The following is a 57671-nucleotide window of genomic DNA, read 5'->3' on the forward strand; positions in this document are numbered from 1 at the left end:
GAGGACAACACGGCTTTCCAAGCATCCACCGAGGTGGAGTTCACGTTGAAGGCACCGTCGAGCAGGAGGTGGGCGGCGCTCTTGCGATAGCCGTCGGAGTCGGTCACCGCGGCGACCTCTTCCGCGGGGGTCGCATTGGCGGCCGGGATGATCCGCGGGTTGAGCAGGGTCGTGTCGCCGTTGAAGAACCCTTCGGCGAGCGACTCGGCGCTGCGGTTCGAACCCAGGACCGGCCCGTCGTAGCTGGAGAGGGTGGAAAAGAAGTATCCGTCCCACAGCGCATTGTTGGCGAGCCAGGCGTGGTCGAGGAGCGGGTAGCCCTTGGTGCCGGCCCCCAGGATCGCGCTGGCGGGGATCATCGGGCTGGCGAAGGATTCACCGGCGGTGTAGGTGGCGCCTGGCAGGAAGCCTTGGTTCGACAGTCCGGCGTGGCGGAGCTGGGCGATGTTCTGCAGCGGCATCTGCGGAATTTCATACTGCGGAGCAATGCGGGTGCCGTTGGCATCGCTGTGGCCGGTGAAGAACTTGCCGCGGTTCTGGGCATCGATCGGGAACTTCACGCCCGGGGCCACCCGCTTGAGGGCCACCTCGAAGGGATGGATCGCGGGCTTGTCGGTGGTGAGGTCGATCGCCGACAGGCTGGAGGCCTGACCGCCGCTCAGCCATGGCCGCGCCGGGGTGTCGGATTCGAGGCTGGTCTTCGCGTAGTAGCTGAACAGGGCGAAATACTTGGGCCCGGTGTAATCCTTGAGCTTGCTGCTGCTGCGCTGGTAGAGCTCGGTGCCGCGGTAGGGACGCTGGAGCCGCAGGCCGCGGCCGTTGCCGGGGAATTGGTTGTTCGGGTCGTTGTTGAGCGCCTTGGTGAGGGTGTCGACGTCGCCGAAATCCAGGTCCAGGGAGCCGCTGCGCTGTTTGCGCGAGCCTTGGACGAGGTTCACCTCGATCGACAAGCTGGTGCCAGAGGTTGCGGTCGAGGCCATCGGACCGAATTCGACATCCACGGTGTCGCTGTCGCGGCGAAGGGTATAGACTCCCATCTTGTCATCGTCGGCGGTCAGCATTTCGTCCGGGGTCAGCCAGTCGACCCAGAATCCGACGCCGGGAGAGGGGTAGCCCGGGGCCAGGGTGATGTTGCTGGTCAGGTTGTCCTGCCAGTCGAAGGCTGAGTTCCAGGTTGCGTCGCCGCTGACCGACTCGCCGAAGACGACGGTTTCACCAGGCTCCATGATCATCGGCCTGGCCCGGCCGCTGGAGAAGGTGCTGCGGAGATTGATCCCGAAGGTCTTGGGCTGCGACGAGTTGGTGTCGTGGTAGACGTAGAGCTGGTTGAGGTGGGCCATCCTCGTCGTTTGGGGACGGCCGTTGCGATAGAAGCGGAAGCCGAGCGGCAGGTCCTTGAAGTCGATTCTCATCTCATCGAACGAGAGCGCCACGTTGTACGGGTTGTACAAGGTGATGATCGGCGAATAGATCATGTAGCACATGTAATTGTCCGCCGGGGTGGAGACGTTCTGGTCGGTGCCTCCCGCCCACGGCCCGTGGGCGTCCTGAACGACGAGGGAGAACATCATCTGGACCTTGGCCACCACCGGCATGATCAGCTGGCCGCGGGTTGCCTGCGGGGCGGTCTTGTAGGTGCGGGTGCGGCGGTCGAAGACGACCGGATTGTAGCCAGAGGGGACCGACGATTTCACCATCGGGCTGCCGCTGGTGGCGGAGAGATTCTTGTATTGGTTGGCGAAATCGAAAAGCTGCATCCAGTAGGGATTGGGCTCCTCGTTGACCGCCTTGGTGTCGTCATAGACCCGCGCGGACGCATAGTCGGCGGGAAGGCTGCCGCCGTCGAACAAGCGGCTCAGGTCCTTGCGGAGTCCGCCCCGCGCCGAGTCGGTGAGGAGTCCGCGATGAACGGTGGTGAGTTCGTGCTGGTACTGTTGCATCTCCGGCATCTCTTCCATCACGCCGGCGGTCGGAAGTGTCAGCATCCGTGCCTGTTCCTGGCTGGCGAACCAGTCGAAGCCTTGCAGTCCGCCGATGCTCTCGATGCCCAGTCGCGCCGCGGCACCCATGGCGACCTGGTTCCTGGCATCCTCGATCTCCTCGTTCTCCTTGCGGGTGAGATCGACTTTCGCCTTTACGCCCTCGTCGAGGATTCCGTAGGCGAAGCGGCCTTCCGGAGCCCCGGACTTCCCGGTGGTATCGACTGTCTGAGCCCGGACATATTCGTCGACCTTGCCATCGGGACCCAGCGAGCCTTCGCCGAGCAGCAGGGCACCGGTTTGCGTGTCAGGAAGATCGGCAGGAGAGGTTGAATGCTGGTTTTCCTGGCCCGAGGCGAGATAGCCTTGGAAGGAGTCGCTTTTGTCCGGGACCGGCTGTTCGGAAGTCGGCAGCTGGCCAGACCACACGCCGGTCAACCATGACGGGGCGGAATCCTCCATGATCGAGGCCGGGGCGGTGATGCGCTGGTCGGGTCCGGCGGTCTTCTGCAGTTGTCCGATCGCCAGTGACAAGGCCAGGCGGGCATTGCTGCGGGCGATCTGCATGGCATCGCCTTGCGACGAGGCCCTGAGGGAAATGGACGACAAGGTCAGCAGGCCAACCGCGATCACGGTCAACAGGACCATGAGGGAAAGGGTGATCACCAAGGCGAAGCCCCGGCGCTGCCGGGAGCGGTGACCTGAGGGTCGTCGAGTTTGTTGGGTTGGGTTTGCGGACTTCATGAGATGGTTTTTTTGAATGTAGCCCATAACAGGTTGCTGTGAATACAAATTGAATACACCTACCCAAATGGGGGAGTGCATCGGTTGGATTCGCAGATTCCGGAAGCGCGGGCCTTCACACCTTCAGATGCCCGCTTCCACGAGCACATTAGGGAGAAAAGCACTGCTCCATCGAAATGACTGAAAGACTTCAACTCTGACCACGATAGCTGACATTTGCGCGAAAAGGATTGCGATTTTGCGGATCAAAAATGTCGAAGTTTGCCCGCCGCACCTAGGTTTTCAGGGCGTGTGAACCTTGGTGAGAGCAGGGATTCTCACGAGACTTTGCGAAAAAAGTCATTCGGGGGGAGCTCAGGGTTCCCTTGGAGCCATTGCGAAAGTGGGTCTCGCGCCGGGAAATGAAGCAGTATTTGCCATGTAAATTCCGTTTCGGCTGGAAGTCGGTCGCCCGAGCAGCCTCGTGGTCGCAGGCAACCGGGGCTGACGTCCCCCCGGAGCGCCGGTTGCTCCCTCGGATCGTTGCTGCGGTTGGGGCAAGGGACGCCGGGAGGAGCTCAACCGCGGGCCGCCGGCGATCCAACCGCGCTTCTTCGAACGGGGCGGGGCGTCTACCCAAATGGGTAGCGGCTCCGAATTTCTCATTGGAGCACGGCGGAGGAGGGGCCACGGTGCCGGATTCGATGGTGATGGCGAAAGGCCGAGATTCCAGACCGCGGCGGAAGTGGAGACAGGTCATGACGGCCTGCCTCGCGTGGATGGTCGGTGCGATGGTGGCTGCGGCCGATTCGAAGGAGCGGTGGCTGGGTCATCTCGGCGAGGAACTCAGCCAGGGCGGGGTTTTTTCCGGTGCCATGTCGGGCAAGATTCTGGATCTCAATCCGGCGAAGGGCCTGATCGCTCTGGCGGACGCTTCAGGGGCGGAGATCCTGCGGCTGCCGGTGGACGAGGCGGCATGGCAGGGGCTGGAGGTGGGAGTTTGGGTGGAAATCGAATTCCGGAATAGCCACCTGCAGCGGGACGCCGATGCGATCCATGGCGGAGCGCTGGTGGACCTCGATGGGTGGCACGCCTTGCAGAAAGGGCAGGCGGTTGCCTCGCTGTCGAAGGGGATGCACCGCATCCGGATCTCTTGGTTCAATGCCTACCTGCCCGCCGAGCTGAGGGTGGAAATCTCGGGGCCGGGTTCCGGGAGCGGACCGGTCCCCGCCTCGATGCTGTGGCACCTGCCCGCGGAAGGTGAAGCCCCCGAGCCGGGATTGCAGTACGAGGCTTTCCGGATTCCGAAGGCGGCGATGCTGTCCGACCTCGAAGGGGTGGCTCCTTTTGAAAGCGGGGTGATCCACGAGATCGGGCTTGGGGTGGCCGGGGGGAAGGACAACGTGGCGCTCAAGCTCGAAGGACTGCTTTCGGTGCCGGAAGATGGCGACTACACGCTGACCCTGGTGAGCGATGACGGCGCGAGGCTGGAGGTGGAGGAGGATGCCCCGGAAATCCGTCTTCTCCCGGGAGCCCCTGTCCGTGGCCCGTTGCCCGAATCTCCGGCACGGGAATCCGCCGCATGGAAAACGCTAAGTGGGCGCGCGGTGTTCGTGTCGCGAGAGGGCGAGGGAATGTCGATCCAGCTTGAGAGCGGGGGCAAGGAGTCGGAGGTGCGGGTGCTGGACGCGGAGGGGCTGGACGAGATTTCGCTGCAAGGGCGGAGGCTGACGGTCTCGGGTCTGGCCGGGGAGGACGGGATGAGGGTTTTGGGGGCTTCCGGCGTGAGGAGCGAGGTGGCGGATCCGGTGGATCACCAGTTGCTGACCAAAATCATGGAGGTGCGCGAACTCGGCGTGGCACAGGCGGCGTCGGGGCTCCGGGTGAGCCTGCAGGGCGTGGTGACGATGTCGACCTACCGCTCGCTGGTGATCCAGGACGAAAGTGGCGGTGCGTTCGTGGTCCACGAAAACCTCGGATCTCCCAGGATGCCGCGGCCCGGCGAGATCTGGAGCATCGAGGGCAAGACCGCGCGCGGGGACTTCTCGCCGGTGGTGGTCGCTGAGCGTTCGCGGTTCGTGAGGCGAGGCTCGTTGCCTCCGCCGCAGCGGCCCCGGTGGGAGCAGTTGCTCAACGGCAGCCTGGACGCCGAGTGGGTGGAAATCGAGGGCGTGATTACTTCGTTTGGGGAAGGAAGTGTCGAGCTTTTGACCCGCGAAGGCTTCATCACGATCGGGGAGCGCATGTTCTATCCCATGGTCCGCGAGCTGCGGGATCCGGACAGGAAGTTGCGACTGACCGGCAGCCGGGTCCGCTTCCGGGGGGTGTTTGCGACAAGCTGGGACGTTGGCCTCGGGCGACTGCATCCGGGACTTATCCATCTCGGCAACGCCACCATGGCGATCGATCAGGCGGGACCGGCGGACCCGTCCGAGGTGCCCTTGGTGGAGATTCCCGACCTTTGGAGTTTTGCATCGAAATCGAAAGCGCTCGACCGGGTCCGGCTGAAGGTTCAGCTGATGGCCCGCGGGAGCGACATGTGCGTCATGTCGGATGGACAGAGGAGCCTGAGGCTGCTGACCGGCGAAGCACTGGACGCCGAGCCTGGAGACCTGGTCGAGGTGACGGGGTTTCCCCGGGTCGGAGCGATCTCGCCGTATCTCCTGCATCCGATGATTTCGCGGTCGGAACCGGGGGCAATGCCGGCTGCCCGGGAGGTCTCCGGCGAGGACCTCCTGGATGCAACGCTTGACGGCCGGGTGGTGGAACTGACGGGCACGGTGCTGAGCGACACCTTGCGGAAAGAAGAGCGGGTGCTGGAGATGCGTTCGGGCAAGCAACGGTTTTTCGCGGTCGTGAACGGAGCGGTTGGTCCCGATGACCCGCTGAGAGGGGACACCACGATCCGGGCCCGGGGTGTCTATGTGGCGGGCTGGCCCGATGCGGCGCCGGGCGTCGAGGGTCCCTTCGAACTGCATCTGGTCGAGGCGGATGCCATCAAGGTCTTGAAGTCGCCGCCGTGGTGGACGACGCGGCGACTGGTGCTGCTGGTGACCGCTCTGCTGGGCGGGCTCGCGCTGGTGCTGGTGTGGGTGATGATGCTGCGCCGGCAGGTCACGCAGCGGACCTCGATGCTGGCGATCGGCATCCGCGAGAAGGAGCACGCGGAAAGCGAGCGCATGCTCGAGGAAGAACGTGCCCGGGTGGCCAGGGACCTGCACGATGAGTTGGGTGCGGGACTGACGGAGATCGGCATGCTCGGGTCCCTGCTGAAGCATCCCGGGATCGACGAGGGCACCCGGATGCAACATGCCGAGACGCTGGGCGAAACCAGCGCGTCGTTGGTTTCGGGACTCGACGAGATCGTCTGGGCGGTCAACCCGCGCTACGACTCGATCCAGGATTCGGCCAGCTACCTGTGGCTGTATGCCTCCCGCATGCTGAAGCCGGCGGGGATCGAGTGCCGTTTCGAGCAGTCCGGCGAGATTCCGTTCCGGCGCTTCGGTTCACGCCGGAGGCACTCGCTCTTCCTCGCGTTCAAGGAGGCCCTTAACAATGTCGTGCGGCACTCCCGCGGAACTGCGGTGGATTTGTCGATCGGCGTCGAGAACGAAGCGGTCGTGGTGACGGTCGCCGACAACGGCCGCGGCTTTGATGCCGATGCCGGCAATGCGGTCGGGAGCGACGGCCTCGCGGGCATGCGGGAGCGCATGCGCCAGTTCGGCGGCGACTGTAGCATCGAGAGTCACGCGGACCGCGGAACTACGGTGCGTCTGGTATTACCTTTGCGAGATTCATGAACGAGAAGACCCCAGTCGCTGTAGTCGAGGACAGCCGCACCACCCGTGAGGCGATGAAGTCGATCATCGACCTCGCGCCGGACCTCGAGTGCGTGACGACCTGCGCGAACGGCGAGGAGGCATTGAAGTACTTGCCGAAGATCAAGCCACGGATCGTGCTGATGGACATCCAGCTGCCGGGGATTTCCGGGATCGATTGCGTCGGCGAGCTCAAGAAGTTGCTGCCGGACGTGCTGGTGATCATGGTGACGGTCTACGAGGATCCCGTGCGCATTTTCAGCGCGCTGCGGGCGGGGGCTTGCGGCTATCTGCTGAAGCGCTCGAAGGTTTCCGAGATCCTCGGCGCCATCCGCGATGTCCGTGCCGGCGGCGGGGCGATGAGTGGGGACGTGACCATGAAAGTGATCCAGTCGTTCGCCAAGAAGGACGCATGGCGCGAGGAGATCGAGGCGTTGACGCGCCGTGAAACCGAGGTGCTCGAGCTCGTCGCGTTCGGCTTGGGAAACAAGGAAATCGCCACGCGTTTGCAGTTCTCGGTCGAGGCGGTGCGCTGGCATTTGAAGAATATTTACACCAAGCTCAACGTCCATACGCGCACGGAAGCCGCGCTGAAATTCCGGGGCGACGGATGAGCGGATTTCTCCGCAATTGGGGAGGTAGGCGCTCCCTTATCGCGTCCTAGCGTCGCAATTGGCTCGCATCAGGCGGGCGATTGCATCGCATGAGGAAACCCCAGTCATATCGGAGAAAAGTATCAGGACTTCTGTTGTCGTTGACCGGCGTGCTCGCCCTGGCGGGCCCGGGTGGGGCGAAGGAGGAAACGGCGGACATCGTCAACATCATCAACTTCATCCGCGGCGTCGAACCGCGGACGCAGATGGACCTGGTGGAACCGGTCCGCGAGCAGCTGGCACTGGGAAAGAAGCACCGTCTGCCGACGACCTGGCTCATCCAGTACGACGCGCTCATCAAGCCGGAGTTCACCGACCTGCTCAAACGGGAAATGAACGCCGGCGACGAGATCGGCGCTTGGCTGGAAGTTGTGCAGCCGCAGGTCGAGGCCGCGGGCTTGAAGTGGCGCGGGCGCTTTCCCTGGGACTGGCACACCGACGTCGGCTTCACCCAGGGCTATGCGGTCAAGGATCGCATCAAGCTCCTCGATCTCTACATGGAGAAGTTCCAGGAGGTTTTCGGCAAGCTGCCCGAGTCGGTCGGCTGCTGGATTCTCGATGCCCCGACGCTCAATCACCTCCGCGACGAGTACGGCATCATCGCCGCGTGCAACTGCAAGGACCAGAGCGGCACCGACGGCTACACCTTGTGGGGCGGCTATTGGAACCAGGCCTACTATCCCAGCCGGCTGAACGCCTACATGCCGGCGCAAACGAAAGCCCGGCAGCTCGACGTGCCCGTGTTCCGCATGCTCGGCAGCGATCCGGTGCACCAGTACGACCACGGGATCGGCACCACCTGGCAAGGGGTCGTGACGCTCGAGCCGGTCTATCGCCCGGGCGGGGGAGATCCATCGTGGGTCGACTGGTTCTTCAACACGAACTTCAACCGCCCGAGTCTCGGCTTCTCCTACATGCAGGCCGGTCAGGAGAATTCGTTCGGCTGGCCGGCGATGTCCGCCGGATTGATCGACCAGTATGCCAAGCTGGCCGCGTTGCGGGACGAGGGGAAGATCCGCGTGGAGACGCTCGCGGCATCGGGACAATGGTTCGCTTCCAAGTATGAGACCACCCCGGCGACCGCGGTGGTGGCCATGGAGGACGCGGCGGAGGAAGCGAACCGGAGCATCTGGTACGAGAGCCGGTTCTACCGGGTGAACTTCTCATGGGAGAGAGACCGGTGGCGCATCCGTGACCTGCATCGCTTCAACGAGAACTACGAGGAGCGTTATCTCCATCGCAGGGTTGAGGGACCGACGGCCATCTACGACACCTTGCCGGTCCTGGACGGGTTCCACTGGAGCAGGCAGGGGGAACTGGCGGGCATCCGCGCGGTCGTCCATGAAAAGGGGGAGTCCCGGCCGCTGCTGACCAAGGGCGAGCCCAGGGTCGAGGAAACCAGTCCCGAGTCGCTCGCGATCACCTGTAACCTGGCCGCAGGGGGCGTTCTCCGGGTCACCTGTGAGCCCACCCGGCTTCACCTCCAGTTGACGGGCGATGCCGCTCCCGCCGATTGGGGACTGGAGCTGGGCTGGGCGGACGGGGTGAAGATCCCGGTCACGCGGGTCGGCAGGCACGGGATCGATTTCCGCCACGAGGGCTTCAGCTACTCGCTCGATTGCGGGTCCAGCGGCGTTTCGCGCGCCAAGGATGCAAACCGGATCTCCATCGGGAGCACCCGGGGATCGGTGGAGTTCGACTTCGCCTCCGGCTCTTCCGGGTCATGAGGAATTTCTTCATCCAGACGAAAACCAAAAACCATGAAATCAAAACTCGTATCTATCGCCGCCCTGGTTGCCATGGCTTCCCTGGCGGATGCAGATGTCCTGGTGCAGGAGCTGTTCGACAGCATCTCCACCGGAAACGCCTCGCTCAACGGAGCCGGTGACACGGGAACAAGCATCGGCTTGACCGGCACCTGGCTGACCAACGGGAGCGTCGGAATTTCCACCGCGGACAACTTCGACGTCGTCGGTGCGACGCTTCCCGGACTGCCGGCGAGCGGGGGCACCGCGGGCGGTGTCTGGAACGGCGTCGGCAACTGGAACCTGGACGTCTATGCGACGCGTGAATTGGCGCAAACCATCGACTTCGGCACGGACGGCGAGATCTATTTCAGCGTCCGGCTGAACAATGCCGGCGACACCGCCGTGGGCATCGGGCTGGCCTCGGGTCCCGCATCGTCCGGCACCACGGAGTTTGTCGGCGCGGGCTTCAGCTGGAACAACGCGACCTCGATCGGCGGGACCTTCAACGACGCGCGCAATGCGAGCTACATCTCGCACGGTACCCTCGCCGCCGACAGCGGTCCCTACGGCATCCGTGCGTTCGAAGCCCCGAACAGCGTCAATTCCACGGGCTTGCTCGTCGGGCGGATCACGGTCAAGGCCAGTGGTGCCGATGAGATCCACGTCAAGCGCTACGCGGACAACGCGGCGATCGACAACGATCTCAACGCGATCGTCTGGAGCGCGGCCAGCACGGTGGATTCCTCCATGGTCGCGAGCCATCTGCTGCTCTGGGTCAACGGCCAGAGCACCGGAAACCTCGATGCCATCCGCGTCGGCGAGTCCTGGACCGATGTGACCGGGGTCACGCTGGTCGGCGCGGGGGAGCCGTCGCTTTCAGGATCGAGCGCAGACAGCATCACCGGCACCAGCGCCGAGGCACACGTCAATCTCTTCAATGCCCCGGCGGACGTGAGCTTGTTCTGGGACACCGTGGACCAGGGAACAGGCGCCTGGCCGGGTTCCAACGTGCTGGGCAACCAGGCGATCGGCCCGGTCAGCGGCAGTATCACGGGCCTCGTTCCGGACACGCAGTACTTCTATCGCTTCCATGCGGTGAACGGCCCCTCCGAGGCTTGGAGCGAACCCGGCCAGAGTTTCGCCACGGCGCCGACGGGAAAGGCAGTGACCGATCTCGAGGTGTCGCCCTTTTCCGGGGTCGAGGTGAGCGTCTTCTGGACCGACAATTTCGATGCCGAAACCGGATACATCATCCAGCGCTCGCCTGCGGGCGCCGGCACCTGGGTCACGGTGGGAACCGCTCCGGCCGACAGCGACTTCTATGCCGACCAACTCTCCGGCCTGGAACCGAACACATCGTATGACTATCGTATCTTCGCGACCAACGGTGGCGGGGACTCCGACCCGTCCAACGTCGCGACCGTCACCACGGACGTGGGATTCCCCTTCGAGACGCAGCTGCTGATCAACTTCGACGGCACCCTCGAGGGCACGGTTTACACCCTGGGGACGGATGAAATCGACGAGACCTTCTCGTTCAAGGCCAACGGCACCCCGGTGGTGAACGGCGGGGTGGCGACGATCAATCCGGGCAATGAAGACGGTCCCGACGGTTTTGACGTCGATCCCGTTGTCCTGGGAGACCTGAAGACGCAGAACTGGGTCGCGGAGGCTGTGGTCACCTACAACTCGACCGGAGCGGTCGACGAGACGCCCGTGATCATCGACGTGCAGGGCGACTGCAACCTCCGTCTGGGCGATGCCCTCGGCAATGACGTGCTCCAGATGTTCTACTGGAACGGAAGCAGCGTTCAGCAGCAGTTCGCGGCGCTGCCACCCGTCGGCGTGAAGGTCCATTTCGCCTACGCCTGGGATGCGGGATCGGGGACGCTCACGGGCTACGTCAACGGCGTCTCGATTGGCGCGCTTGCCGGAGGGGCGTTTGCCACACCGGACATCAATACGCTGAGCTTCGGCTACTTCGGACGCAATGGATTCGAGGGCAGGGGAATCGACGGGACGCTCGACGGCGTTGCTTTCCAAACCGGCACCGCGATCTTCGATCCGGCCTCGGACTTCCTGATCCTGCCGGAATTGCAGGACTTCGCCGGGTGGATCGCCGGGTTCCCGGTGGGCGGCCTCGACGGCTTCGACGTTGATGCCGATGGCGACGGGATCCCAAATGGCGTCGAGGGCTTCTTCGGATCCGATCCGTCCGTGTTCAGCCAAGGCATCAGCCAGATTTCGTCGGACGGCACGGTCACCACCTTTATGCATCCGTTCAGTGGCGAGTCGCTGGGTGATGTCACCGGATCCTATCAGTGGTCGACGGACCTCGGTGCCTGGTATGCCGGGGACGGTGTTGACGGTCCCGGCGGCGGGGCGACGGTCACGATCGCCCCGACCGGTGGAGCGGGAGGCATGAGGGCGGTGACGGCCACCAGCAGCGAGCCCATCGGCTCTCTCTTCATCCGCGTGGTCGCAACCCAATGAATCCCCATCCCAATCCACTCACCCAAACTCCCCGCAATCCGATGATCGCAAAACCACTGATTGTCTCGTACTTCGCCACCGTGATGGCGGCCTCAAGCGCCACCGTGATTGGCGTCAATTTCAACCGTCACCCCAGCGGTGTCCCCGATGGCGCGGGCTCGCAAGCCGGCACCGGCACCTTCGGCGCGACCTGGACCGACATGGTCGACCTCACGGCGACCGGAGCGAGCCTGAACGGAACCACCGCGACGCTCGACTACGGCTTCACCGGTACGCCCCAGGTTTGGAATGCGGGTTCATGGACCGGAACGAGCGGTCCCAACACGGGCATCAGCGTGTTCCGGAATTACTTGAACGATAACGGGATCGTCATCGCGGTTGACGGGCTGTCCGCCTGGCTCGCGAGCGAAGGCATGACCGGCTACACGATCACCGTTTACGCCAGCTCGGACAACGGAAGCGCCACCTTCTACGACGCGACGGTGAATTCGACGGCCGTGACCATTCCGGTCCTCGGCAACGGCACCTGGGATGGCGTCGCGAATGACCCGGGCGGCAATAACTCAGGGGGTGTCCGGGGGATGGCGGTCAGTGGCGTCTTCGCGGATGACACCGCCACGATCACGCTACCGTCGTGGTCGGGCGATAGCCCCAATACCCGGGGCTCGCTGGCGGCCTTCGTCATCACCGCGGTCCCCGAGCCGGGTGCCGCGATCATGGCGGCCATCGGGGTGGCCGGTCTGGCAGGCCGGCGCCGGAGGATGATGGAATGATGAAACTTTTCCGCGTGGTGCGGCCCGGGGCCACGGCCCTCTCCCAAACTCGTGAAGGGCGGGCCGTTCCATGCGCGGGAAGTCGGTGGCGGGTCGTGTGGTGTCGCTTCTGGGTTCCGAACCACACGGCCCGTCCGCCCACCCTTGCAGCGCGATGCACCGGAGCTTCCCGCGACCATCATTTCAGCATTCGTTGACACTTCCAGATTCCATGAGCCGAGCTTCGATCCACCTGAGTTTTGCACGTTCCGCTCAACGGGGAAGTTTGCTCCCGACGCTGTGCCTGGCGTTCTGCATGGCCCTTTGCGGGGCATCTTCAGCTGTCGATGGCCCGGGACTCGACAGCCGTCCCTATGACCCGGGCCAAGTGGGCACCATCTTGTCATTCGTGGACACCGGTGCCGCGATCAGCGGGGTGTCGATGCATCGCGGCTACCTGATGGTGCCAATGGGCGCGGACCACGGCGGAGGTCTCGGTGCGGGGTGCATGACCGTCTTCGATGTCAGCGACCTGACGGCTCCGGAGGAGATCTTCGACTCGAGGGATGAGCCCGCTACCTACCACACTCCGGGCGAGCCGGACTACTTCGGCGACTTCGCGGAAATGCACCACATCTCGACTTCCGGTGACCTCATGCTCGTGTCCGAGCGCCATGGTTCGAACGGGGGATTCGCGATCCTTGACCTCGGGCCACTTTTCGACGGGGCGCCTGCGACCAATCCGCGGATCCTCAGCCGCTACATCTACCCGGGCGGGTCACCGCCATCGAACTACGACGGCTACTCGTTCGCGCCCGCGTGGCAAGGTTCTCGTTTCGTGTTCGCTCCGACCGGAAGTGGCGGGCTGTTTGTCGTGGATACCTCTGATCCGGCGAACCCGGCGCTGCTTCACCACATGGCGCGGTCGGAGCTATCGAACCTGACGCTCCGTTCAGCGACGGTGATCGGAAACTTGCTCATCCTGAACGCGGCGGCGCTGGAGACGACCTTCAGCGCGATGATCCTCGATGTGAGCGATCCGGCCGACCCCAAGCAGATCAGCACCTTCTCCGGCCCCTTGGGCTACCAGGGGTTTGTCTACGGCGGCTGCTTCTATGGACTGGGCAAACCGCTGGTCCGCCATGATTTCTCCGATCCGCAGAATGTCGTCGCGACCACCGTCGCCAGCGGCCCGGATCTCGATCTCCTGGACCGGCAGGAGTATGGCTTTGGAAAGGACGAACACCTCTACATCGGCCACTATCCGGGTGGCACGAAGTGGCTGTTGTCCGGCGACACCGCGACTTTCGTGAACCGTGTTGATTCCGGTGTGGTGCCGGCGGACGACCACGCCTTCATCACGCCGCTTGGCAACGTGCTGGCGATCACGACCGACCACAACAACCCGCGCAAACTGACCTTCGGCGTCCACGATGCGAACGAGGACACGGTGCCGCCGTCGCCGAACTTCCACTCGCCGCCGGCCAACGCGACGAACGTGAACTTGCGCTCGCGGATCGGGGTGTGCTTCACCGATTTCATCGACGCGGCCTCGCTGACCACGGAGACGTTCCGCGTCCGTGTGGTGGGCGACGAGTCATCCATTCCGGGGACCTTGAGCGCGAAGGAGGGCATCGTGAACTTCGCTCCCGATGACGACCTGGCACCGGACACGACCTATGAGGTCTTCCTTGCGGCCGGCGGGGTGAGCGACTTCGCGGGCAATGCGGTTCAGAACGACCAGGTGATCTTCCGCTTTGCCACCGGTCAGGTGGTGAGCGATTACTCCACGACGGTAATGACCGCGGATCCCTCGCCGGTCGGATCGACGGTGGATCTCCACCTGGAAGTGAACAACATCGGAGGCCAGACGATCGAGCACTCATGGGACTTCGGCGATGGCTCGGCTCCCACGGCTTTCGGGGCTCCCGTGAACATCTCCCACACCTACAGCGAGCCGGGAAATCACGTGGTCACGGTTCGCACGCGTCTGGCGGGACAGGCCTACGCCACCGCAAGCAGCGGCGTGCAGGTTATCCACCGGACGATCCCCGCGCAGGGACCCGTGCAAAGTTCGACGATCGCGTTCGATGCCACCAACGGCATGGTGTGGACGGTGAATCCGGACAACGGTTCGGTGACGGGCATCCGCGCGAGCGACAATGTGCCCGTCCATGAGATCGCCGTCGGAAGCGATCCGAAAGCGCTCTCGATCGGGGCCGATGGCAAGCTGTGGGTAACGAACAAAGAGTCGGCGGCGCTCTCGGTGATCGACCCCGTGGCCGGAGCTGTGGTTGCCACCCATCCCTTGCCACCGGGCTCCGCGCCCCACGGCATCGTGGCTCACCCCAACCAGCCAAGGGTTTACGTGAGCCTCGAAGGCCTCGGCGAGATTGTGGAAATCGACACCGCCGGAGGGGCTGTACTGCGAACCTGTGCGGTCGGTCCGTGGCCGCGCTCGCTGGCGTTGGATCCGAACGAGGGCACCTTGTGGGTCGGCCGGTTCATCTCGCCGGAGGACGCGGGGAAGGTGACGGCGGTCGATCTAACCAATTTCACGCCCGCCACGGTGGTTGACCTTGCCCACGTGCTCGATCCCGATACCGCCACCGGAGGGATGGGGTTGCCGAACTACCTCGGGGCGCTGGCGATCTCGCCGGACTACAGTCATCTCTACGTGCCGGCGAAGAAGGACAACATCTTCCGCGGGACCCGGAGGAACGGAGAGAACCTGACTTTCGAGCACGCCGTTCGCAGCATGGCCTCGAGCATCAGCCTGCCGGACCGCACCGATACCGTCGCGCGGCGGCTCGACTTCGACAACAGCGACTTCGTGACCTCGCTGGTCTACAGCCCGCTCGGCAACCAGGTGTTTTTCGTTTCCAGCGGATCGTCGTTCATCTGGGTGATCGACGCCTACGGGGGCGGGGCGCCGTTCTCGATCGGCACCGGCGGACTGGCGCCGGACGGACTGGCGGTCAGTCCTGATGGATCGCGGCTTTACGCGCACAACTTCATGTCGCGGGATGTCACCGTGCTGGCGACTCCCGCGGTGTGTTCCGGCTTCTGCGGGATTTCGCCGCTGGTGGCCATCGTGCCCACCGTGACCAATGAGGCCTTGCCCGCCGATGTCCTGTTAGGCAAGCAGCTCTTCTACAACTCCGAGGATCCGCGGCTCTCGTCGGACAGCTACATGAGCTGCGCGAGCTGTCACCTCGACGGCGGCCAGGACGGCCGCGTGTGGGACTTCAGCGGGATGGGGGAAGGGTTCCGCAACACGATCGACCTGAACGGCCGCGGCATCGGGCACGGGCCCTTGCACTGGTCGGCGAACTTTGACGAGGTGCATGATTTCGAAGGCCAGATCCGTGGCCTTGGCGGCGGCTCCGGGTTGATGGACGACGCGGATTTCAACACGGGCACGGTGTCCCTTCCGCTCGGCCGGTCGAAGGCGGGTTTCAGCACGGATCTCGACGCGCTGGCGGCGTATGTCACGTCGCTGACGATGACGGGGCGCAGTCCTTTCCGGGAAAGCAACGGTTCGCTCACGCCGGACGCGATCGAGGGGCGGGAGATCTTCCGGGAGGAAAACTGCGCGAGCTGCCATTCGGGCGAGGCCTTCACGGACAGCAGCGGCTTGGCGCGGCATGACGTCGGAACCATCACCGGGAATTCTGGCGAGCGCTTGGGCGGGGAGCTTGATGGCATCGACACCCCGACCTTGCGTGGACTCTGGAAAACCGCGCCCTACTTGCACGACGGCTCGGCGCCGTCCTTGCGGGCGGTGCTGGTGGACCGGGACCTCAGCGGCCGGCACGTGAACCTCTTCCACCGGTCCGGCGAGGAGATCGACAAGCTGGTGGCCTACCTGATGCAGATCGACGATCTCGAACCGGCGGCGCCGGTCTCGGCGGCCAACCAAGCTCCGGTGCTTGATTCTCCCGGTCCGCAGCTTTCCACGCTTCAGCAGCCTGTCAGTCTGGCGGTCTCAGGATCGGATCCGGACGGGGATGTGGTGACCTATCATGCGAGCGGCTTGCCCAACGGCCTGTGGATGGACGAGGCCATGGGGATCGTATCGGGCGCGCCGTCGGAGGTCGCCGTCTTTACGGTCCATGTGTCCCTGAGGGATTCGCGGGGCGCTTCCGCGGTGGTGACGTTCAACTGGGAGGTCTTGCCTTATGCCGTGGCACCACCGGTGCAATTCAGTGACCTCGGACCCTATCGTTTTGTGAAGTTCGTTTCACTTTCCACGCACGACGACTCGCTCTGGACGGTCGTTTCGGAGTTCAACGTGCTCGACGAGTCGAGCCAGCCGATGGATCGCTCGGGCTGGGTGGTCACGGCGGACAGCGAGGAAACCGTCGGGGAGGATGGCCGCGCGACCCGTGCTCTCGACGGGTCCCCTTCGACCTTTTGGCACACGCAGTGGACGGGATCGAGTCCGCCGGGGCACCCGCACCAGCTGACCATCGACATGCTCACCTCACGGCTGGTCGGAGGCTTCACCATCGCCCCGCGACAGGACGCGGCGGCGGGACGGGTGAAGGACTGGGAGTTCTACGGCAGCAACAACGGGGTCGACTGGACGCGGATGTCCACGGGCACGCTGGAGTCGACCTTCAGCACCCAAATGGAGGAGTTCCAGCCACAGCCGCCGGCGGAAACGTATCGCTATGTGAAGTTCGACGCGCTGAGCCCGTACGGTGGCTACCTCTGGGCAGTGGTGTCGGAGTTCGAGGTCCTTGATCGCAATGGAAACCCGATGGATCGCACGGGCTGGGGAATCACGGCCGACAGCGAGGAGACCGTCGGCGAGGATGGGCGTGCGGCCCGTGCTTGCGACGGGTCGCCATCGACCTTCTGGCACACACGCTGGTCCGGGAGCGATCTGCCGGACTTCCCGCACCACCTGGTCATCGACCTGTGGACCTCGCGGGACGTGGGCGGTTTCGCGATCTCGCCACGGCAGGACGCGGCGGCGGGTCGGGTGAAGGACTGGAAGTTGCACGGAAGCAACGACGGCGTGAGCTGGACCCTGCTCGGGTCCGGGGTGTTGGCCTCGACCTTTGAAACGCAGACACGATTCATCGGGGGAACGAGAGGCCACATTCCTCGCGAGGTGTGGACGGGGATCGACGGCGGCAGCATCGACGCACTGATTGCGGACCCGGACTATCCCGAATTCCCGTCCAGCGTGGCGCTGCGGACCTCCTTCGAAGCTCCGGCGAACACGGGCGGCTCGTATGGCTCGCGGATGCGGGGCTTCCTGATCCCGCCGGCGACCGGCACGTATCAGTTCTGGATTGCCAGCGACGATGACAGCTCGCTGCGCTTGAGTCCGACCTTCGAGGAATCCCGGGCGGTGGAAATCGCCAGCGTGCCCGCGGCAACCAGTCCCCGCGAATGGACGAGGTATCCGTCGCAGCAATCGGCACCGGTCGATCTCGTCGGTGGACGGAAGTATTACATCGAGGCGATTCACCGCGAGGGTGGGGGAGCCGACCATCTGGCGGTCGCATGGACGGGCCCCGGCATTCCATCGACGACGGTGATACCGGGGATTCACCTGATGCCGGTGGGTCCGGTGCAGGTCCCTGAATCGCTCCAGGCGGTGGACCCGTCGCCGGTCTTCGTGGTAGCCGAGGGCTCTGCGCCGGGGACCCCGGTGGGAACGGTGGCGGCTGCCGATCCGGCAAGCGGCGGTGCAGTAACGTATCAGATCACCGGGGGCGATCCCCTGGGCGCATTTGCGATCGACGGAAGCACCGGTCTGATCGCGGTGGCGGGCGAGCTCGATTACGAATCGACTCCGGGCTACCGGCTCGTGGTTCTGGCGGAAAGTGGCTCCGGCGACGCGCTCACGATTCCCGTGAGCGTATCAATTTCCAACCTGATCGAGACGAACGAAGAGGCGGTGCGGCTGTCCCTGACCTCTGCCGGCGGGATCTTCGAGGGGCATGGCAATCCGGCCCTGATCGGTTTTGCCAGCGATCCGGATGGCGACGGGATGGCAAACGCTTTCGAGGTCTTCTTCGGGACCAACGCGGCGGGCAGCGACGCGCCGCGGCCGATCCGATTTTTGCCGGTCACGTCCGGCGGCGAGGTGAGGATGTCCTATGAGTTCGAGGTGTCGGTTCCCGATGGGGACCAGCTTCATTTCCGCTGCTTCGGGTCGTCCAATCTGGAGGACTGGACGGAGCTTTCGTCGGTCCCCGAGGTGATCGCGGAGGCGGGCGGACTGCGGACCTACCGGGTGGTGGATGACGTGGAGCTTGGCGATGGCGGGAGTCGGATGATGCGGATTGCCATCGAACCCGGCGAATGAAACGCGCGCCAGGCAACAGGGCCGGCGCAGGAGCCGCGGAGGGTGGGGACTGATGGTCGAAGCCGGCCAATCCGCGCCCGGACGCTGTCAGAAATCAGCGAATCCGGCTTGCCCAAGAGGCCGAAATCCCGTCAAGCAGGGCGTGCGCATGCGTGATTTGGTGGTTCAGCCTGCCTGGCAGGACGAAGATTTGGGAATTCCTTTGCCGGATTCCCCGCACGCCTGTTCGGTGTGTCTTCCCACGTGGAAGGCGGTGCTCGGCTACGAAGAGGGCCGGGACAAGGTGATCCGCCGCATGCGGATCGGCTACCCGCGCTTCTTCCGGCATCCTTTGGTCGACCGTCTGACCACCGCCGCCTCCGAGGAGATTGGCGGCGAGGGAGATGCAGTGCTCGTCTTTCCCTCGAAGCTGGCCGCGCAGCGCGCCCAGCGCTGGATCGAGCGCCGCGGCGAGGTGGCCGTGCGTTCAGTGGGCTTCCACGGCATGCAGGCGCTTGCCGTCCCGATCAAGGCGAAGCAAGTCGCCATCGACTACCAGCGCTTCACCGGTGAGCTGGTCAGCAGCCGCCAGGCGGAGGATTTTCTCAACGGCACCGTCCGGAGCGGCGACAAGAATCACCTGTTGCAGCGTCGGCTCGGCAAGATTGCCGGCGTCGAACCGAAGCAGGTGACGGTTTTCAACAGCGGCATGGCGGCCATCACGGCGGTGCTGCGGTCCCTGCCCGGGGTCAAGGAGGGGCGCAAGACCCTGCAGATCGAGTTTCCCTACGTCGATGCCCTGAAAATCCAGGAGCTGTTCGGCAATGGCGTGGTCTTCCTGAACCAGGCGAGCGGGGAGTCCTTCGACGAGGCCCTGAGCCGCATCCGCAAAGGGGAGTTCGCCGCGGTGTTCACCGAAGCGCCGAGCAACCCGCTGCTGCGCACCATCGATCTTCCGCAGGTCGCCGCCGCTTGTGCGGACGGCGGCGTGCCGCTCATTGTCGATGATTCGGCCGTGGGGCCCTCGAACGTGTCGGTGATCCGGTGGGCGGACGTGGTGACGACGAGCTTGACCAAGTGGCTGTCCGGAGCGGGCGATGTCATGGCCGGGATGGTGGCGGTGCGCGAGGACTCGCCCTTTGCCGGTCCGCTGCTCGAGGGGCTGGCGGAAGAAAGCGCTGCCAGCTCGCCGCTCTACATCGGCGATGCCGAAGTCCTGCTCTCGAACCTGAAAGGGTATCCCGCACGGATGGCGATGCCGAATGCCAACGGCCTCGCGCTGGCGCAGCTGTTGGCCGGGCACCCCGGCGTGGCGGACGTCTGGCACCCCTCGCTGATCACCCGCGAGAACTACGACAAGATCAAGGCTCCTCGCGGCGGCTATGGCCCGCTGCTTTCCTTTGCCCTCAAGAATCCGCGCAAAGCGCCGAAGGTGTTCGACTCGCTGCAGGTCTGCAAGGGCCCGAGCTTCGGCACCCCCTTCACCTTGGCCTGCCCCTACACCTTGCTTGCGCATTTCCACGAGCTCGACTGGGCGGACGCCTGCGGCGTGCCGTCGCACCTGATCCGGGTTTCGTGCGGAAGTGAAGAGACCGATGGACTTTTGGCACGATTCAGTGCCGCACTGGAGCACGCCTGAGGCGAAAGTTCCAAAATCCTGATGTTCTAACGTCAGGTTATCGGTGGTAAAGTGAGGTTTATGCTTACCTTAGCAAATGTCCTTGCCTACCACGGATAAACCGCTCCAATCCGTGTCATCCGCGTCCTGAAAAGCGACTTCTGACCCTTGGGGAGCCGCTTTGATAACCTGGTCCACGGCACTGAACCGCATGAAAAGGAAACCCAAGCTCGCCCTTCGAGTCAACGAGGAGAACCCCAATCATCATCTTTGGAACAATCGTGGGGTCTGGTGGTGTCACCTCACCGTTCACAAGTCCGACGCAACCGCCGAGCGCCTTCGTTTTTCCCTGAAGACCCGTGACGTCGAGCAGGCCCGCGAGCGCCGCGATCGTATTTTCCGCCAGATTGCGGAGCATTACGAGATCGCCGCCTGAGCGCGTCGTTTTTCCGGTTTGCCTGATGTGGAGCCGTCGTCAAAGGTGGCATCCATGATCAAATCCTTGCTGATCTCCGTCCTCGCCGCGGGGCTGGCCTTGGGCAGTGCCGCGGCCGCCGAACCCGTGGCCGACACGCAACTTTACGAGCTGCGGACCTACCATGCGGAGCCCGGCAAGCTCGACGCCTTGTTGTCGCGCTTCCGGGATCATACTTGCGGACTCTTTGCAAAACACGGCATGACCCAGGTCGGCTACTGGGTGCCGGCGGACAACCCGGACCGGCTCCTGATTTACCTCCTCGCCTACCCGGACCGCGCCGCGAGGGATGCTTCCTGGGCCGCGTTCCATGCCGATGAGGATTGGAAGAAAGCCGCCGCGGCTTCGGAGGCGGGCGGCAAGCTGGTCGGCAAGGTGGACCAGCTTTTCCTTCATCCCACCGACTTTTCGCCGGGATTCCCCGAGGCTTCGGCGGGGGACGGGGTGCACCTTTTCGAGATGCGGACCTACACCGCCACTCCCGGCAAGCTGCCGCAACTTCACAAGCGCTTCCGCGATCACACGCTGGGCTTGTTCAAGAAGCACGGCATGACCAGTGGCAGTTACTTCAAATTGGACGAGGGCCAACCGGGTGCGGCGGATACCTTGCTGTATTTCCTGGAACACCGGGATGCCGGTGCCGCCGACGAGTCGTGGAAGGCGTTCCGGGCGGATCCGGTCTGGGTGGCCGCGAAGGCGGCATCGGAGGAAGCGGCCGGCGGATCGCTCACGGTACCGGACGGAGTGAAGTCGGTGTTTTTGAAGCCCACCGACTTTTCCCCGCTCAAATAGCCCGCGATGCGGCTTCAGCGGCCGGTTTCACGCCACTCCGCCGCGGCCATGCGCCACTTCCCCTCGATCTTGCGCCAGTCCATGGTCAGTTCCTGGATGCCGTCCACCGGGCGGGTCTCGTCCGGCAGTTCGATCACGGCATCGACGCTGGCTTGGACCGTGGCTTTGTCACCGTCGATGACGATTGAACCGATTTCCGGAGTTTCCAGGCTCACACGGCGGCAGTACTTGGCCAGGCTCGCGTAGAGGGCGGTAACGGTGTCGCGGGACTGCAGGCCGTCGATTTCCTCGGTCGGTCCCTGGGGCGAGGAGAAGGTGATGTCGGGGGCCAGATAGCCCTCGATCGCGGCTCCCTTGAGGCCGCGGGAAACCGTGCCGGATCCGGCTTCGACGACAGCCGACTGGAAAAGCCCGGTCACGCGGCGGGCGATGACGCGCTCGGGCCGGGTCCACCACCAGGTGAAGCTTCCGGCGAGCAGGGCGACGATGATGAGGGGCAGGAGAGCACGGCGCATGGTCCCGGATCCTCGCTCCAGGGAGCGTCATTCGCAAGACCTTGCGGGACGCGGCTTGTCAGGGGGCGTGCGGCCGGTATCGTCCGCGGCGAAGGATGACGCCGCTGTTCCGCAAACTGCTCGGCTTGAACTGGCCGCTCGTGCTGACGATGTACGGGCTGCTGGTGTTCGGCGTGTTCTCGATCGAGAGCGCGGCGAGGCATCTGCCGCAGGGCGGGGCGTGGTTCGCGGACAAGCAGAAGGACTGGATCCTGATCGGCTCGGTGGTCTACTTCGGGGCCGCGCTGATTGACTACAAGTGGGTCAAGTGGCTCGCGATCCCGCTGTTCGGGGTGGCGATGGCACTCTGCGTGTCACTGATCGGCAAGGACCGCGGAGACGTGCACCAGATCGACAGCGGGCTGCTGCGCTTCCAGCCGGCGCCGATGGCGATCGTCGCTGGAATCATCCTGCTATCCTGGCTGCTGCAAGACCTGCCCCGCCTCGGGCGGCGGATCCCGAAAGTCGGCTGGATCTTCGAGGAGCCGATCGTGAAGGTCGCCTTGGTCGGTCTCTTCACCGGCGTTCCCTTCCTGATCGTGGTGGCGATGGGGGACATGGGCTCGGCCTTGGTATGGGTGCCGCTCGCGGTCATCTGCCTCCTCGTCAGCGGCGTGCCGTTCCGCTACCTGAGCTGCATGGGCCTGCTGGCCGCGGCCATCATCCCGATCGCCTATTTCGTGGTCTTGCCCACGGTTTCTGAAACGGGGACCAAGCGCATCGAGCTCTTCCTCGACATGGTCGATGGCAAGGAGGTGGACGTCAGCGGTCCGGCCTGGGCTCCGCATAACATCGCGATCGCCGTCGGCAAGTCGGGCTGGGCAGGCGTCGGCTGGAATGCCAGCGCCAACGACGGTTCCCTCCACGACAAGAAATTCGTGCCGTGGAAGACGGCTCACAACGACTTCATTTTCCCGATCATCGCGGAAGAGCACGGATTCCGTGGCAGCATCCTGTTGATCACCGCTTTCGGCCTGCTGCTGGTGCTGTGCCTGTTCATCGGCACCTACGCCCGCGACCCGATGGGTCGGCTGCTGGTGGGTGGCGTGGTGGCCCTTTTCTTCGCGCACATCTTCGAGAGCATCGGGATGTGCATCCTGCTGATGCCGATCACCGGCATTCCGCTGCCGCTGGTGAGCTATTCCGGCACCTTCGTGGTCATGTGCATGTTCCTGCTCGGGCTGGTCCAGAGCGTTTGGGTCCACCGCGACGCCGAGCGGCCGCTGGTGGAGGAAGCCCCGGACAAGGCGGTCAGCGTGCCTTCCAGGCGTTGATGCCGCCGTCGATGTTCACCGCCTGGGGAAACCCGGCCTCGTGCAGGAACTTCACCGCCCTGGCCGAGCGACCGCCGGCCTTGCAGTGGACGAGAATCTCGCGGCCGGCGGGGAGTTCGGAAATCCGCTCGGGCAGCGTGCCCAGGGGAATCAGCACGGCGCCGGGGATGGTGCCTTCGGCCTCTTCCTCCGGCTGGCGGACGTCGAGGATGTAGAGGTCGTCGCCGGCATCGATCCGGGCGGCGAGGTCTTGGACGGAAATGGACGGCAGGGACGGATCGGACATGGTGCAGGTTGCGGATGCGGTGGTTTCGGCGTTGTGAACGGAGTCGATGACGGGCGTGTCGCCGCAGAGGCGGCAGGCGGGGTCGCGGCGCAGGCGGAGGCTGCGGAAGCTGGTGCCCAGGGCGTCGTAGCAAAGCAACTTGCCGAGCGGCGCCTCGCCGATCCCTAACAGAAGCTTGATGGTTTCCATGGCCTGGAGTGAACCGATCACCCCGGGAAGCACCCCGAGCACGCCGGCTTCCTCGCAGGACGGAGCGGCGCCGGGCGGCGGCAGTGTGGGGAGCATGCAGCGGTAGCAGGGGCCGCCGAGATGGGGGGCAAAGACCGTGACCTGGCCCTCGAAGCGGAAGATGGAACCGTAGACGCAGGGCTTTTTCAGCAGGAAGCAGGCGTCGTTCGAGAGAAAGCGGGTGGGGAAGTTGTCGCAGCCGTCGAGCACGACGTCGTAGCGCGAGACGAGGTCGACGGCGTTGTCCGGGGAGAAGTGGAGCGGCAACAGCTCGAGTTCGACGTGCGGGTTGATCTCCCGCAGCCGGTCGGCGGCGCTGTCGAGCTTGGCTTTTCCGACCCATGACTCCCCGTGGAGAATCTGGCGCTGCAGGTTGCTGCGGTCGACGGTATCGGGATCGATCAGGCCGATTCTCCCGACCCCCGCGGCTGCCAGGTAGAGCGCGGCCGGCGAGCCGAGCCCGCCGGTGCCGATCATCAGCACCGACGATCCTTTCAGTCGCCGCTGTCCGTCCTCGCCGATCCCCGGGACCGAGAGATGGCGGGCGTAGCGGGTGCATTCGTCCGGCGTGAGTGGCGGCAGGTCGGGCATGAGCCGGCAAAATAGCGGCGCCGGCGGACAAGGCAACCGCGCTGCCGCGACATTGTGTCTTGACCGCACGGGAGGATGGGCGAAGGGAAGGGCATGGCTGAAGTCCGATCCACCTTTTCCCTCCGTCCGGGCGATGCGGCGCCGGATTTCCAGCTGCCGGCGCCCGATGGCACCGTGCACGAGCTCCATGGCCTGCGCGGGAACAGCGGTCTGTTGGTCGTCTTCGCCTGCAACCACTGCCCCTACGTCGTCCACCTTGCCAAGGAACTCGGGAGCCTGGCCGCGGAGATCGAGGCCGAAGGCGTGGCGACGGTCGCGATCTCCTCGAACGACATCGAGAAATACCCCGCCGATGCCCCTGACAAGATGACTTCCTTCGCCGCGGAGAGCGGCTGGAATTTCCCCTATCTCTTCGATGAGACGCAGGAAGTCGCCAAGGCCTACGGTGCCGCGTGCACGCCGGATTTCTTCCTCTTCGACCACGAACTGCGGCTGCACTACGCCGGGCAGTTCGACGATTCCCGGCCGCGGGGAGGCGAGGCTCCGACCGGGGCCGACCTGCGGGCCGCGGTGAAAGGCATGCTGGCGGGCGAGGAAGCGCCGGTCCGGCCCTATCCGAGCAGCGGCTGCAACATCAAGTGGAAGCCGGGTGCCGAGCCGTCCTACTTCGGCTGAGCATCCTTTGCCATTGTCGGAGGGCGGGTCCCGGGGCTAACACATTCGGCCATGCCGACATTGCTGTCTCCGGTGGGCCTTGCCGCGATCACGCTCTCGACCCTGGATTGGGGCATCCTGATCGGCTTCCTGGTGGTCAGCCTGGGAATCGGCCTGTGGTCGGCGAAGAGCGCGGGAAAGAATTCCGGGGAGTTTTTCCTTTCCGGTCGCCACATGCCCTGGTGGCTGCTCGGCTTCTCGATGGTGGCGACGACCTTCTCGACCGACACCCCGAACTTCGTGACCAACGTCGTGCGCCTGCAGGGCGTTGCCGGGAACTGGAACTGGTGGGCCTTCCTGATCACCGGGATGTTGACGGTGTTCATCTACGCAAAGCTGTGGCGGCGGTCGCGGGCCTTGACCGACATCGAGTTCTACGAACTCCGCTATTCGGGCAAGGCGGCGGCGTTCTTGCGGGGCTTCCGGGCGATCTACCTCGGGGTGTTCTTCAACGTCATGATCATGGCCATGGTGACGCTGGCCGCGATCAAGATTGGCAACGTGATGCTCGGCTGGACCCCGTGGCAATCCGTCTCCGTGGCGATGGTCGTGACGGTGGTGTTTTCCTCCTTGGGCGGCTTCCGCGGGGTGATCCTGACCGACTTCCTGCTGTTCATCATGGCCATGGTCGGAGCCTTTGCCGCGGCGTGGTTCGCCCTCGGGCACGAATCGGTCGGCGGCCTGGGAGGGCTCATGAGCCACGCCGAGGTGAAGGACAAACTCGACATCATCCCGAAGTTCGACTTTTCCAACGATACCTCGAAGGAGCTGCTGATCACCGCATTCCTGATTCCGCTCGCGGTGCAATGGTGGAGCGTCTGGTATCCCGGGTCGGAACCCGGTGGCGGCGGATACCTGGCGCAGCGGATGCTGGCGGCGAAGAACGAGAACCACGCGATCGGGTCGGTGCTGTTCTTCCAGGTGGCCCACTACGCGCTGCGGCCGTGGCCGTGGGTGTTGGTTGCATTGGCGTCCCTGGTGGTGTTTCCTACCGACAAGGCGGCCGACCAGCAGCTGGCCACGCAAGCCCTGGAGGCGCGGGCCGCGGAGATTCCCGCGCTGGTTAGCGTGCCGGCGGCTGAACTGGACGCCGGCCAGGCGGCGGCGCTGGCGGAGTTGAAGGCGCTGAAGGCGACCTCGCTGGGATGCTCCTCGATCCTCAAGGCGTTCCCGGACACGCCCTACGACAAGATCGGGCACGACCTCGGCTACTCGGCGATGCTGACGTTCCTGCCGAACGGCTGGCTGGGCCTGGTGCTGACCTCGCTGATGGCCGCCTACATGAGCACCCTCTCGACTCATCTCAACTGGGGTTCGTCCTATGTCGTGAACGATTTCTGGAAGCGCTTCGTGCGCAAGGACGCCAGCGAGAGGGAACTGGTGTGGGCCGGCCGGCTTTCGACCGTGGTGATGATGGCGATGACCGCGGTGCTGGCGATGTACCTCGAGAGCGCGCTGGATGCCTTCAAGATCCTGCTCCAGTTCGGTGCCGGCACCGGCTTGCTGTTCATCCTCCGCTGGTTCTGGTGGCGGATCAACCCGTGGAGCGAAATCTCGGCGATGGTGTTTTCCTTCGTCATGGCGGTCTGGCTGGCCAAGAGCGACTTCGGGGCCTCGCTCGGGTATTGGCAACTGCCGTTCGGGGTTGCGGCGACCACGATCGTGTGGCTGGCGGTGACCTTTATCACTCCCGCTTCGGACTTCGGGCGCCTGCGGCATTTCCTCGAATCGACCAACCCCGGTGGCCCCGGATGGAAGCCGGTGGTGGCGGAGTGCGAACGGCAGGGCAAGCCGCTCGTGTTCCAGCATGCGCCGGTCAACCTGCCCTGCGGGATCCTCGCGACCTTCCTGGGCTGCGTCCTGGTCTATGCCTTCCTGTTCGGGTCGGGCTATTGCCTCTACGGGGATCTGGGGCCGGGCATCGGCTTGCTCGCCCTGGCCGGACTGGCAGGCTTCGGGATCTCCCGGCTGTGGCCGAAGCTCCGCGAAAGCCGCCCCGACGCGTCCTGACGGGTGGAAAACCTTTGCTCGAATGACTTGGCAAGCCGGGTGAGTCCCGTGTTAGCGTCAGCGCAAATGGACGCGCTGCTACATCATCTGGAACACAAGGAGGAGCTCTCCCCGCAGGAGGTCAGGGTGGCCGCGGAGCTGCTGCTCGATCCCACGGCGACGGATGAGAAAAAGGCATCGCTGCTGGAAGCCCTGGCGCGGAAAGGCGAGACGCCGGCTGAGATCGCCGGCTTCGTCGAAGCCTTCCTCGAGCACGCGATCGATCCCCATGTCGGGCTGCTCGACCTCGAGGGACCGACCATCGATGTCTGCGGCACGGGTGGCGACAAGCTGAACCTGTTCAACGTCTCGACAACCGCCATGTTCGTGGTGGCCGCGACCGGTGCGGTGGTGCTCAAGCACGGCAACCGCGGGATCACTTCAAAGAGCGGTGGTGCCGACGTCCTCGAAACCCTGGGGATCCGGATCGACCTGCCGCCCGAGGGATTCCGGAATTGCCTGGAGAAAGCCGGCATCGGTTTCTTGTTCGCGCCGGCCTACCATCCCGCTTTCAAGGCCGTGGTCGGGGTCAGGAAGATGCTCGCGGAGAAGGGCATCAGGACGATCTTCAATCTGATCGGCCCGCTCCTCAATCCGGCCAAGCCGCAGTGCCAGCTGGTCGGGGTCTTCGAACGCCAGATGTGTCCCGCCTTCGCCGAGATTCTCCAGCAACTGGGCCGGGAAAGCGTGTGGGCGGTTCACGGGACCACCGGCGACGGCCGCTCGGTCGATGAGGTCAGCCTGCTCGGCTCGACCCGCATCTGCAAGGCGGGCATCTACCAGGACCTGCAGGACGAAGAGGTCCGGCCGCGCGACCTTGGCCTGAAGCACGCGGAAGTCGAGGATCTCCAGGGCGGCGACGCGGAAGTGAACGCGGCGATCCTGGAAGCCATCCTCAGCGGCAAGGACACCGGTCCCAAGCGCGACATGGTGCTGCTCAACGCCGGTGCCGCGATCGCTTGCTGCGGCCTTTCGGACGACATCGGTGACGGGATTGAGATTGCCCGCCGCCTGATCGACGACGGCAGCGCCTTGGACCGTCTCCGCCTGCTCCAAGACGTGGCGAAGCGTCCTTCCTGACCGATCCCGCGACGGGTGCTTCAGCGCTTGGCTTTCGGCAATTCGAGCCACGCCTTCATCTCGGCCAGCGGCTTGGTGTTCAGCACGTCCTCGCGGCGCAGCCAGCCCTTGCGGGCGATGCCGGCCCCGAGGCGGATGAACTGGAGCTGCGGCGTCGAGTGGGCGTCCGGGTTGATCGACGTGAGGACGCCCTTGTCGCGGGCCCGGTGCCACCAGCGCCAGTCCATGTCGAAGCGTTTCGGGTTGCAGTTGAGCTCGATCACGGTGCGGGTCTCGGCGGCGGCGTCGATGACCTTCTCGTGGTTCACCGCGTAGGCGTCGCGGCGCAGCAGCAGGCGGCCGGTCAGGTGGCCGAGCATGGTGACGTGGGGATTCTCCATCGCCCGGATGATCCGCCGGGTCATCTCGTCCTCCCCGAGGGTCAGGGCGTTGTGGACGGAGACGACGGTGAAATCCAGCTGCGCCAGGAGTTCGTCGTCGAAGTCGAGGCTACCATCCTTGAGGATGTCGACCTCCGAGCCGGCGAAGAGCCGGAAATGGGAGTTTGCGTGGTCGTTGTTCCAAGAGGCGATCGCCTCGATCTGGGCGGCCAGCCGTTCCTCGTTGAGGCCGCGTGCCTGGGGGGACGACTTCGAGTGGTCCGAGATGCCCAAGTACTGCAAGCCGAGTTCGAGGGCCGCATCCGCCATTTGCTCGAGGGTTGCCTTGCCGTCGGACTCGGTGGTGTGGCAGTGGAAAGTCCCGCGCAGGTTCTCCCACTCGACGAGCCGCGGCAGGGTACCCTCGTCGGCAGCCTCGATCTCGCCGCGGTTCTCCCGCAGTTCGGGCGGGACATCGTCGAGCCCGAGGGCCCGGTAGATGTCCTTTTCGTCGTGGACCTCCGGCGGATTGTCGCCGGTGAAGCCGTATTCGTTGAGCGACCAACCCACCTTCAGGGCCCTCGAGCGGATCGCGACGTTGTGCTCCTTGCTGCCGGTGAAATACATCAGGGCGAAGGGATACTGCTCGTTCGAGACGGCCCGGAGGTCGCATTGCAGGCCGCTGGCGAGGCGGATCGAGCATTTCGTGTCGCCCTGGGCGATGACCTCGGCCGCAAACGGCCGGGTCGCGAAGAACTTCGTCAGCTCGGCGGGCTTGTTCGTGGCAACGATGAAGTCTAGGTCGTGGACGACTTCTTTCGAGCGGCGCGTCGAACCCGCGATCTCAACCCGCAGGACGTCGGGGTGTTCGCGCAGCGATTCCAGGATGTCTTCCGCGGAGAGGATGGCGTCATCCAGCCGGAAGGCCCCGGCGCTTTGCTCGCGTCGCGCGATGGCGACCAGGATCTTGCTCTGGGTCTTGGCTCCGAAACCGGACAGCGCGGAGACCTTGTCCTGTTCGCAGGCGGTCTTCAGGGCGGCAATCGAATCGACGCCGAGCGCCTTGTGCAGGGCGGCCACCTTTTTCGGCCCGAGCCCCTCGATGTCGAAGAGATGGAAAAAGCTGTCCGGGTAGGCGCCCCGCAGTTTCTTGTGGAACTCCAGTTCGCCCGTGCTGGCGAGCTCATGGAGCTTGTCGCGCAGCGCTTCGCCGAGGCCTTTGATCCCCTCGAGTTGCTCGTCGCGGGCCATGGCCACGATGTCGCCATCATAGCCGGCGACGATCTCGGCGCCCTGCCGGTAGGCCCGGATCTTGAACGGGTTCTCGCCCCCGACTTCCAGCAGCAGGGCGATTTCCTCGAGGACCTCGACGAGTCGTTCTCGGGTAACTTCAGGGACGGACATGAATGGCTACTGGGCTGGTAGTAAATCGGCCACGACCATCCGGTGGTCGCTGCGGCGGGTGGTGACGGCCCTGCAGTGCACGGCCTTGAACTGGCGCGAGTAGTGGATCTGGTCGATGCGCTGGACGGGGATGCGGCGCTGGTAGGTGTTGCCCCAGCCGGTGCCGGCCTCGATGAAGGCATCGTCGTAATCCGGCTTGAGCAGGGCCTGGATCGGGTCCCGCGCCGGTGAATTGAAATCGCCGCCGACGATGGCCGGCAAGCCCTCGCCGGTGTCGGAGAGGATGCCGAGGGCGATCGACAGTTCGTCGCGGTGGGTGATGCGGTTCTGCCGGTGGGTCTTCCAGCTTTCCTTCCGCCACAGCCGCAGGTCGGTGGCGGCGCTTTTCAGGTGGAGATTGACGACTTCGAACTCGTTGCCGTCGGGCCTGCGGATGGTGACTTGCTGGACCCGGTAGCCCGGCTTGCTGGGGTTGACCTCGCGGCGGATGCTCCAGCGGCTGACGATGCCATTGGAGGAAAACAGCCGGTAATCGCCGCGGCCGAAGAAGAGCGTGTCGGCGATGTGGCGGACCTGATGCGGCCGGACTTCCTGCAGCAGCACGACGTCGGGATCCCAACGGCGGATGTCGTCGGCGGGATCGCTGCCGCCGTTGTAGTTGAAGTAGCTGCAGTTCAGGGTCAGCACGCGGATCAGCGGCCGGCCGTCCTCATTCCCGGCGGGGCCGGGCCGGGGAGGGGCTTTGCCAACATTGGCGATGACCCACGCCTCGTCGGCCAGCAGCAGGACGGTGATCGCCCAGACCCCGGTGATGACCCAGGAGAGCGGGGCCCAGAGGAACCAGAAGGCGGTGACCGACAACAAGAGGCCGATCCCTCCCCAGATCCAGACGGGGACCACCGTGAAGGCGGCCAGGTCGTCCGGACAATGGGTATAGGCGAAAACCGTGAACAGGTGCAGGAGCAGCGACAAGCCGATGAGCGTCCATCCGGCGCGGCGGCGGAAGCGGGTCGACTTCATCGGAACCTGGGGGGCGGCGGAGGGCGGGGTTAGAAGGGCAAGCCCATCCCGCCGGTCAGTTTTTGCATCTCGGCGGCCGAAACCTCGCGGCCCTTGGCGATCGCTTCTTGCACGCCCTTGAGGACGAGGTCCTGCAGGAAATCGACGTCTTCGGGATCGACCACGGACTTGTCGATGACGATCGAACGGACGTCACCGGCGCAGGTGGCGACGACGGTGACCTTGCCTCCGCCGACGCTGGCTTCGACGGTCTTCTTGGCGAGTTCTTCCTGCGCAGCGGCCATGCCGGCCTGCATCTGCTGCGCTTGCTTCATCAATTTCTGGATGTTCATGGGAAATGGGTTGGCTTCGGTTATTTCTTGAGGGTGGCCTCGAACATTTCGAGCGCCGTCTGGATCAAGGGATCCTTGTAAAATTCTTCCATGGGATCGGCCTTCGGCTCCGGGGCTTGTTCCGGCTCCGGTTCCGGTTTCCACGGCGGGGTCTCGCGGGCGACCGGTTCGGGGGCGGGCTCGGGTTCGTCCGGTGCGGTGGCAATGAGCTCGTCGAGGGAAAGAACCTCGCCGGATTTTTCCTCGGGGGCTTCGGGCTCGGTGGCGGCGGGAGCGGGTGCCGGAACCGGCTCGGGCTCCACGGCCGGCGTTTCCACCACGGCGGCGGGGACCGGCTGCGGAGCTGCCACGGCCGCGACGGGCGCAGCGTAGGTGACCGGAGCGTCGAGATGCTCCGAGACGCCGGCGAGGACCTTGATGACGTCGGAGAGACGCACTTCGCCGAGGGTCTGAACCGACTTGATGAGGCCGATCTCGAGGTGGAGCCGCTTGTTGGACGCCCATTTCATCCGGGCCTCGGTTTCGGCGAAGACGTCGATGACCGACAGCAGGCGCTCCGGCGGATAGGCTTCCGAGGCGGCTTTCAAGGCCGCCCAGGTTTCGGCGGGAATGCCGTCGCCGCCGGTGGTCGAGTCCAGCCTCGAAACCAGCAGCGCCCGCAGCGCGCCGATCAACTCCCCGAGCAGTTGCGACAGCTCGCGGCCGGCTTCGGCCTCGCGTTGGACCGTGGCAAGCGCGGTCGGGGTATCGCGGGCAAGCAGCGCGCCGATGACCGTCGCGACGGTTTCGCGGGAGGTGAAGCCGAAGACGTCGAGGACGTTCGCCTCGTTGACGGAGTCACCGCAGAAGGCAACCAGCTGGTCGAGCATCGACTGGGCGTCGCGCATGCCGCCGTCGGCACCCTTGGCGATGGCCCAGGCCGCGGATTCGTGGAGCTGGACGCCTTCCTCCCTGGCGATGTGGAGCAGATGCTCGGCGATGGTTTCCGCCGGGATCGGCCGCAGGTCGAAGCGCTGGCAGCGGGAAAGGATGGTCGGCAGGATCTTGTGCGGCTCGGTGGTCGCGAAGATGAACTTCACGTGCTCCGGTGGCTCTTCCAGCGTCTTCAACAGGGCGTTGAAGGCCTGGTTGGTGAGCATGTGGACCTCGTCGATGTAGTAGATCTTGAACTGTCCCCGCGCCGGGGCGAAGCGGACCGTTTCACGGAGCTGGCGGACTTCCTCGACGCCGTTGTTCGAGGCACCGTCGATCTCGAGCACGTCGAGGGAGCGCCCCTCGGCGATTTCAACGCAGATGTCTTCATCCGGGTCGAAGTCCGCCTTCGGCCCGCCACTGCAATTCAACGCCTTGGCGAGGATCCGGGCGGTCGAGGTCTTGCCCGTGCCACGGGGGCCGACAAACAAGTAGGCGTGCGCCAACCGCTTCTGGGCGATGGCGTTTTTCAACGTCCGAACGACATGGTCCTGGCCGAGGACATCGTCGAAGGTTTTCGGGCGGTATTTCCGGGCGAAGACCTGATAGCTCACGCGCCGGAGGGTAGGAGGGATTGCGGTTTTGTCAGCTCCCGGTTTTGATCGGCGGCGTGATTCCCGACCCTGCCGCCAAGAAACAAGCCTATGCCCTTGCCCGTGAACGAGTGATCGCGATGTGGCGCGGCGAGGCGGATGCCATCGCCCGCATGGCGACGGCGGCTTGCATCCTCCACGAGGCCATGCCGCATGCCTTCTGGACCGGCTTCTACCGGGTGGTCGGGGCGCAGCTGGTGATCGGTCCCTACCAAGGAACGCCGGGCTGCCTGCGGATCGGCTGGGGGAAGGGCGTCTGCGGGACGGCCTGGGCGACAGGGGAGACGCAGGTGGTGGCGGATGTCCACGCCTTCCCCGGACACATCGCCTGCGACAGCCGCGCGGAAAGCGAGATCGTGGTTCCCGTGAAGGACGCCCGCGGGACGGTGGAGGCGGTGTTCGATGTCGACTCGACGGAGAAGGCGGCGTTCGACGAGGTCGACCGCGAGGCACTGGAGGAGATCTTTTCCCGCTGGTACGACCACGATTGAAACGGAGATCGCTTGGAAGTTTCCGGGTTGCGCGAATAGTATCCGCCACCATGAGCAGCGATGATCCGCATCATATCGAAGGCCTCCGGACGCGCGCGCCGAAACGCGGGTTTCCCTGGCTGCGGGCGTCGGTGTTCGTGATCGTGCTGGCAGGGGCGATTCTGCCGTTCACCGCGCCGGGCGCGAAAATCCTGCGCGGTGTCAGGGATCTGATCCGGCCGCCGGCCAAGACCGCCGAGAGCATCGACCGCGACGACATCGAGCGCCAGATCGAGGCCCGGGTGAGGGCGGACTACGAGGCCGAGCTGGCCCGCGAGCTGGCGGCGGTGAAACAGCAGGCCGATGCCGCGGCGAAGCGCGCCGCCAAGGCCGCCGAGCTGGAGCCCCTGCCGCCGATCTCGTCCCACACGGCGTCCAGCGGCGGCGACGTCAGGACGCTCCGCTCGGGGATCCCGTTCAAGTCGGAGGTGAAGGTCGAGAAGGGAGGAATTGCTTCAAAGGAGCGCAAGTCCGACGCCTCTTACACGGCGTCCTACACGTTGAACGTCCGCCTGCCGGAGGCTTCGAAGACCCTCGACCAGCTGCAGACGGTCAACCCGCAGCTTGGCAAGCTCTTGCCCGGCCTGCCCGCGATGCTGGAGAAGGCGGAGGTATCACGCTGGTTCTACGAGCTCTACGACAACAAGACCAAGCGCCTGAAGCGCGACGCGACGCAGCTCAACGAGCTGTTGACCAAACACAACTACTACGACTGTGAGACCATCCTGAACCTCCGCCACCCCGGCACGGGCAGGAAGGTTTTCCTGCTTCAGGCCGAGATGGATGTCGTTTCCGACGGGTCGGACGGCGACCGGCTGGCGGCCATGCCGGATGAAATCGTCAACTCGACCTATTACCAGCCCTTCACCAGCTACGGATGGGCGAAGCGGACGCGGAACCCGAACCCGATGGTTGCTGGCTGGGAGAAGCGCATCGGCAACGCGAACAAGGAGATCGCCGATCCGGCGACCACCGCGGAGCGCAAGAAATGGCTGCGGGACCGGATCAGCTACCTGAAGCGGGGCATCACTGACATGAAGGGCCGCAGCTTTCTCATCGCCGAGTATGATCCGTTCATCGTGATCCCCGTGAACCTGCTCACGGCGAACGATTCGTGGGCTCCAAAGGTCGGTGACTACGCGGTGGTCGTCCACGGCAAGAAGCTCTACCCGGCCATTGTCGGCGATGGCGGGCCGACCTTCAAGGTGGGTGAAGCCTCGCTGAGGATGGCCAAGGAGATCAACCCGCGAGCTTCGCCTTACAGTCGTCCGGAGTCGGACCTGGTGGTGACTTATCTTGTCTTCCCGGGCACACGGGAGGCGAAGAAGGGCCCCCCCGACTACGAGAAGTGGCGGCTTCGCTGCGACGAGCTATTGAAGGAATGCGGTGGAGTCGGCGAGGGCGTGGAGTTGCACCGGTGGCAGAATCTGTTGCCGGTTCCGGCGCCGACGGCTGCGGAAACCCCGGCGACGGAGGGGGCGACCCCCGGGCCCTAGGAGTGCCTTGTTAGAAGGGAGCGCCGATTTCAATCGGCTTGGACAGACCGATGACCCGCGGGATCACAGCGTTGCTTCTTGAGAGAGATCACGCTCCAAGCCATTGCGCTTGCCATCCAAGCCGGATGAATCCGGCGCTCCCTATCGAACTCCCTTTTGTGACCGGGAGACTCAGAGAAACTTGATCGCCACGAAGCCGAGCACCAGCAGCACGGTCGCCCCGACGAAACACCACTCGAGATTCTTGTCGATGAAGGGTTTCACCGTGGGCCCGAACATGCGGATGATGCCGGCGACGACGAAGAAGCGGAATCCGCGGCCGATGATCGAGGCGACGATGAGCATTGGCAGGTTGTAGCTCATGATTCCGGAGAAGATCGTGAAGACCTTGTAGGGAATCGGGGTGATCGCCGCGATCAGGATGCCGAGGAAGCCGTAGGCTGTGTACCAGGTTTCAATCTTCTCCCGGGTATGTCCCGACGAGTCGAAGAAGTTCATCAACGGCATGGCCACGGTATCGCGGAGTCCCCAGCCGATCAGCCACCCGGCGATGCCACCCAGCACGGAGCCGGCGGTGCAGACGAGGGCATACTTCGCCCACTTCTTCCGCGCCCCGAAGCACAGCGCGATGAGCAGGACGTCGGGCGGGATCAGGAAGAAGGACGACTCGGCGAAGGCGATCAGGAACAGCGCCCAGGTGCCACCGGGGCGGTCCGCCCAGGAGAGGGTCCAGTTGTAGAGGCGGCGGATCGGACCGGGGAGCTTTTCGGCGGTGTCTTGCATCGGGGGGGAATCAGGCGTTTTCAGGGCGCGGGTCGCGGTTCAGGAGCTCGTGCATGGCGCGTGCCGCCGGCTTGCCCTGATAGAGAATCGAGTGCACCGCATCGATGATCGGCGTGCGGACGCCGGCCTTGCTGGCGGCATCGTGGATCGACAGCGTGTTCGGCACGCCTTCCGCCACCATCCCCAGCGAGTTGGTTGCTTCTTCCAGCGTCTCGCCGTGACCGAGCGCGAGCCCGACGCGGTGGTTGCGGGAGTGGACCGAGAAACAGGTGGCAATCAGGTCGCCGACCCCGGACAGGCCGGCGAAGGTCTCGGCACGGCCGCCCAAGGCGACGCCAAGTCGGGTCATTTCAGCCAGGGCCCGGGTGACCAGGGCGGCGATGGCGTTGTCGCCGAGCCCCAGTCCGGCGGCGATGCCGGCGGCGATGGCGTAGACATTCTTGATCGCGCCTCCGAGCTCGATCCCGGCCAGGTCGTCGCTGGTGTAGCTGCGGAAATGGGGCGCGGTGAAGAGGTCCTGGAGCCGCCGTGACAGGGTCTCGTCGTCCGAGCCGATGACGGCGCAGGTGGCGAGGTTGGTGGCGATTTCCTCGGCGTGATTCGGTCCCGAAACCACCGCGATCGGGTTGTCGGGAAAGACCTCGCGGAGGATCTCGCTCATCCGCTCGCCGGTGTCGCGTTCGATCCCCTTGGCACAGGAAACCAGCACCGTGGTGGCGGGCAGGCCGATTCCGGCCAGCGTTTCGGCGGTCTTGCGGGTCACCGAGGTCGGGACGCAGAACAGGATCAGCGGGTGGCCGGCCGCGTCCGCCAGTACGGTGGTGGCGCGGATGTTCTCCGGCAGGGCGATGGAGGTCAGGTAGCGCGGGTTGCGGTGCTCCGAATTGATCGCGGCGGCGACCGTCGCGTCGCGGCCGATCGATACCAGTTCGCGGATCTGCGGGGCCAGCAGGATGGCCAGCGCGGTGCCGAAGGATCCGGTGCCGAGAATGGCGGCAGAGGAGAATTCAGACATGAGTCTTCTTCTTGGGTTCGAACCGGTTCTCGGTGCCGGCCATCAGCCGCTGGATGTTGGCGCGGTGTTTCCAGATCGCCAGGGTGGCGATGACGACGGAGAAGATGAACAGCGGCTTGTTCCAGGTGCCGGCTTCCCACAGTGACAAGCCGTCCGGGCCCTTGTGGAATCGCGCTCCGATATGGGTGAGCACCGGCAGCGCCGCGGCGGCGGCGATGCTGGCGACCGAGACGTACCGGCTGGCGGCGAAGGCCACCAGCCAGACGACGATCAGGAGGATCACCGCGAAAGGCATCAGTCCCAACAGCACGCCAGCGGAAGTCGCGATGCCCTTGCCTCCCTTGAAGCCGACCCAGGGCGAATAGTTGTGGCCTAGGATCGCGAACAGGGCGGTGAGGACGTGGACAAGCTGGCCGGTGAGTTGCCTGTCGGCCGGCAGGTTGAGCGCGAATCCGTCGAGGAAGTCCACCGGAATGCCGACGCGGCGGCCTTCGATCTGAACGAGGTTCAGGGCGACGACCACCGGAATGAAGCCCTTGAGGGCGTCGAGGATCAGGCAAGTGATCCCGTATTTCTTCCCGACGACCCGCAACACGTTGGTGGCGCCGATGTTGCCGGACCCGTGCTGGCGGATGTCGATGCCCTTCATGCGGGCGATGAAGAGGCCGAAAGGAACCGACCCGAGAAGGAAGGCGATAAGCGGGCAGAGCCAGAGCTGCATGTGCGGGCTTGGGTAGAGGAAAGCCGCGCCGATGTCACCCCCAGACACGCGTTGGAGGCGGGGTGGGGGCGGCGGCACGAGGGCGGAAAAGAAAATGGCGTGATCCCACAAGGGACCACGCCATGGGAAATCGACCGCCCGGGCTTAGTTCTTTTTGGCGTCGAGGGTGGCGTTCCACTTGTCCAGATTGTCCTTCTGGGCCGCGAAGAGCGCGTCGGTGGAATCGAGGATCTCAATCTTGGTGATCTTGTCGCCCTTGCCGTCCGGGTCGACCTTGCCGCCGGGTTCGCCGGTGTTCACCTTGCCGAGGATCTTGTTCACGACGTCCTGGCCCTTGGTGACTTCGCCGAAGACCGAGTGGCGGTTGTCGAGGAAGGGGGTGGGCGCCATGGTGATGAAGAACTGCGAGCCGTTGGTGCCGGGACCGGCGTTGGCCATCGAGAAGATGCCGGGCTTGGTGTGCTTGAGGGACGGGTCGAACTCGTCGGCGAAACGGTAACCCGGGCCGCCGCGGCCGGATTCGGTCGGGTCACCGCCCTGGATCATGAAGTTCTCGATCACGCGGTGGAAGGCGATGCCGTCGTAGTAGCCGCGCTTGGCGAGGTTGAGGAAATTGGCGGCGGTCATCGGCACCTTGGAGGCGAAGATCGTCGCTTCGATGTCGCCCTTGGTGGTGACCATCTTGATCTTGATGTCCTTGACCTCGGCCTTGGCGGCCGGTTCGGCGGGCTTGGCATCTTCCTTCTTCTCCTCCTGGGCGAATGCGAACGGCGCGAACAGGGCGAGGGCTAGAATCAATCGGCGTTTCATGCGTTGTCTGTAGGGTTGGTAAGAAATTCAGTTTTCAGGCATTGGTCTCCGGACCTTTGCCCGGCCGCGGATGCGGTGCGGTGGGAGGGGTTTCGGGCAGGATCGGCGCGATGTCAACGAGCGGTACCCAGCCGCGGCTTTCATTGGTGAAGGCAACGTAGGCCCAGTCGCCCGATTGGGTGATCAACTGGCAGATCGAGCCGGCGGGAGCATCGATGACCTTCGGTGCCGTGCGGGCGGCATCGGTGCGGACGGCCGAATTGTTGGCCACGATGACGACCTGGCGGTCGGTCGGGGCAAAGCGGGCGTCATCCGGATAATACTTCCACGCCAACAGCCCGCAGACAGCCAGCAGGGGAGCCACCACGAAGCCGCTGATCGCGGCGACGCGGGCCGGGGCACCGGGGCGGGTGGCCGGGAAAACCAGCAGGCCGATCACGATCATCCAGCCCGCCGCCCACACCAGGCTCTTCCAGGTGCCGAGCGGCAAGCGGGCCAGTTGATACTGGTAGTCCGGCCGCTGGATCGTGATCGAGCCGAACTTCCGTTCAAGGAAGCGCAGGTTCTGGCGTGCTTCCGGGTGGGCGGGGTTGCGCTCCAGGGCCCGCCGGTAATAGAGGGCGGCTTCGCCGGGAGAGCCCATGCGATAGGCCGCATTGCCGATGTTGAAGAGGGTGTCGGCGGGGAGCTGCTCGTAGGGCCCGCTGGCAAGCCAGGCCTCCGCTGCCTCGGAGTAGAGGCCCTGTTCGAAGAGTTCGCCCGGATTTTCGGCCGCCTGGGCCCGCGGTGCGGCAAGCGATGCGAACAACAGCACCATCGGCAGCGCAAGCCGGCGGATCTGGCGCAGCACGCGGTTGCGTTCGGCGCGGTCGATCTTCTCGTCCGACCGGTCCTGGCGGAAGCAGACCTGGTCGCGCTTCTCGAGGACCTCGGTGATCAGCGGGTCGTTGCGATCGCCCAACCAGCGCTCGATGAAATAGCCGGCCCTGCGGTAGAAATCGCCGGCCGTGTTCGGAGCCTTCTCGACTTCCCGCCATTCCCGCTCACGGGCGGCGAGATCGGGATCCTTGCGCAGGCGGGGCGCGAGCTCCCGGATTGCGATGCGGACCAGCAGGCCGATCACGATCAGCGCGGGAACGATCTGCCAGAGCCAGGCCGGCAGGCGCTTGCCGGCGGGCAGCAGGCCGGCGGATGGATTCACGATGCCGAGGATGTCGGTCATTTCTTCCAATGGCATGGCCAGCGCCTTGGGCGGCGCCGAGATCGCGCTCGGCGCGGTGGAAGGCAGGACACGCAGCGGAATCGACTCCGTGAGCAGGGTGTCGTAGGCGCCCTTCGCCGGGTCGAAGTAGACCAGGCGGAACGGGGGAATCGACGATTGGACCCGCAACGGCCGCATGAACTGGCGGAAAACGACTTCACCGGAGAGTTCCCGCCGCTCCTCGCCTCGCTCGACCGCCGTGGCGTCGTAAAGTTTCCAGCCGTCGGAATCGAGCGGGGTGGGGGCGTTCAGGGCATCCAGGTTCCCGCTGCCGGTGACGGTGATCTCCAGGTTGACGGGGTCGCCCTCGCGGACCTCGGTCTCGCCGGCGGTGATGCCGAGCTTGAACGAACCGATCGCATTCTCAAATCCCGCCGGTGCGCCTTCCGGCAAGGGCTTGGAATCGAATTCGAAGGCTGGAATGGCGAGGGTCAGCGGCTGGGCGTAGCCGCGGCTGAAGTCGTCCAGCGACGAAAACTGCAGCTGCAGCCTCAGGTTGGCCGGGCCGAGCGAGGTCTTGCCGATCCGGTTGGTGGACACCGTGCTCGGGTAGGGGACTGAAAAATATCCGCGGTTGGCCAGGGTCACCCGGCTCAGGCGCGGCTGCGGCTGGAAGCGCCAGGCCGAGATGCCGTCGCGCTCGAATTCCGGGATCCCCCAGTCGAGGACGATCTGATCGCTGGGGAAATAGACCTTGAGTTCCACCGGCTGCTTTTCGCCGATGTAGGGGTCGTTCTTGAGGGCGTAAAAGGAGGCCGAGTAGCGGATCCTGCGGTTGCCGATGATTGCGTCGGACCACTGCAGCTTCATTTCGTCGAGCACCCGGAACTCGATCGGGGAGGTGCGGTGGGTTTTGCCCGAGATCACGACTTCGATCGGCGGGATCACGTAGTCGCCGGCATCGTAGCTCGAGACGATGAAGGGGATGAAGTATTCAAAGCGGCGGTTGACACCCTGGCGTCGCTGGAGGTTGAGCCCGAGCGGGCGGATCGAGAGGTTTTTGACCTGCTCGATCTCCGGCATCGCTTCCAGCCCGAGGCGGGCATCCTCGCCGCGCAGGATGATTTCGAGCGTACCCTGTTCCCCGCGAAGGAGGAAGCGGCTGCTCATGGAAGCTTCCACCATCGACGACGCGGGGGCCAAGCCGGCGGTCGCGATCAGCAGGAAAATCGGGAGAAGTGAATGAAGGATTCGGGTCACGTTGGGTGAGTGGAAGTTACCAGTCCTTTTCCGGTTGTCTGTAGTGAAGGCGCCCCGGGGTGAGGGCTCCCTTTTCGAAATCGGCGTTCTCGCGCAAGATTCGACGGGCGGTGTCTTCCGGGGTTTCCCCGGGTTTCGGCTTGTTGCCGCCGTCCTTGTCGGACTCCTCCGGCTTGTCGTCGGGGCGGTCGCCGCCCTTCCCGTCGTCCTTTTCCTCGTCGCCGTTGTTGCCCTTTTTCTTCGGGCCGTCGTTGCCCTCGCCGTCGCCTTTCTCGTCGCCCTCGCCGTCACCTTCCGGTTGGGGCTCTTCGCCTTCTTCGGGGCCCGGCTGCGGGACCTGCTGCATGTTTTCGGCGTTTTCGTTCACCTCCTCGAGGATCTCCTTGAGCTTCTTGAGATACTTGACGGTCAATTCGCGGTTGTGGGCCGCGTCCTGAAGCGAGGGGTCGTAGTGGACGGCGGTGTCGAAGTGCTTCACGCCATCGATCCAGTCGCTCAAGACATTGCCGAAGCGACGGAATCCATCACTCTCGCCGTTCTCCGCGGCTTCGCCCTGCATCCATTCGGCCAGCGACTCGCGGACCATGCCGTCGAAGGCCGCCATCGGATCCGTGGCCTCCGCACCCTCCGTGTCCTCTTTCGGCATGCCGAGCAAAGCGTCGGAGATCCGGCTGAACGGGTCGTTGGGGTCCTTTTCGGCGGGGGCTGCGATTTCCGGATAAACCGCCCCTTTCGCGAGCTGTGCCCAGCCATGGTTGAAAAGCAGCGTGCCCAAGCCGTGATGGGCCGCGGCCCGGACCTGCGGGTCATCGGAACGAAGGGCTTCGCTGAAGGCGTGGCGGGCACCGTCCAGATCGCCACTCGAGTAAGCGGAATTCGCCTGGGCCAGCCGGTAGCGGGCGGCCTTGTCGGGGTTGCCTTCCTCGTTGGCCAGGCGGTCGAAGAGGATCGCCGCTTCGGCCGGTTGCTTGTCGGCAAGGGCGCGGCGGGCGTCCGCTTCCAGTCCGGCGCGCAAGGGCGGAGGGGCGAGAGCCAGCAGGGCGGCCGCGGCACCGACCGGGCCGAGGCCGCGCCAACGTGTGCCGGCGACCACCGAGGCGATCAGGAACAGGATCCCGGGCAGCACGAACCACTGGTAGTATTCGACCGGGACGAAGCGCTCGCGGCCTTCGATTTCGAACTGATCGAGATCGGAGATCGCCAGGGTGACCATGTCGGGGATGTTCGCCGCGGAAGTCGCCACGGCGAAGCGGCCGCCGGTTTCCTGGGACAATCGTTTCAGCGCTTGGGTCTCAAGCACGCTGCGGACCACGTTGCCCGAGCGGTCGCGGTGGTGGCCGTCGGGGAAATCCTTGTCGGGCACGAAGTCGCCGAGCTCGGTGCCAAAGCCGATGGTGAAGACATAGACCCCGGAACTCTTCGCCTCGGCCGCCAGCTCGAGCATCTTGCCGGTGGTCTCGTCGCCATCGGTCAGCAGGATCAACGCATTCTCCTTCTGGCCGGTTTCCTTGAGTTTCTCGATCGCCATTTCCAGCGCCCCTTCGAGGTTCGAGCCGCCGACCGGGATGAAATTCATGTCGAGCTGGGAAATGGTTTCCCGCACCGCGGCATGGTCGATGGTGAGGGGCGCGATGGGATAGGCCTCGCCGGCGAACCCGATCACCCCGATGCGGTCGTTGGGCAGTGCTTCGATGAGCTCGTAGCACAGGGTCTTGGCCTGGGTCAGACGGTCCGGCTTCAGGTCCTCGACCATCATGCTGCGGGAAAGGTCCAGCGCCAGCATCACATTGCGGCCGCGGCTGGTTTCGGTCTCGGTGCCGCGGGTGGTCTGCGGCCGGGCCAGGCCGACCGCGAGGAGGGCGACGGAGATCATCAAAAAGCCGAAGGCCAACCACCGGGGCAGGGGGCTGCCGCGGCGCAACAATTTCGGCCGCAAGCGCCCGGCGGAGAACGCCGCCCACTGCTTGCGACGCAGGCGCGCCGTCAGCACCGCGCCGGTCACGAAGAGCGGCAACAGCAGCAACAGCAGCAGCCAGGCGGGATGGGCGAGGGTCATGGGGCGGGTGGCGGATTGAGGGCGAGGACGAAGGCGGTGGCCAAGGCCATCACCACCGATGCCACGATAAACCAGGGAAACAACTCATTGTCCTCGATCACCGTGCGCGAGATGGTCTCGGATTTCTCGAGGCTGTTGATGGTGTCGAAGGTCTTTTCCAGGGAGGCGACGTTCTGCGCCCAATAGTGCTCGCCGCCGGTCAGGGCCGCGATCTTCCTCAGCGTCGGCAGGTCGAACTCCTGGCGGGGGAAATTCTGGATGGACTGCTGGACCCGGCCTTCCTCGGTGCCGATGGCGACAGTGTAGATCTTGATGCCGAGAAGCTTGGCGTTCTCGGCGGCTTCGATCGGCGAAAGCTTGCCGGAATTCGAGGCGCCGTCGGTGATCAGCACGATGATCTTGCTCTTGGCATCGCGCGAGTCGAGCCGGCTCGAGCTGGCGGCGATCGCCGAGCCGATCGCGGTGCCCATTTCCTTGAGGATGTTCAGGTTCACCTTGGCGAGTCCTTGCAACAGCCAGTCGTGGTCGAGGGTGATCGGGCTGATCGAATACGGCCGGCCCGAGTAGATCACCAGGCCGATGCGGTCGTCCGGGCGGCGCTCGATGAAGTTGTGGACCACCGCCTTGGCCGCGTCGATGCGCGGCAGCGGGCGCCGCTCCGGCGTCTTGAAGTCATCGATGCCCATCGAGAGCGAGACATCGAGGGCCACCACGATGTCGATCCCGCTGGCGGTGCGGGATTGGTACTCGTTGCGCCAGACCGGGCGGGCCATTGCCAGGATGGCGGGCACCAGCGCGAGGATGGCCAGCGGCATGCCGATCGAGAAGGCGGTGCGGCGCACCTTGGCGCCGAGGCTGACCAGCACCGACAGGGTCGAAAACGTCATGGCCGCTTCCGCCCCACGGCCGCGGCGCAAGACCAGGAGCAACAGGCAGGGGATCAGCAGCAGCAGCCACTGCGGCTGGGCGAAGCGGAAATGTTCCAGGAAGTCCCTCATGCAGGCTGATGCTGGTGAAGTCGGTCGAGCAGTTGGCGGGCTCCGGTCAACAGGACGTCGGGGGAGCCGGTGGCGTCGCGGCCGTACTTGAGGCGGGCGAGGTGGGAGAAGCCTTCGGCGGTCGTCGCCCTCAGGTCCTCCGGGTAGCCGGAAAGAGCCGCGTGGCGGGCGATGAACTCCTCGTGGGTCTCGAACAAAGCCGGGTCTTTCGCCGCGGTGGCGAGGTAGCGCCGCAGGATCACCGACACCCGGGTGGCGATTTCCTGAATGCTGCCGCTTGGCGTCGAATTCAGTTCCGAGCAGGCCTGGCGGTAGGCCTCCTCGACCGCCGCCCGGGCATTTTCGGCCGGTGACTTCCGCTGTTTCCGAGCCAGGACGATCACCAGGCCGACGAGTCCGAGCGCGACCAGGGCGATGGCGATCCACGCCCACGCCGGCAGCGCCGGATCGGGCAACAGCGGTTCCGCGGGAACCAGGTCCCGCAGTACCAGCGTGTCGTCGGCGTTCTTGTCCATCGTCGATCTAACGGGTGCGTTTGCGGGCGCGTTTCTTCAACAACCGGTGGAGGTCGCCGAGGCGATCGCGGTCGGTCGAGATCTGGGCCAGATCGATCCCGTTCTTCTTGCAGATCGAGCGGACGCCTTCCGCCTGGCGGCGCATCAGCTTTTCGTAGCCCATCCGCAGGTTGGCGTTGTTGGTGTTGACCATCGCTTCCCAGCCGGTCTCGGGGTCGGTCAGGACGACCCGGCCGGCCTTCGGCAACGACATCTCCATCGGATCCGAGACCTGCAGCGCGATCGTCTCGTGCTTGCGGGCCAGCTTGCCAAGCGGCTTGTCGATCGGATCGTCGAAGAAGTCCGAAATCATGAAAACGAAGGCCTTGCGCCGCAGCGTGCGGATCAGGAAATCGCAGGCGGCGGCGATCGAGGTGCCGGCTTCCTTCGGCTCGGCCATCAGGATTTCGCGCACGATCCGCAGGACGTGGCGGGTGCCCTTGGCGGGCGGGACGTAGAAGAAGGCCTCCTTGGCGAAGAGCAGCAGGCCGACCTTGTCGCCGTTGCCGGCGGCGCTGAAACCGAGGATGGCGGCGGCTTCCGCGGCGGCCTCGCGCTTGCTGAAATGAATGCTGCCGAACTCGGAGGAACCCGAGACGTCGACCGCGAGGATCACCGCCAGTTCGCGTTCCTCGCGGAATTTGCGGATGAACGGCGAGCCCATGCGGGCGGTGACATTCCAATCGATGAAGCGGATCTCGTCGCCGTGCTGGTATTCGCGGAAGTCGTCGAAGTCGAGGCCTTGGCCGCGGAACGACGACTGGTATTCGCCGGCGAAGGTTTCCTTCACCAGCCGCCGCGCCTTCAGCTCGAGCTTGCGGACCCGGGCCATGACTTCCTCGATGTGCTCGTCGTGCGTCATATCCGCCTGTGGGAGCGCATCAGGGCACCGGAACCTTCGAGAGGATGCGGTCGATGATCTGGTCGGTGCTCACTTCCTCCGCCTCGGCCTCGTAGCTGAGCAGGATGCGGTGGCGGAGGACGTCGTGGGCCATGTCCTTGACGTCCTGGGGGGTCACGTAGGCCCGTCCTGCCGAAAAGGCGCGGGCTCGGGCGGTGAGGGCGAGGTTGATCGTGCCGCGGGGCGAAGCGCCGGCGCGGATGAGGTGCTTGAGGCCGCCGTCGATCTTCGCCGGCATGCGGGTCGCACGGATCAGGTCGACGATGTACTCGCGCACCGCCGGGTCGATGTAGATGTCATTGACGTGGGCGCGCGACTCGGCGACCTGGGCAGGGGTCGCGACGGTCTTGGTCTGGTAGGTTGGCGCCGAGGTTGCCATGCGGTCGAGCACCTCGAGCTCCTCGGATTTCGAGGGATAGCCGACGCTGACCTTGAGCAGGAAGCGGTCGAGCTGGGCTTCCGGCAGCTGGTAGGTGCCCTCCTGGTCGATCGGGTTCTGGGTCGCGAGGACCAGGAACGGTTCCGGCAGGCGGTAGGTCTTGTCGGCCAGCGTGACCTGCTTTTCCTGCATTGCCTCCAGCAAGGCGGACTGCACCTTGGCAGGGGAACGGTTGATTTCGTCGGCCAGGATCAGGTTGTTGAAGATCGGCCCGAGCTTGGGGGAGAACTTCGCCTCCTGCGGGTTGTAAACCATGGTGCCGAGCAGGTCGGCGGGCAGCAGGTCGGGCGTGAACTGGAAGCGCGCGAAGCTGGCATCGAGGGAGCCCGACAGCGCCTTGACCGCCAGGGTTTTCGCGAGGCCGGGAACGCCCTCGAGCAGGATGTGGCCGTTGCAAATCAGTCCCACGATCAGGCGGTCGACCAACTCGTCCTGGCCGACCAGCACCCTTCCCATCTCCTGCTTCACGGCGGCGATCCAGCCGCTGGTGGCGGCGATCCGGTCCTGCAATTCTTCGGTCGTCATGTGTGGCTTGTGAAAAGATTGGTCACGCATCCGCGCAACGGCAAACGCGAAACCGCGCAAGTTCGGGTGGAAGCGCGGCGCGGCAATCCGGCTGTCTGAAATTCCGTGTCAATCTGACGCGCCACCCCCGGGCCTGAGCCGGCCGGTCAATTGACCCGATTCAGGCGCGGATCCACGCTAGGACCCGGGCGTCGTCCTCGCGGGCCGCCCAGACCTGGCGGAGGAAGTCGGCCGGATGAATGTCGCCGTGCCGGGCGAGGAAATGACGGTCGCCGCCGCAGCCGAACATCACGTCGGGATCGAGCTCGCCGCGCAGTTTTGCCCGTGCCTTGGCGAGAATGCGCGGCAGGTAGGCCACGCCGTCCAGCTCGTCGCCGAAGGTGGGGAGATCGCTGGCGGTGATTCGCCGCTCGCCCGGCTTGCCGGCCATTTCCACCAGGAAGTAGTCCCGTCGCACTGCGGCCACCAGGAGCGCCGTCGAGATGGAGGGCGCTCCTTCCTCACAGTAGTCCTCGACGAAATCGAAGAACTCCCGCGGCTGGTAGCCGATCTCGTGCAGAAGCTCCGCGTCGCTGGCGTTGTAGTAGCCGTTGTAGTCCACGTCGCCGGCCCGGTAGCGCTTCACACAACGGTCGAACAGGTCGAGAAATCGGTCGTTCCACATGATGGCGTTCAGGAAAGTCCACACCCTGCCCCGGCGCGGTCGCGCAGCCGCTCCAGTTCGAGCGACGGGATGGGAGTCGGCTCGGGGTATTCGAAGATCTCGCCCTCGTAGTTCCGCAGCACCGTTTTCTCATGGTCGCGGTGGACCACATAATTCGGATTGAGCGGGATCTTGCCGCCGCCGCCGGGACCATCGATCACGAACTGCGGGATCGCATAGCCCGTGGTGTGACCGCGCAGGCCCTCGATGATCTCCAGCCCCTTGGACACCGAAGTCCGGAGGTGGGCGGAGCCGCGGATCAGGTCGCACTGGTAGAGATAATAAGGCCTCACCCGGCACATCAGGAGCTTCTGCACCAACGCTTTCTGGATCTCCACCGAGTCGTTGATGCCCTTCAGCAGGACGCTCTGGTTACCAAGCGGGACGCCGGCGTCGGCAAGCCGGCCAAGGGCCTCGCGAACTTCCAGGGTGAGCTCGCGCGGATGGTTGGTGTGGATGGAAATGAACAGCGGGTGATACTTTTTCAGCATCGTGCACAGCTCCGGGGTGATCCGCTGGGGCAGGAACACCGGGATGCGGGAGCCGATCCGCACGAACTGAATGTGCGGGATGGCGTGCAGGCGGCTGAGGATCTTTTCCAGCTTGGCGTCGGAGAATAGCAAGGGATCGCCGCCGGAAAGCAGCACGTCCCGGACCTCCGGGTGCTCTTCGAGGTATTTGAAGGCCGCCTCCCAGTGGGTCTCCAGATGTTGGTCGCCGACCCCGGACACGACCCGCGAGCGGGTGCAGTAACGGCAGTAGGACGCACAGCGGTCGGTCACCAGGAACAGCACGCGGTCGGGATAGCGGTGGACCAGGCCGGGGACGGGCATGTGGGAATCCTCTCCACAAGGATCGGCCATTTCCTCGGGCGCGTCCCAGCCTTCCTCCATCCGCGGGATCACCTGGCGGCGGATCGGGCAATCCGGATCATCGGGGTCGATCAGGTTGAAAAAGTGCGGTGTGATCGACATGGCCAGCTTATTGCCGGCCAGCAGGACGCCGGCGCGCTCCTCGTCGGTCAGTTTGATCCGCTCCTCCAGCGCGGCCAGCGAGGACACGCGGTTCTTGAGCTGCCAGGTCGCATCGTGCCAGTCGGCCATGGCCTCGGCGGGCCAGTATCCTGGAGCGTGCGAACGGAAAACGGGGTCGAGGTCGGTTGGATGGCCCATCGAAGTTTTGGCAAAATAGGGGGCATCCGGATTGTGTCAAACGGGGGTTCGACCCGGTGACACGGGGCGTCGCGGGCGCGATCAGCCCGCGCTGGCGATCGCGATCAGGTGCCGAAGCTCGTCGGCGGCCTCGGCCGGGTCGTCCACGGTGGCGGCAATTTCAGTACGGATGATCTCCCGGAATCGGGCGCGCAGCCGGTGGATCGCGACCTTGACCGCGGTTTCAGACAATCCCAGGGCGCGAGCTGCATCGGCCTGGGAGCCCGCTTCCCCGGAGCCTAGCCAAGGCTTGAGCGTGAGAAATCGCTCCGGTTTGTCCGCCTGTTCGGCCTCCAGCGTGGCGAGCGACCGCGCGATCACCGCCAGCGCCCACTCGCGGTCGAAGGCGAGCCGGTCGTCCATCGAAATGGCGGACCTGTCATCCAGTTCCAAATGCTCCGCGCCGCCACCGCGCTTACCGGCGACGGACGCGGCGCGCTGGTTTATCAGATGGTGCTTCAGCGCCCCCAGCAGGTAGCTGCGGAACCTGCCGCGCCCCGGCTCCGGCGCACCTAGACCACCCGCGAGGACGCTTTCGAAGAAGCCGTGGGCCGACTCCCGCGCCTCATCCTCACCGCGGCCTTCGCGCCGCAAGAAGGAAACCACCGGTGCATAGTAGATCGAGCAGAGGTCGGAGAGCGCCGCTTTCGCCTCTCCGTCCTCGCCTCGCGCGCGGAGAACCAGGGTCCAGCGGGTGGGGTTGAAATGCGGGGGAGTCGTCATTCGGCGGGGAGATCTTCGACAAACAGCTTGAGGTCTTCCCCCGACAGGATTCGATCCGGTCTCCCGGAAATCTGGCGGAACGTACCGTCCGAACCTTGGAGAAAGACGCGGCCCCGCGTGAGGTCGTATGTATCCTGGTCGAGGGTCGCCCGGTTCGCCTCGGTGAGGTGGAAGTTTCTCAAGCCGATTTGGCCTTGGACGCGGTCGGAGCTGGTTCCGAGATGGAGGCCATCGAGTGAGTTCGCGATGACAATGAGAATGGGGTGTCCGGCGATGTGAATGGTGAGCGCATAGTATTGGCCGCCCTTTGTCGCTTTGCTTCCCAGCGGTCCCCGAAGTGTGGTGACCCGCTCTTTTTCTCCCTCCCGACCGCCCTCGACGACCCTCCACTCGGGGCCGATTTCATCTGGGAGACCGGGCTCCGGATGGGCTGGTGCCCTCTCTTCCGGCTCCAGTTTCCAGTCTCCGTTCTCCCGGACGAGATCCACGTCGATATCGCTTTCGCTGCCATCGGGCCTGCGCCACTTCAAATCGATCTTCGCCTGATCGCCCCTGATCCAGCGCACGCCCACGATCTCCATGGAGGCGAGGTCATTGAGGTCAGCCTCCGTGTTTTCATCCCCGTCAATGACTTCCCGCATGGCTTCCGAACAAAGTTCACGGAGCGCGTCAAGATCGCCGGCTTTCGCGGCCTCGAGTGCTTTTTCCATGACCTCCTCGGGACCCTGTTTCGCATTCTCGGCGCGCGTTTGCTCGAGCCTGGCAATGGCTTCCGCTTTCTCCCGTTCAAGCAAGGCCTTCTCGCGGGCGGGAAGGTAGGAGAAAAAGGCAATCCCCGTGAAAACGATCAACGTGCCCAGCAAGAGGCCCAAGGCCACCACCACGAACCTGCCGAAGCGGCTGCTCCGGCCCATGATGCCGAAAATGAAGGCCAACAGCATGGCCACGCCGCCGAAGACCAGTGCAATCTCGTCGCGGTGCGACAACGCCAGCAGGACCAGGGTGCCGAGGATGCTGGCGAGGAACAGACCGAAGGCGAGCTTGCCGTAACCCATGGCCTCCGGTTGCGGGGTTCGGGACTTCCGGGGACTTGTCGTGGAGGCATTCTCGACCTCCGTCTTCACCTCCGCAGCGCTTTGCTGCCGCAGTTCGCGCTCTTTTTCCAGAGTCCGCAGCACGATCTCATCGATCCGAGCGTTGACCGCGGCGCGCTGGCTGGGAGCGGGAAAACGACCGAGCGGCAACTCGCCGGTGAGCATTTCGTAGATGACCACGCCGAGGCTGTAGAGGTCGGCGCGATGGTCGACATCGTGCGGCTTCTCGTGTTGCTCGGGCGCCATGTAGGCGGCACTGCCGAGAACGCCGCCGGTCAAGGTCAGGGTGAAGTCGCGCTGCGGATCGCCGACCAGGCGGGCGATCCCGAAGTCGGCGATCTTCACCTTGCCCTCGCGGTCGAGCAGGATGTTTTCCGGCTTGATGTCGCGGTGCCAGATCCCCTGCGCGTGGGCGGCCTGCAGCGCGTCGCAAAGCGGCGGGACGATCGCCAGCGCCTGTTCCGGCGTGAAGCGGCCGGCGCGCATCGCCTGGTGGAGGTTCACGCCGTCGACGTATTCCATCACCAGGTAAAAGAAGCCGCCGCTTTCGCCGTGCTCGTGGACGGCGACGATGTTCGGGTGGTTGAGCTTTCCCAGGGTCCGCGCCTCGCGGGCGAAGCGCTCCGCGAATGCCGGGTCGCGGCCGAGCTCCGGTGCCAGGATCTTCAGCGCGACCGTGCGGTCGAGGGCCGGTTGGCGGACCTGATAGACGAAGCCCATGCCGCCTTGTCCGATCAGGCGGACGATCTCCCATTGAGGGAAGGCGGCGGCGATCTCGTCCAGCGGAGGCGCCGTCTTGCCGGCCGGCACAGGCTCGTCGGCGCCGCGCAGCAGGCAGGCCGGGCAGAAGCCGCCGGGGGCGTCGGGCGGGATGGGCGCTTGGCAGGTGGGGCAGGATTTCGGATTCACACGGATTCCTGACGGATCGGGCGCCGGAGGTTACGGAAAAACTTCGCGGTTTGGCCAGACCGGCGCGTGTCCGGGTCGCGGCAGGTAACAACTGCCGGCTTTTCCTGAATCCCAGCGGTGATTATGACCCGGGAAGTGGCGAGTGAAGATCGGCAACCCTTGTTCCTGACGACCCGTTGGTCGCTGGTGGTGGGCGCGGCGGCGGGGGCGGAAACTTCGCTGGAGGTGCTGTGCCGCCAGTACTGGCAGCCGGTCTATGCGGTCGCGCGGCGGGCGGGGAATGATGAGGAGGCGGCGAAAGACCTGACCCAGGGCTTTTTCGAAATGATCCTGCGCAAGGGGACCCTCGGCCTGGCCGACCGGCAGAAAGGCCGCTTCCGGACGTTTTTGGTCACGGCCTTGAAGCGCTACATGGTCAACGAGTGGCGCCGCGATCACGCCGCCAAACGCGGGGGATCGGCGGAACCGGTGAGTCTCGACACCGAACTCGCGGAGCGGGTGGCCGGCGACGAGCGTGATCTTTCCCCCGACGCCTTGTTCGACCGGCGTTGGGCGCTGGCTCTGTTAGATGCCGCGATGCAACGGTTGGGTGAGGAGTCGGGCAGGGACTTCGCGCAGCTCAAGCATTGCCTCACCGCGGAACGCGGGGAGATCGACTATGGGGAACTCGCGGGCCGTCTCGGCTCGAGCGAGGGGGCGGTCCGGGTTTCAGTTCACCGCCTGCGCAAGCGCTACCGCGCGGTGATTCGTGAGGAGGTCGCGCGTACCGTGGCCGATGAGTCCGAGGTCGAGGAGGAAATGCGAGCCCTGATGGCGGCGCTGATGTAACAAGCGGCGACCCTTGCTGAATCACCGGACATGAGCGGACCCAAGACATGCACGCGCTGCGGGGCGACGATGAACGACGAAACGGCGGGAGGCCTGTGCCCACGCTGCCTGATGGCGATGAATTTCGACACACGGACGATGCCGGAGGGCGAGGAGGCCCCCCGCGCGGCCACGCTCTCGGCGGAGGAAATGCGCGAGCGCTTCCCTCAGTTCGAGATCCTAGAATACCTCGGTCGTGGTGGCATGGGGGTGGTCTACAAGGCACGCCAGAAAGCGCTGGACCGGGTGGTGGCGATCAAGGTGCTGGCCGGCGAGTGGCAAGGCGATGCGGATTTCGCGGCGCGGTTCGAGCGTGAGGCGAAGACGCTGGCCCAGATGAGCCACCCGAACATTGTCACGGTGCACGATTTCGGCGATGCCGGCGGACTCTACTACATCGTGATGGAATACATCGACGGCGTGAATCTCCGGGACCTGCTGCGCGAGGGCAAGATGGCGCCGGAACAGGCGCTGGCGATCGTGCCGCCGGTTTGCGAGGCCTTGGAGTATGCCCACGGCAAGGGAGTGGTCCATCGGGACATCAAGCCGGAGAACCTTTTGTTAGATCGCGATGGTAGGGTGAAGATCGCGGACTTCGGGATCGCCTCGCTGGTCGGGGCGACGGGGGAAAAGTCGGGCACGCCGCCGTACATGGCGCCGGAGCAGGAGAGCGGAGCGGTTGATCGTCGCACCGACATCTACGCGCTGGGTGTGGTGCTCTATGAGATGCTGACCGGGGAACGGCCGGCGAAGGACGTCGTCGCCCCGTCGCGGAAAGTCGAGGTCGACGTGAAGATCGACGAGATGGTGCTGCGCGCCCTGGAGAAGGAACCGGAGCGGCGTTACCAGACGGCCGGCGAGCTCCGCACGGTGGTCGAAACGATCCAACCGGCAAGCTCCGGTTCCGGGGGCTCTTCGACCAAGGATCCGCCGCGGTCGCGCGGGATGTTCCGGCGCTGGTGGTGGGTGCTGCTGGTGTTGATTCCGGTCGGGCTTCTCCTCGGCATCGCCGGCGGGGCGGTCTTCTACGGGATCCAGCCGAAGAAATATGAGGCGAAATCGGTCGTTCAGATCCGTCCTCTCGATCCTGCAAAGTCCGACCCGGCGGTGGCGACCCAGATCGCCGCCATGAAATCCGGCGCCACCTTGAGCGACGTGGCGGAGCGCTTGGCATTGCCGAGACGCTGGAGAATGCACCCGGAAATGGTGCAGCTGGCCTTGCGCCGCTACATCAATGTCACTCACATCCGGGGCACCTCCTTGATCGAGGTGAGAGTCCGCTACAGCGACCGGACGGATGTCGTCGACATTGCGAAAGCGTTCGTGGAGGCCTACCGCGCCCGGGTCGGGGACAAGGTCAGCGTCTTGATCCACGAGGAACCGATGCTCCCGGATCGGCCGGTGTCGCCCGTGATCGCTTGGTGCCTGGCGGCGGGTGCCGCGGCAGGGCTCTTGGTTTCCCCGTTCATCGCGCTACTGGTGATGGTTCTGTTGCAGCGGGTTTTTCCGGAAGGCGGACGCACGCCAAAGGCCGCAAACAAAGGGAAATGGGGCTTGGGCCTGCTCGTCACGAGTATGGTGGCGGGATTCACCCTTTGGGATGCCGTCAACGAGACGTTCCTCATGGTGGCGTGCGCCCTCGTCGCGGCGGCAGCTGTCGCTTGTGGGATCCGGGCATGGAAGACACGGCTGGGGAAATTCACGGCGGTCGTCTCCGGGCTTTGGCTCGTCGGCTGGCTGGTTTTCGCGGTCGGCTTTCTCAGTCCCATCGGTTCGCTGCACCAATACTCCGGTCAGAACCTCTATCCCCGGCTGGAGGTGCCACGGGACCACGGTGGAATGCTTGTCGTCGCCTTCGGGCAGCCGGGCTATCCGGAGCTTCCCATCCAGGGGAAACACCAGGTCCTCAGGTTTCCGGAAGACGGGATTTTGATCACCTCGTCGGTCCCGCGTTTCGGACTCAACGCGGACCATGAGATCGAATCCCGCGACCCGGCGACCGGAAAGCATGAGGTCTCCAGGTTGGAAAGCCATTGGGAAACAGGGGGGACGCGCGAGGCGGCCGATGGCATCCGTTTCGGCTACCAGGTTTGGGAAGTCGGCGGTGACGCGCATTGGAAAGACCGGAAGTCGTCGGATCCCCGGCCAAAGGTCGACGAGATCGAGTCCCGGCTGCGCGCCCGGGCGGGCTTGGCGCCGGTTGAAGCGGAATCCGGGAAATGACGTAACGCGACGGCCGGAATATGGTAGGGAGCGTGTCGACATGTCCGAAGACCGCTCCGACCTCTTCCTCACCACCCGCTGGACCCTGGTTGGGGAGGCGGCCCGAACGGGGGACGCCGGTGCGAAGCAGGCGCTTGGAAGCTTGTTCGTGACCTACTGGAAGCCGCTTTATCGCTACGCGAGGAGGCAGGGGAAGAGTCCGGAGGACGCGGAGGACTTGGTACAAGGCTTTTTCGAGCATTTGCTGGAAGGCGACGGTCTGCGGAAGGTCGATCGTGACCGCGGGCGCTTCCGGGCTTTCATGCTGGGCTCGCTGAAAAATTACGTGGCCAGCGAGTGGCGGCGTGAGCACCGGCAGAAGCGCGGGGGATTCGCCGTCCATTTGTCCTTGGACTGGCACGACGCCGAGACAGGGCTGGGACTGGACGCGGAGGAGCACCGCAGTCCGGACCGCTGGTTCGACAAGGAATGGGCCACGGCACTCCTCGACAAGGTGCTGGACGATCTGGACCGCGACGAACCGGGCTTCGAGCGCTGGAAGCGGTTCCTCGGGAGGGGGCAGGGGGACTTGTCTTACGCGGACGTGGCGTCGGTTCACGGCATGAGCGAAGGCGCTGCCCGGGTAGCCGTGCACCGGCTGCGCAAGCGCTACCGGCAGCGGGTGCGCGATGAGATTGCGGGCACTTTGGCCGATCCCTCGATGATCGACGACGAGATGCGGTCCCTGTTCGAGGCGTTGACCGATGATTTCACGTAACGGCAAGCGGGGAAGGGACAAGGGAAGGATGACATGAACGACCAAGCGATTTGCCTCGAATGTGGAAAGCCGTTGCCAGCGGGCGGTACGCACGAGATCTGCCCCGCATGCCTGATGGCCCAGGCCATGGCCTCCGGAACCAGGGACACCCGGACGGGCGGGGCGGGACAGGTTCCGCCGTCACCGGACGAGATCGCGGCGCGGTTTCCCCAGTTCGAGGTGGTCGAGTGCCTTGGCCGCGGCGGCATGGGTGTCGTCTACAAAGCCCGGCAGAAGTCGCTGGATCGTTGGGTGGCGATCAAGGTGCTGGCCCCGGAGCGGATTCACGACGAGCGGTTCGCGGAGCATTTCGAGAAGGAGGCCAAGACGCTGGCGAGGATGAGCCACCCGAACATCGTGACGGTGTTCGATCACGGGGAGTCGGACGGGCTGTTCTACATCGTGATGGAGTACGTCGATGGGGTGAACCTCCGCGACCTGCTACGCGAGGGCAAGATGGCTCCGGAGCAGGCACTGGCCATCGTGCCGCCGGTCTGCGAGGCCTTGGAGTATGCCCACGGCAAGGGCGTGGTCCATCGCGACATCAAGCCGGAGAACCTTTTGTTAGATCGTGATGGAAGGGTGAAGATCGCCGACTTCGGGATCGCCTCGCTGGTCGGGGCGACGGGTGAGAAATCGGGCACACCGCCCTACATGGCGCCGGAGCAGGAGCAAGGAACTGTCGACCGCCGGGCGGACATCTACGCTCTGGGCGTGGTGCTCTACGAAATGCTGACCGGCGAGCGGCCGGCGAAAGACGTCGTCGCCCCGTCGCGGAAGGTCGAGGTGGACGTGAAGATCGACGAGATGGTACTACGCGCCCTCGAGAAGGAACCGGAGCGGCGCTACCAGACGGCGGCGGAGTTCCGGACGATGGCGCAGACCATGGCAGGTTCCGGCAAGCTCCCTGCGACCTCCTCAGGTATCCGCGAGGCACGATTCAATGCGGGTTCTGTGAGGCTTCATTTCACCATCTTGGCCGTGACCTGGTGGATCAGCATGCCACTTGGAGCCATCCTTCCGCTGGTGTCGGGCGAGGAAGAGATTCTCCTCCTTTTGCTATGGCTGCCGGCGATGGCCGTGGCCGGGGTCTTCTGGTGCGTCCTCCTGTACCGCCAGTGGCTGCTTCTCCAGGGGCACGGCGCTCGCGTTACCCCGGGCAAGGCGGTTGGCTACGGGTTCATTCCCTTTTACTGCTTTTACTGGTGGTTCCACGCCTACGCCGGGCTGGCCACCGATACGAACCGCTGCCTGGAAAGGGCTGGAGCCGCTGCTCCCCGCATGTCGTTCGGTCTCTCCGTGACCTACTGCGTCCTAGGCGTCCTCCTGTGCACGATCGGGCTCCATCCGGTCGCAGGAGCCTTGATCGACGTTCCCTACATGATCGTGGGCTTCATTTTGATCCTCCAGCAGAGGGACTGTGTCCTCGCCTTGCTGAAGCTGAGGTCGGGGGAAGCAGCGGATTTGAGGTAAAGAATCCGGTGGCCTGTGGTAGGGGCGGACTTGTCGTCCACCGGTTCCGCAAAGACCGTTTCGATATCCGACAGGGTGAAGGTTTTATCCGTCGAGATCGACGGTCCGAGCCCGGGGTTGGAATCGGAAATCCGGGAGGCCGCACGGAAGACGAATCGCAGGGCCGCTCCGGGGCTCTTTACGGGGGAGAATCAGTTGCTTCCTTCATCGTGCGGCTCATCGGGACTCACCATTGCCATGCGGCGCTGAGCCTCGCGCCGCCCCATCTCCTGAAGGGATTCCGGGAGATCCTCACAGATGGATGCGATGGTCCGGTCCTCTTCGGAAAGAAGGGCCATGTCAAAATACTCCTTCAAGCACTGTTCCCGGGTGTCGAGCGCTTCTTCGGGAAGCGCGGCGATGTCGGTGCGCATCCGTTCGAGGTCTCCGTAGGTGGCACTGGTGATGGCCCGCGCCGCAGCCGAGACCTGCATGGGCGACTGTTTCGGCTCCCGCGCCCAGGCAAGCGCAGCCGCCGCGTCCGTTTCAAGCCATCCTTCCATCATGTTGCGGGCGTCGGCATGGTTCGTGAAGGAGGTGCCGGGACCGAAGCGCCTGAGACCGCCCTCCGGGTCCACCCGGCCCCATTGCCGCCAGAGCGAGTCCCACACTTGCTGGGTGATCCCGTTACCCCGGTCCTGCATGCCTCCCAGTGATTCGAGGGCGCGCGGGATTTCGTCAGCGGTCAGCGCACCGATCACTCCTGTCAGGAAAGCAATCTGGTTGCTGCTATTGTAGATCTGGGCACCGCTAGCGATCAGGTCCATCCGTTCTGCGGACGTCAAAAGCCGGGCTTCCTCGGCGGTGGGGCCGTTGTAAAATGCCGCGATCTTCCCGGAGTCCTTGTTCCGGGTCATCCTATCCCGGCTTTTCCGCGTGCTATCCATCGCTCCGCCGGTCGGAGTGGAGGAATCTTCGGCGACACGACGCGGGACTCCGGCATTCGTGCCGGACTGCATCCGGTCACTCTGGCGGGCTGCCAGGAAAGCAGTGCCTCCGACGACGGCGGCGAGGATGAAAGTGGTGGCGGGTTTCATGATGGGAGTCAGGTCAATGCCGGGGGAAAGCATGGACAGGTTTTACCGGTGAAGGATCCCGGCAGCCGGATCGCCATCGGGTCTCGACTCGATCCAAGCCTTGGCGGCTCCGGGGTCGGAACTCACCCACTGCGACCACGCGATCTGAAGCGGATGCGTGCCGGGGATGGGTTCCCCGGAGTTGGAAACGGTTGGAAGGCGGCTGGCCCACTCGGCCATGGCAGCCGGGTCCCGGATCGCCATCACTGCAAGAAAACGGTTCCATTGGTAGACTCCGCCAGGGTCGGCGGCATGTTCCTCCAGCCAGGTGGCTGCTTCGTCGGGATCGGTGTAAGCCAGGCGATCCAGAACCACGGGCCACGCCTTGGCCTGCAATTCGGGAGTCATCGACTCGTAGACGACGCCGGGGGAGTTCGAGGTGTCTCTTGCAATCGCCAGATCAAAGAAGTCATGCCAGCCTGCCCGCGCGGTGCCATCCTCTCCGCTGAAGAGA

At 64.8% G+C, this 57671-nt stretch carries 41 protein-coding genes and 1 pseudogene (1 of these 42 running past the window's edge); 19 read left to right on the plus strand and 23 right to left on the minus strand.

The window, feature by feature from the left end; genetic code table 11:
* Nucleotides 1-2645, minus strand: a pseudogene (locus tag IG178_RS13380) (hypothetical protein); the annotation flags it as partial.
* A gap of 815 nt (nt 2646-3460) precedes the next feature.
* On the opposite strand from IG178_RS13380, the gene IG178_RS13385 reads away from it, so the two are divergent.
* The 9 genes from IG178_RS13385 to IG178_RS13425 all read left to right on the plus strand — a co-directional run bounded on the left by IG178_RS13385 (nt 3461) and on the right by IG178_RS13425 (nt 21358).
* Nucleotides 3461-6502: an ATP-binding protein gene (locus IG178_RS13385; RefSeq protein WP_193213065.1), complete on the plus strand. Its 3042-nt coding sequence runs from the start codon at nt 3461-3463 to the stop codon at nt 6500-6502.
* The gene (locus tag IG178_RS13390; RefSeq protein WP_193213066.1) at nt 6499-7134 is read left to right on the plus strand and encodes a response regulator transcription factor; all 636 of its coding nucleotides are present in this window, start codon (nt 6499-6501) and stop codon (nt 7132-7134) included. The genes IG178_RS13385 and IG178_RS13390 overlap by 4 nt, the downstream gene beginning before the upstream one ends.
* A 134-nt stretch (nt 7135-7268) precedes the next feature.
* Nucleotides 7269-8900, plus strand: coding sequence for a hypothetical protein (locus tag IG178_RS13395; RefSeq protein ID WP_193213067.1), 1632 nt, complete (start codon nt 7269-7271; stop codon nt 8898-8900).
* 33 nt (nt 8901-8933) lie between these two features.
* A complete protein-coding gene (locus IG178_RS13400) occupies nt 8934-11414 on the plus strand; it encodes a fibronectin type III domain-containing protein (RefSeq protein WP_193213068.1) in 2481 nt (826 codons plus the stop codon).
* Between the two features lie 41 nt (nt 11415-11455).
* On the plus strand, nt 11456-12187 hold the full coding sequence (locus IG178_RS13405) for a PEP-CTERM sorting domain-containing protein (RefSeq protein ID WP_193213069.1): 732 nt from the start codon (nt 11456-11458) through the stop codon (nt 12185-12187).
* Nucleotides 12188-12575: 388 nt separating this feature from the next.
* Nucleotides 12576-18494, plus strand: coding sequence for a discoidin domain-containing protein (locus IG178_RS13410; protein ID WP_343225972.1), 5919 nt, complete (start codon nt 12576-12578; stop codon nt 18492-18494).
* Nucleotides 18495-18723: 229 nt separating this feature from the next.
* Complete coding sequence (locus tag IG178_RS13415) at nt 18724-20112, plus strand: PLP-dependent transferase (RefSeq protein ID WP_343225971.1); 1389 nt, start codon at nt 18724-18726, stop codon at nt 20110-20112.
* A gap of 190 nt (nt 20113-20302) precedes the next feature.
* Nucleotides 20303-20527 (plus strand): hypothetical protein, encoded by a 225-nt coding sequence (locus tag IG178_RS13420; RefSeq protein ID WP_193213072.1) that lies wholly within the window; start codon nt 20303-20305, stop codon nt 20525-20527.
* A gap of 54 nt (nt 20528-20581) precedes the next feature.
* Entirely contained in the window at nt 20582-21358 is a 777-nt protein-coding gene (locus IG178_RS13425; RefSeq protein WP_193213073.1) for an NIPSNAP family protein, read from the plus strand.
* A 14-nt stretch (nt 21359-21372) separates the two neighbouring features.
* On the opposite strand, the gene IG178_RS13430 is transcribed toward IG178_RS13425, so the two are convergent.
* Complete coding sequence (locus tag IG178_RS13430; RefSeq protein WP_193213074.1) at nt 21373-21873, minus strand: nuclear transport factor 2 family protein; 501 nt, start codon at nt 21871-21873, stop codon at nt 21373-21375.
* A 95-nt stretch (nt 21874-21968) separates the two neighbouring features.
* Here IG178_RS13430 and IG178_RS13435 point away from each other — a divergent pair, with 95 nt between their 5' ends.
* Nucleotides 21969-23186 carry an FtsW/RodA/SpoVE family cell cycle protein gene (locus IG178_RS13435; protein ID WP_193213075.1) on the plus strand — a complete coding sequence of 406 codons (1218 nt, stop codon included), beginning with the start codon at nt 21969-21971 and terminating at the stop codon, nt 23184-23186.
* Here IG178_RS13435 and moeB read toward each other — a convergent pair.
* The gene (gene moeB, locus IG178_RS13440) at nt 23164-24291 is read right to left on the minus strand and encodes a molybdopterin-synthase adenylyltransferase MoeB (protein WP_193213076.1); all 1128 of its coding nucleotides are present in this window, start codon (nt 24289-24291) and stop codon (nt 23164-23166) included. The genes IG178_RS13435 and moeB overlap by 23 nt on opposite strands.
* 93 nt (nt 24292-24384) lie before the next feature.
* Between moeB and IG178_RS13445 the strand changes: the two genes are divergently transcribed.
* The 3 genes from IG178_RS13445 (at nt 24385) to trpD (ending at nt 28134) form a co-directional block, all read left to right on the plus strand.
* On the plus strand, nt 24385-24966 hold the full coding sequence (locus IG178_RS13445; protein WP_193213077.1) for a thioredoxin family protein: 582 nt from the start codon (nt 24385-24387) through the stop codon (nt 24964-24966).
* A 51-nt stretch (nt 24967-25017) separates the two neighbouring features.
* On the plus strand, nt 25018-27015 hold the full coding sequence (locus IG178_RS13450; RefSeq protein ID WP_226895419.1) for a sodium:solute symporter family protein: 1998 nt from the start codon (nt 25018-25020) through the stop codon (nt 27013-27015).
* 66 nt (nt 27016-27081) lie between these two features.
* A complete protein-coding gene (gene trpD / locus IG178_RS13455; RefSeq protein WP_193213078.1) occupies nt 27082-28134 on the plus strand; it encodes an anthranilate phosphoribosyltransferase in 1053 nt (350 codons plus the stop codon).
* 20 nt (nt 28135-28154) lie between these two features.
* Here trpD and polX read toward each other — a convergent pair whose 3' ends face one another.
* Genes polX through dnaX form a run of 4 tightly spaced genes read right to left on the minus strand, consistent with a single transcriptional unit; the run spans nt 28155 to nt 32775 of the window.
* On the minus strand, nt 28155-29897 hold the full coding sequence (gene polX, locus IG178_RS13460; protein ID WP_193213079.1) for a DNA polymerase/3'-5' exonuclease PolX: 1743 nt from the start codon (nt 29895-29897) through the stop codon (nt 28155-28157).
* Nucleotides 29898-29903: 6 nt separating this feature from the next.
* Nucleotides 29904-30917: an endonuclease/exonuclease/phosphatase family protein gene (locus tag IG178_RS13465; RefSeq protein WP_193213080.1), complete on the minus strand. Its 1014-nt coding sequence runs from the start codon at nt 30915-30917 to the stop codon at nt 29904-29906.
* Nucleotides 30918-30946: 29 nt separating this feature from the next.
* Nucleotides 30947-31249, minus strand: a complete 303-nt coding sequence (locus IG178_RS13470; protein WP_193213081.1) for a YbaB/EbfC family nucleoid-associated protein — start codon at nt 31247-31249, stop codon at nt 30947-30949.
* Between the two features lie 20 nt (nt 31250-31269).
* The gene (dnaX, locus tag IG178_RS13475; protein WP_193213082.1) at nt 31270-32775 is read right to left on the minus strand and encodes a DNA polymerase III subunit gamma/tau; all 1506 of its coding nucleotides are present in this window, start codon (nt 32773-32775) and stop codon (nt 31270-31272) included.
* 119 nt (nt 32776-32894) lie between these two features.
* On the opposite strand from dnaX, the gene IG178_RS13480 reads away from it, so the two are divergent.
* Together IG178_RS13480 and IG178_RS13485 are read left to right on the plus strand one after the other, a co-directional pair.
* Nucleotides 32895-33305 carry a free L-methionine (R)-S-oxide reductase MsrC gene (locus tag IG178_RS13480; RefSeq protein WP_193213131.1) on the plus strand — a complete coding sequence of 137 codons (411 nt, stop codon included), beginning with the start codon at nt 32895-32897 and terminating at the stop codon, nt 33303-33305.
* Nucleotides 33306-33355: 50 nt separating this feature from the next.
* Nucleotides 33356-34840, plus strand: coding sequence for a glycoside hydrolase family 75 protein (locus IG178_RS13485; RefSeq protein WP_193213083.1), 1485 nt, complete (start codon nt 33356-33358; stop codon nt 34838-34840).
* Nucleotides 34841-35011: 171 nt separating this feature from the next.
* Here the strand turns inward: IG178_RS13485 and IG178_RS13490 are convergent, their stop codons facing one another.
* The 14 genes from IG178_RS13490 to IG178_RS13555 all read right to left on the minus strand — a co-directional run bounded on the left by IG178_RS13490 (nt 35012) and on the right by IG178_RS13555 (nt 50743).
* On the minus strand, nt 35012-35623 hold the full coding sequence (locus IG178_RS13490; RefSeq protein ID WP_193213084.1) for a YqaA family protein: 612 nt from the start codon (nt 35621-35623) through the stop codon (nt 35012-35014).
* Nucleotides 35624-35633: 10 nt separating this feature from the next.
* Nucleotides 35634-36638, minus strand: a complete 1005-nt coding sequence (locus IG178_RS13495; RefSeq protein ID WP_193213085.1) for an NAD(P)H-dependent glycerol-3-phosphate dehydrogenase — start codon at nt 36636-36638, stop codon at nt 35634-35636.
* Nucleotides 36631-37359: a glycerol-3-phosphate 1-O-acyltransferase PlsY gene (gene plsY, locus IG178_RS13500; protein WP_193213086.1), complete on the minus strand. Its 729-nt coding sequence runs from the start codon at nt 37357-37359 to the stop codon at nt 36631-36633. Before plsY ends, IG178_RS13495 begins: the two co-directional genes overlap by 8 nt.
* Nucleotides 37360-37503: 144 nt before the next feature.
* Complete coding sequence (locus IG178_RS13505; RefSeq protein WP_226895425.1) at nt 37504-38040, minus strand: peptidylprolyl isomerase; 537 nt, start codon at nt 38038-38040, stop codon at nt 37504-37506.
* A 163-nt stretch (nt 38041-38203) separates the two neighbouring features.
* On the minus strand, nt 38204-40630 hold the full coding sequence (locus IG178_RS26205; protein ID WP_193213088.1) for a tetratricopeptide repeat protein: 2427 nt from the start codon (nt 40628-40630) through the stop codon (nt 38204-38206).
* Between the two features lie 16 nt (nt 40631-40646).
* Complete coding sequence (locus tag IG178_RS13515; RefSeq protein ID WP_193213089.1) at nt 40647-42686, minus strand: VWA domain-containing protein; 2040 nt, start codon at nt 42684-42686, stop codon at nt 40647-40649.
* Complete coding sequence (locus tag IG178_RS13520; RefSeq protein ID WP_193213090.1) at nt 42683-43684, minus strand: VWA domain-containing protein; 1002 nt, start codon at nt 43682-43684, stop codon at nt 42683-42685. Before IG178_RS13520 ends, IG178_RS13515 begins: the two co-directional genes overlap by 4 nt.
* Entirely contained in the window at nt 43681-44199 is a 519-nt protein-coding gene (locus tag IG178_RS13525; RefSeq protein ID WP_193213091.1) for a DUF4381 family protein, read from the minus strand. The genes IG178_RS13520 and IG178_RS13525 overlap by 4 nt, the downstream gene beginning before the upstream one ends.
* Before the next feature lie 7 nt (nt 44200-44206).
* On the minus strand, nt 44207-45100 hold the full coding sequence (locus tag IG178_RS13530) for a DUF58 domain-containing protein (RefSeq protein WP_193213092.1): 894 nt from the start codon (nt 45098-45100) through the stop codon (nt 44207-44209).
* Between the two features lie 19 nt (nt 45101-45119).
* On the minus strand, nt 45120-46103 hold the full coding sequence (locus IG178_RS13535) for an AAA family ATPase (RefSeq protein ID WP_193213093.1): 984 nt from the start codon (nt 46101-46103) through the stop codon (nt 45120-45122).
* Between the two features lie 160 nt (nt 46104-46263).
* Nucleotides 46264-46767: a DUF5069 domain-containing protein gene (locus IG178_RS13540; RefSeq protein WP_226895420.1), complete on the minus strand. Its 504-nt coding sequence runs from the start codon at nt 46765-46767 to the stop codon at nt 46264-46266.
* A gap of 8 nt (nt 46768-46775) precedes the next feature.
* A complete protein-coding gene (locus IG178_RS13545) occupies nt 46776-47978 on the minus strand; it encodes a KamA family radical SAM protein (RefSeq protein WP_193213094.1) in 1203 nt (400 codons plus the stop codon).
* 81 nt (nt 47979-48059) lie between these two features.
* Complete coding sequence (locus tag IG178_RS13550) at nt 48060-48740, minus strand: RNA polymerase sigma factor (RefSeq protein WP_193213095.1); 681 nt, start codon at nt 48738-48740, stop codon at nt 48060-48062.
* Nucleotides 48737-50743: a protein kinase domain-containing protein gene (locus IG178_RS13555; protein ID WP_193213096.1), complete on the minus strand. Its 2007-nt coding sequence runs from the start codon at nt 50741-50743 to the stop codon at nt 48737-48739. Before IG178_RS13555 ends, IG178_RS13550 begins: the two co-directional genes overlap by 4 nt.
* 159 nt (nt 50744-50902) lie before the next feature.
* On the opposite strand from IG178_RS13555, the gene IG178_RS13560 reads away from it, so the two are divergent.
* The 4 genes from IG178_RS13560 (at nt 50903) to IG178_RS13575 (ending at nt 56102) form a co-directional block, all read left to right on the plus strand.
* Nucleotides 50903-51571, plus strand: coding sequence for an RNA polymerase sigma factor (locus IG178_RS13560; RefSeq protein WP_226895421.1), 669 nt, complete (start codon nt 50903-50905; stop codon nt 51569-51571).
* Between the two features lie 30 nt (nt 51572-51601).
* Nucleotides 51602-53833, plus strand: a complete 2232-nt coding sequence (locus tag IG178_RS13565) for a serine/threonine-protein kinase (protein WP_193213098.1) — start codon at nt 51602-51604, stop codon at nt 53831-53833.
* Nucleotides 53834-53873: 40 nt separating this feature from the next.
* Complete coding sequence (locus IG178_RS13570; RefSeq protein ID WP_193213099.1) at nt 53874-54590, plus strand: RNA polymerase sigma factor; 717 nt, start codon at nt 53874-53876, stop codon at nt 54588-54590.
* A 126-nt stretch (nt 54591-54716) separates the two neighbouring features.
* A complete protein-coding gene (locus IG178_RS13575; RefSeq protein WP_193213100.1) occupies nt 54717-56102 on the plus strand; it encodes a serine/threonine-protein kinase in 1386 nt (461 codons plus the stop codon).
* 191 nt (nt 56103-56293) lie between these two features.
* On the opposite strand, the gene IG178_RS13580 is transcribed toward IG178_RS13575, so the two are convergent.
* Entirely contained in the window at nt 56294-57178 is an 885-nt protein-coding gene (locus IG178_RS13580; RefSeq protein WP_193213101.1) for a hypothetical protein, read from the minus strand.
* A gap of 42 nt (nt 57179-57220) precedes the next feature.
* Nucleotides 57221-57671, minus strand: the 3' portion of a protein-coding gene (locus tag IG178_RS13585; RefSeq protein ID WP_193213102.1) for a hypothetical protein. Its footprint extends 401 nt past the window's final position; only the last 451 of its 852 coding nucleotides appear in the window; its start codon lies off the right edge, out of view; the stop codon is at nt 57221-57223.

Origin of the sequence: Neoluteolibacter marinus (genome assembly GCF_014904755.1) — a bacterium.
Classification (GTDB): domain Bacteria; phylum Verrucomicrobiota; class Verrucomicrobiia; order Verrucomicrobiales; family Akkermansiaceae; genus Haloferula; species Haloferula marina.

What these genes read in the sequence shown, in the direction of transcription:
- polX (WP_193213079.1), bottom strand. Translation starts at nt 29,897, where the DNA reads ATGTCCGTCCCTGAAGTTACCCGAGAACGACTCGTCGAGGTCCTCGAG.
- IG178_RS13490 (WP_193213084.1), bottom strand. Translation starts at nt 35,623, where the DNA reads ATGCAAGACACCGCCGAAAAGCTCCCCGGTCCGATCCGCCGCCTCTAC.
- trpD (WP_193213078.1), top strand. Translation starts at nt 27,082, where the DNA reads ATGGACGCGCTGCTACATCATCTGGAACACAAGGAGGAGCTCTCCCCG.
- IG178_RS13430 (WP_193213074.1), bottom strand. Translation starts at nt 21,873, where the DNA reads ATGCGCCGTGCTCTCCTGCCCCTCATCATCGTCGCCCTGCTCGCCGGA.
- IG178_RS13405 (WP_193213069.1), top strand. Translation starts at nt 11,456, where the DNA reads ATGATCGCAAAACCACTGATTGTCTCGTACTTCGCCACCGTGATGGCG.
- IG178_RS13575 (WP_193213100.1), top strand. Translation starts at nt 54,717, where the DNA reads ATGGCCTCCGGAACCAGGGACACCCGGACGGGCGGGGCGGGACAGGTT.
- IG178_RS13450 (WP_226895419.1), top strand. Translation starts at nt 25,018, where the DNA reads ATGCCGACATTGCTGTCTCCGGTGGGCCTTGCCGCGATCACGCTCTCG.
- IG178_RS13435 (WP_193213075.1), top strand. Translation starts at nt 21,969, where the DNA reads ATGACGCCGCTGTTCCGCAAACTGCTCGGCTTGAACTGGCCGCTCGTG.
- IG178_RS13485 (WP_193213083.1), top strand. Translation starts at nt 33,356, where the DNA reads ATGAGCAGCGATGATCCGCATCATATCGAAGGCCTCCGGACGCGCGCG.
- IG178_RS13540 (WP_226895420.1), bottom strand. Translation starts at nt 46,767, where the DNA reads ATGTGGAACGACCGATTTCTCGACCTGTTCGACCGTTGTGTGAAGCGC.
- IG178_RS13465 (WP_193213080.1), bottom strand. Translation starts at nt 30,917, where the DNA reads ATGAAGTCGACCCGCTTCCGCCGCCGCGCCGGATGGACGCTCATCGGC.
- IG178_RS13385 (WP_193213065.1), top strand. Translation starts at nt 3,461, where the DNA reads ATGACGGCCTGCCTCGCGTGGATGGTCGGTGCGATGGTGGCTGCGGCC.
- IG178_RS13420 (WP_193213072.1), top strand. Translation starts at nt 20,303, where the DNA reads ATGAAAAGGAAACCCAAGCTCGCCCTTCGAGTCAACGAGGAGAACCCC.
- IG178_RS13470 (WP_193213081.1), bottom strand. Translation starts at nt 31,249, where the DNA reads ATGAACATCCAGAAATTGATGAAGCAAGCGCAGCAGATGCAGGCCGGC.
- IG178_RS13545 (WP_193213094.1), bottom strand. Translation starts at nt 47,978, where the DNA reads ATGGGCCATCCAACCGACCTCGACCCCGTTTTCCGTTCGCACGCTCCA.
- IG178_RS13495 (WP_193213085.1), bottom strand. Translation starts at nt 36,638, where the DNA reads ATGTCTGAATTCTCCTCTGCCGCCATTCTCGGCACCGGATCCTTCGGC.
- IG178_RS13530 (WP_193213092.1), bottom strand. Translation starts at nt 45,100, where the DNA reads ATGACGCACGACGAGCACATCGAGGAAGTCATGGCCCGGGTCCGCAAG.
- IG178_RS13525 (WP_193213091.1), bottom strand. Translation starts at nt 44,199, where the DNA reads ATGGACAAGAACGCCGACGACACGCTGGTACTGCGGGACCTGGTTCCC.
- IG178_RS13400 (WP_193213068.1), top strand. Translation starts at nt 8,934, where the DNA reads ATGAAATCAAAACTCGTATCTATCGCCGCCCTGGTTGCCATGGCTTCC.
- IG178_RS13535 (WP_193213093.1), bottom strand. Translation starts at nt 46,103, where the DNA reads ATGACGACCGAAGAATTGCAGGACCGGATCGCCGCCACCAGCGGCTGG.
- plsY (WP_193213086.1), bottom strand. Translation starts at nt 37,359, where the DNA reads ATGCAGCTCTGGCTCTGCCCGCTTATCGCCTTCCTTCTCGGGTCGGTT.
- IG178_RS13550 (WP_193213095.1), bottom strand. Translation starts at nt 48,740, where the DNA reads ATGACGACTCCCCCGCATTTCAACCCCACCCGCTGGACCCTGGTTCTC.
- IG178_RS13515 (WP_193213089.1), bottom strand. Translation starts at nt 42,686, where the DNA reads ATGACCCTCGCCCATCCCGCCTGGCTGCTGCTGTTGCTGCTGTTGCCG.
- IG178_RS13520 (WP_193213090.1), bottom strand. Translation starts at nt 43,684, where the DNA reads ATGAGGGACTTCCTGGAACATTTCCGCTTCGCCCAGCCGCAGTGGCTG.
- IG178_RS13425 (WP_193213073.1), top strand. Translation starts at nt 20,582, where the DNA reads ATGATCAAATCCTTGCTGATCTCCGTCCTCGCCGCGGGGCTGGCCTTG.
- IG178_RS13445 (WP_193213077.1), top strand. Translation starts at nt 24,385, where the DNA reads ATGGCTGAAGTCCGATCCACCTTTTCCCTCCGTCCGGGCGATGCGGCG.
- IG178_RS13390 (WP_193213066.1), top strand. Translation starts at nt 6,499, where the DNA reads ATGAACGAGAAGACCCCAGTCGCTGTAGTCGAGGACAGCCGCACCACC.
- moeB (WP_193213076.1), bottom strand. Translation starts at nt 24,291, where the DNA reads ATGCCCGACCTGCCGCCACTCACGCCGGACGAATGCACCCGCTACGCC.
- IG178_RS13580 (WP_193213101.1), bottom strand. Translation starts at nt 57,178, where the DNA reads ATGAAACCCGCCACCACTTTCATCCTCGCCGCCGTCGTCGGAGGCACT.
- IG178_RS13480 (WP_193213131.1), top strand. Translation starts at nt 32,895, where the DNA reads ATGTGGCGCGGCGAGGCGGATGCCATCGCCCGCATGGCGACGGCGGCT.
- IG178_RS13570 (WP_193213099.1), top strand. Translation starts at nt 53,874, where the DNA reads ATGTCCGAAGACCGCTCCGACCTCTTCCTCACCACCCGCTGGACCCTG.
- IG178_RS13505 (WP_226895425.1), bottom strand. Translation starts at nt 38,040, where the DNA reads ATGGTCACCACCAAGGGCGACATCGAAGCGACGATCTTCGCCTCCAAG.
- IG178_RS13565 (WP_193213098.1), top strand. Translation starts at nt 51,602, where the DNA reads ATGAGCGGACCCAAGACATGCACGCGCTGCGGGGCGACGATGAACGAC.